This window comes from Geodermatophilus sp. SYSU D01036, assembly GCF_054050435.1.
In genome coordinates this window covers 1-55,397 of record NZ_JBJGZJ010000012.1, presented here as the reverse complement: position 1 = coordinate 55,397, position 55,397 = coordinate 1, and the positions used below count along the sequence as shown (strand labels likewise).

The 55,397-nt window shown below is 75.4% G+C and carries 59 protein-coding genes and 1 pseudogene (1 of these 60 running past the window's edge); 34 read left to right on the top strand and 26 right to left on the bottom strand.

All coding sequences use genetic code 11. The features are described 5' to 3' along the window. On the bottom strand, window positions 1-1,872 hold the 5' portion of the coding sequence (locus tag ACI8AR_RS13710; protein WP_457051516.1) for a SpoIIE family protein phosphatase. 741 nt of this gene lie to the left of the window's left edge; 1,872 of the gene's 2,613 nt are visible here — the first part of the coding sequence; it begins with the start codon at window positions 1,870-1,872; its stop codon lies off the left edge, out of view. A gap of 157 nt (window positions 1,873-2,029) precedes the next feature. Continuing rightward, on the bottom strand, window positions 2,030-2,779 hold the full coding sequence (yaaA, locus tag ACI8AR_RS13705; RefSeq protein WP_457051515.1) for a peroxide stress protein YaaA: 750 nt from the start codon (window positions 2,777-2,779) through the stop codon (window positions 2,030-2,032). 222 nt (window positions 2,780-3,001) lie between these two features. Between yaaA and fdhA the strand changes: the two genes are divergently transcribed. After that, entirely contained in the window at window positions 3,002-4,219 is a 1,218-nt protein-coding gene (gene fdhA / locus ACI8AR_RS13700) for a formaldehyde dehydrogenase, glutathione-independent (protein WP_457051514.1), read from the top strand. An 87-nt stretch (window positions 4,220-4,306) separates the two neighbouring features. Here the strand turns inward: fdhA and ACI8AR_RS13695 are convergent, their stop codons facing one another. The 3 genes from ACI8AR_RS13695 to ACI8AR_RS13685 form a co-directional block, all read right to left on the bottom strand. Beyond that, window positions 4,307-5,404, bottom strand: a complete 1,098-nt coding sequence (locus ACI8AR_RS13695) for a spore photoproduct lyase family protein (RefSeq protein WP_457051513.1) — start codon at window positions 5,402-5,404, stop codon at window positions 4,307-4,309. A 219-nt stretch (window positions 5,405-5,623) separates the two neighbouring features. Beyond that, window positions 5,624-5,872, bottom strand: coding sequence for a hypothetical protein (locus tag ACI8AR_RS13690; RefSeq protein WP_457051512.1), 249 nt, complete (start codon window positions 5,870-5,872; stop codon window positions 5,624-5,626). A gap of 54 nt (window positions 5,873-5,926) precedes the next feature. After that, a complete protein-coding gene (locus ACI8AR_RS13685) occupies window positions 5,927-6,280 on the bottom strand; it encodes an ArsR/SmtB family transcription factor (RefSeq protein ID WP_456927615.1) in 354 nt (117 codons plus the stop codon). A gap of 102 nt (window positions 6,281-6,382) precedes the next feature. On the opposite strand from ACI8AR_RS13685, the gene arsM reads away from it, so the two are divergent. From arsM to ACI8AR_RS13665, 4 genes are read left to right on the top strand one after another with little or no spacing between them, the layout of a single operon-like run. Further along, complete coding sequence (gene arsM, locus ACI8AR_RS13680; RefSeq protein ID WP_457051511.1) at window positions 6,383-7,126, top strand: arsenite methyltransferase; 744 nt, start codon at window positions 6,383-6,385, stop codon at window positions 7,124-7,126. Next, window positions 7,123-8,247 carry an ACR3 family arsenite efflux transporter gene (gene arsB / locus ACI8AR_RS13675; RefSeq protein WP_457051510.1) on the top strand — a complete coding sequence of 375 codons (1,125 nt, stop codon included), beginning with the start codon at window positions 7,123-7,125 and terminating at the stop codon, window positions 8,245-8,247. The genes arsM and arsB overlap by 4 nt, the downstream gene beginning before the upstream one ends. Further along, window positions 8,244-8,903, top strand: coding sequence for an arsenate reductase/protein-tyrosine-phosphatase family protein (locus ACI8AR_RS13670; RefSeq protein ID WP_457051509.1), 660 nt, complete (start codon window positions 8,244-8,246; stop codon window positions 8,901-8,903). Before arsB ends, ACI8AR_RS13670 begins: the two co-directional genes overlap by 4 nt. 35 nt (window positions 8,904-8,938) lie before the next feature. Then, a complete protein-coding gene (locus ACI8AR_RS13665) occupies window positions 8,939-9,346 on the top strand; it encodes an arsenate reductase ArsC (protein ID WP_457051508.1) in 408 nt (135 codons plus the stop codon). Window positions 9,347-9,371: 25 nt separating this feature from the next. On the opposite strand, the gene ACI8AR_RS13660 is transcribed toward ACI8AR_RS13665, so the two are convergent. Next, window positions 9,372-10,841: an aldehyde dehydrogenase family protein gene (locus tag ACI8AR_RS13660; RefSeq protein WP_457051507.1), complete on the bottom strand. Its 1,470-nt coding sequence runs from the start codon at window positions 10,839-10,841 to the stop codon at window positions 9,372-9,374. A 50-nt stretch (window positions 10,842-10,891) separates the two neighbouring features. Here ACI8AR_RS13660 and ACI8AR_RS13655 point away from each other — a divergent pair, with 50 nt between their 5' ends. The 5 genes from ACI8AR_RS13655 to ACI8AR_RS13635 all read left to right on the top strand — a co-directional run bounded on the left by ACI8AR_RS13655 (window position 10,892) and on the right by ACI8AR_RS13635 (window position 15,172). Then, window positions 10,892-10,981, top strand: coding sequence for a putative leader peptide (locus ACI8AR_RS13655; protein WP_456937111.1), 90 nt, complete (start codon window positions 10,892-10,894; stop codon window positions 10,979-10,981). Between the two features lie 52 nt (window positions 10,982-11,033). After that, entirely contained in the window at window positions 11,034-11,927 is an 894-nt protein-coding gene (locus ACI8AR_RS13650) for a TauD/TfdA dioxygenase family protein (RefSeq protein ID WP_457051506.1), read from the top strand. 128 nt (window positions 11,928-12,055) lie between these two features. After that, window positions 12,056-13,030, top strand: a complete 975-nt coding sequence (locus ACI8AR_RS13645) for a glycine betaine ABC transporter substrate-binding protein (protein ID WP_457051505.1) — start codon at window positions 12,056-12,058, stop codon at window positions 13,028-13,030. A 1-nt stretch (window position 13,031) separates the two neighbouring features. Next, window positions 13,032-14,240 (top strand): quaternary amine ABC transporter ATP-binding protein, encoded by a 1,209-nt coding sequence (locus tag ACI8AR_RS13640; protein WP_457051504.1) that lies wholly within the window; start codon window positions 13,032-13,034, stop codon window positions 14,238-14,240. Then, window positions 14,237-15,172 (top strand): ABC transporter permease, encoded by a 936-nt coding sequence (locus tag ACI8AR_RS13635; protein WP_457051503.1) that lies wholly within the window; start codon window positions 14,237-14,239, stop codon window positions 15,170-15,172. Before ACI8AR_RS13640 ends, ACI8AR_RS13635 begins: the two co-directional genes overlap by 4 nt. Before the next feature lie 11 nt (window positions 15,173-15,183). On the opposite strand, the gene ACI8AR_RS13630 is transcribed toward ACI8AR_RS13635, so the two are convergent. Then, on the bottom strand, window positions 15,184-15,987 hold the full coding sequence (locus tag ACI8AR_RS13630; protein WP_457051502.1) for an exodeoxyribonuclease III: 804 nt from the start codon (window positions 15,985-15,987) through the stop codon (window positions 15,184-15,186). A gap of 215 nt (window positions 15,988-16,202) precedes the next feature. Between ACI8AR_RS13630 and ACI8AR_RS13625 the strand changes: the two genes are divergently transcribed. Beyond that, window positions 16,203-17,789, top strand: coding sequence for an LCP family protein (locus ACI8AR_RS13625; protein WP_457051501.1), 1,587 nt, complete (start codon window positions 16,203-16,205; stop codon window positions 17,787-17,789). A gap of 22 nt (window positions 17,790-17,811) precedes the next feature. Here the strand turns inward: ACI8AR_RS13625 and ACI8AR_RS13620 are convergent, their stop codons facing one another. Beyond that, window positions 17,812-18,201 carry a VOC family protein gene (locus tag ACI8AR_RS13620; RefSeq protein WP_457051500.1) on the bottom strand — a complete coding sequence of 130 codons (390 nt, stop codon included), beginning with the start codon at window positions 18,199-18,201 and terminating at the stop codon, window positions 17,812-17,814. After that, window positions 18,186-18,482 carry an ArsR/SmtB family transcription factor gene (locus tag ACI8AR_RS13615; RefSeq protein WP_456902916.1) on the bottom strand — a complete coding sequence of 99 codons (297 nt, stop codon included), beginning with the start codon at window positions 18,480-18,482 and terminating at the stop codon, window positions 18,186-18,188. The genes ACI8AR_RS13620 and ACI8AR_RS13615 overlap by 16 nt, the downstream gene beginning before the upstream one ends. Window positions 18,483-18,582: 100 nt before the next feature. On the opposite strand from ACI8AR_RS13615, the gene ACI8AR_RS13610 reads away from it, so the two are divergent. Both ACI8AR_RS13610 and ACI8AR_RS13605 read left to right on the top strand, forming a co-directional pair. Next, a complete protein-coding gene (locus ACI8AR_RS13610; protein ID WP_457051499.1) occupies window positions 18,583-18,804 on the top strand; it encodes a hypothetical protein in 222 nt (73 codons plus the stop codon). A 69-nt stretch (window positions 18,805-18,873) separates the two neighbouring features. Further along, window positions 18,874-19,074: a hypothetical protein gene (locus tag ACI8AR_RS13605; protein WP_456927598.1), complete on the top strand. Its 201-nt coding sequence runs from the start codon at window positions 18,874-18,876 to the stop codon at window positions 19,072-19,074. A 67-nt stretch (window positions 19,075-19,141) separates the two neighbouring features. Here ACI8AR_RS13605 and ACI8AR_RS13600 read toward each other — a convergent pair whose 3' ends face one another. The 6 genes from ACI8AR_RS13600 to ACI8AR_RS13575 form a co-directional block, all read right to left on the bottom strand. Continuing rightward, window positions 19,142-20,353 carry an acyl-CoA dehydrogenase family protein gene (locus ACI8AR_RS13600; RefSeq protein WP_457051498.1) on the bottom strand — a complete coding sequence of 404 codons (1,212 nt, stop codon included), beginning with the start codon at window positions 20,351-20,353 and terminating at the stop codon, window positions 19,142-19,144. A gap of 138 nt (window positions 20,354-20,491) precedes the next feature. Then, entirely contained in the window at window positions 20,492-20,929 is a 438-nt protein-coding gene (locus ACI8AR_RS13595) for a DUF4383 domain-containing protein (RefSeq protein ID WP_457051497.1), read from the bottom strand. Between the two features lie 250 nt (window positions 20,930-21,179). After that, the gene (locus ACI8AR_RS13590) at window positions 21,180-22,826 is read right to left on the bottom strand and encodes a carbamoyltransferase family protein (protein ID WP_457051496.1); all 1,647 of its coding nucleotides are present in this window, start codon (window positions 22,824-22,826) and stop codon (window positions 21,180-21,182) included. Between the two features lie 120 nt (window positions 22,827-22,946). Continuing rightward, on the bottom strand, window positions 22,947-24,338 hold the full coding sequence (locus ACI8AR_RS13585; RefSeq protein WP_457051495.1) for an amidase: 1,392 nt from the start codon (window positions 24,336-24,338) through the stop codon (window positions 22,947-22,949). A 4-nt stretch (window positions 24,339-24,342) separates the two neighbouring features. After that, a complete protein-coding gene (locus ACI8AR_RS13580) occupies window positions 24,343-24,543 on the bottom strand; it encodes a hypothetical protein (protein ID WP_457051494.1) in 201 nt (66 codons plus the stop codon). A 58-nt stretch (window positions 24,544-24,601) separates the two neighbouring features. Continuing rightward, a complete protein-coding gene (locus ACI8AR_RS13575; RefSeq protein ID WP_457051493.1) occupies window positions 24,602-26,314 on the bottom strand; it encodes a RecQ family ATP-dependent DNA helicase in 1,713 nt (570 codons plus the stop codon). 95 nt (window positions 26,315-26,409) lie between these two features. Here ACI8AR_RS13575 and ACI8AR_RS13570 point away from each other — a divergent pair, with 95 nt between their 5' ends. From ACI8AR_RS13570 to ACI8AR_RS13550, 5 genes and pseudogenes are all read left to right on the top strand, one after another. Then, window positions 26,410-26,805 carry a TOBE domain-containing protein gene (locus ACI8AR_RS13570; RefSeq protein ID WP_456937536.1) on the top strand — a complete coding sequence of 132 codons (396 nt, stop codon included), beginning with the start codon at window positions 26,410-26,412 and terminating at the stop codon, window positions 26,803-26,805. A 42-nt stretch (window positions 26,806-26,847) separates the two neighbouring features. Continuing rightward, entirely contained in the window at window positions 26,848-27,624 is a 777-nt protein-coding gene (modA, locus tag ACI8AR_RS13565; RefSeq protein ID WP_457051492.1) for a molybdate ABC transporter substrate-binding protein, read from the top strand. Further along, on the top strand, window positions 27,621-28,418 hold the full coding sequence (modB, locus tag ACI8AR_RS13560; RefSeq protein WP_456937538.1) for a molybdate ABC transporter permease subunit: 798 nt from the start codon (window positions 27,621-27,623) through the stop codon (window positions 28,416-28,418). Before modA ends, modB begins: the two co-directional genes overlap by 4 nt. Further along, window positions 28,373-28,891 (top strand): annotated as a pseudogene (locus ACI8AR_RS13555) (ATP-binding cassette domain-containing protein); the annotation flags it as partial. The gene modB and the pseudogene ACI8AR_RS13555, both read left to right, overlap by 46 nt. Window positions 28,892-29,011: 120 nt before the next feature. Continuing rightward, complete coding sequence (locus ACI8AR_RS13550) at window positions 29,012-29,467, top strand: TOBE domain-containing protein (RefSeq protein WP_456930123.1); 456 nt, start codon at window positions 29,012-29,014, stop codon at window positions 29,465-29,467. A 62-nt stretch (window positions 29,468-29,529) separates the two neighbouring features. Here the strand turns inward: ACI8AR_RS13550 and ACI8AR_RS13545 are convergent, their stop codons facing one another. Next, a complete protein-coding gene (locus ACI8AR_RS13545) occupies window positions 29,530-30,144 on the bottom strand; it encodes a maleylpyruvate isomerase family mycothiol-dependent enzyme (protein ID WP_457051491.1) in 615 nt (204 codons plus the stop codon). Between the two features lie 124 nt (window positions 30,145-30,268). Between ACI8AR_RS13545 and ACI8AR_RS13540 the strand changes: the two genes are divergently transcribed. From ACI8AR_RS13540 to ACI8AR_RS13530, 3 genes are all read left to right on the top strand, one after another. Further along, a complete protein-coding gene (locus ACI8AR_RS13540; protein ID WP_457051490.1) occupies window positions 30,269-30,850 on the top strand; it encodes a nucleotidyltransferase family protein in 582 nt (193 codons plus the stop codon). Continuing rightward, window positions 30,847-31,257, top strand: a complete 411-nt coding sequence (locus ACI8AR_RS13535; RefSeq protein WP_457051489.1) for a molybdenum cofactor biosynthesis protein MoaE — start codon at window positions 30,847-30,849, stop codon at window positions 31,255-31,257. Before ACI8AR_RS13540 ends, ACI8AR_RS13535 begins: the two co-directional genes overlap by 4 nt. Window positions 31,258-31,399: 142 nt before the next feature. After that, window positions 31,400-32,989 carry a SpoIIE family protein phosphatase gene (locus tag ACI8AR_RS13530; RefSeq protein ID WP_457051488.1) on the top strand — a complete coding sequence of 530 codons (1,590 nt, stop codon included), beginning with the start codon at window positions 31,400-31,402 and terminating at the stop codon, window positions 32,987-32,989. Here the strand turns inward: ACI8AR_RS13530 and ACI8AR_RS13525 are convergent. The 5 genes from ACI8AR_RS13525 to moaA all read right to left on the bottom strand — a co-directional run bounded on the left by ACI8AR_RS13525 (window position 32,986) and on the right by moaA (window position 37,053). Then, entirely contained in the window at window positions 32,986-33,213 is a 228-nt protein-coding gene (locus ACI8AR_RS13525) for a hypothetical protein (protein ID WP_457051487.1), read from the bottom strand. The two genes, ACI8AR_RS13530 and ACI8AR_RS13525, sit on opposite strands and share 4 nt — an antisense overlap. After that, window positions 33,210-34,274: a hemolysin family protein gene (locus ACI8AR_RS13520; RefSeq protein ID WP_457051486.1), complete on the bottom strand. Its 1,065-nt coding sequence runs from the start codon at window positions 34,272-34,274 to the stop codon at window positions 33,210-33,212. The genes ACI8AR_RS13525 and ACI8AR_RS13520 overlap by 4 nt, the downstream gene beginning before the upstream one ends. Continuing rightward, window positions 34,267-35,655, bottom strand: coding sequence for a hemolysin family protein (locus tag ACI8AR_RS13515; protein WP_457051485.1), 1,389 nt, complete (start codon window positions 35,653-35,655; stop codon window positions 34,267-34,269). Before ACI8AR_RS13515 ends, ACI8AR_RS13520 begins: the two co-directional genes overlap by 8 nt. Before the next feature lie 69 nt (window positions 35,656-35,724). Beyond that, complete coding sequence (locus tag ACI8AR_RS13510) at window positions 35,725-35,970, bottom strand: MoaD/ThiS family protein (RefSeq protein WP_456937546.1); 246 nt, start codon at window positions 35,968-35,970, stop codon at window positions 35,725-35,727. Window positions 35,971-35,973: 3 nt separating this feature from the next. Then, a complete protein-coding gene (gene moaA / locus ACI8AR_RS13505; RefSeq protein WP_457051484.1) occupies window positions 35,974-37,053 on the bottom strand; it encodes a GTP 3',8-cyclase MoaA in 1,080 nt (359 codons plus the stop codon). A gap of 256 nt (window positions 37,054-37,309) precedes the next feature. On the opposite strand from moaA, the gene ACI8AR_RS13500 reads away from it, so the two are divergent. Together ACI8AR_RS13500 and ACI8AR_RS13495 are read left to right on the top strand one after the other, a co-directional pair. Then, a complete protein-coding gene (locus ACI8AR_RS13500; protein WP_457051483.1) occupies window positions 37,310-38,572 on the top strand; it encodes an MFS transporter in 1,263 nt (420 codons plus the stop codon). A gap of 73 nt (window positions 38,573-38,645) precedes the next feature. Beyond that, entirely contained in the window at window positions 38,646-39,485 is an 840-nt protein-coding gene (locus tag ACI8AR_RS13495) for an aldo/keto reductase (protein WP_457051482.1), read from the top strand. An 83-nt stretch (window positions 39,486-39,568) separates the two neighbouring features. Here ACI8AR_RS13495 and ACI8AR_RS13490 read toward each other — a convergent pair whose 3' ends face one another. After that, window positions 39,569-40,378: a DUF3097 domain-containing protein gene (locus ACI8AR_RS13490; RefSeq protein ID WP_456937550.1), complete on the bottom strand. Its 810-nt coding sequence runs from the start codon at window positions 40,376-40,378 to the stop codon at window positions 39,569-39,571. A gap of 324 nt (window positions 40,379-40,702) precedes the next feature. On the opposite strand from ACI8AR_RS13490, the gene ACI8AR_RS13485 reads away from it, so the two are divergent. The 8 genes from ACI8AR_RS13485 to ACI8AR_RS13450 all read left to right on the top strand — a co-directional run bounded on the left by ACI8AR_RS13485 (window position 40,703) and on the right by ACI8AR_RS13450 (window position 48,462). Next, window positions 40,703-41,695: a PRC and DUF2382 domain-containing protein gene (locus tag ACI8AR_RS13485; protein WP_457051481.1), complete on the top strand. Its 993-nt coding sequence runs from the start codon at window positions 40,703-40,705 to the stop codon at window positions 41,693-41,695. 160 nt (window positions 41,696-41,855) lie between these two features. Beyond that, the gene (locus ACI8AR_RS13480) at window positions 41,856-42,770 is read left to right on the top strand and encodes an AAA family ATPase (RefSeq protein ID WP_457051480.1); all 915 of its coding nucleotides are present in this window, start codon (window positions 41,856-41,858) and stop codon (window positions 42,768-42,770) included. Continuing rightward, on the top strand, window positions 42,763-43,875 hold the full coding sequence (locus tag ACI8AR_RS13475) for a vWA domain-containing protein (RefSeq protein ID WP_457051479.1): 1,113 nt from the start codon (window positions 42,763-42,765) through the stop codon (window positions 43,873-43,875). The genes ACI8AR_RS13480 and ACI8AR_RS13475 overlap by 8 nt, the downstream gene beginning before the upstream one ends. Before the next feature lie 14 nt (window positions 43,876-43,889). Beyond that, the gene (locus tag ACI8AR_RS13470) at window positions 43,890-45,011 is read left to right on the top strand and encodes an XdhC family protein (protein ID WP_456937554.1); all 1,122 of its coding nucleotides are present in this window, start codon (window positions 43,890-43,892) and stop codon (window positions 45,009-45,011) included. Between the two features lie 39 nt (window positions 45,012-45,050). Next, the gene (locus ACI8AR_RS13465; RefSeq protein WP_457051478.1) at window positions 45,051-45,317 is read left to right on the top strand and encodes a helix-turn-helix domain-containing protein; all 267 of its coding nucleotides are present in this window, start codon (window positions 45,051-45,053) and stop codon (window positions 45,315-45,317) included. Then, window positions 45,314-45,979, top strand: coding sequence for an ATP-dependent Clp protease proteolytic subunit (locus ACI8AR_RS13460; RefSeq protein WP_457051477.1), 666 nt, complete (start codon window positions 45,314-45,316; stop codon window positions 45,977-45,979). Before ACI8AR_RS13465 ends, ACI8AR_RS13460 begins: the two co-directional genes overlap by 4 nt. Window positions 45,980-46,011: 32 nt before the next feature. Further along, window positions 46,012-46,554 (top strand): MOSC domain-containing protein, encoded by a 543-nt coding sequence (locus ACI8AR_RS13455; protein WP_457051476.1) that lies wholly within the window; start codon window positions 46,012-46,014, stop codon window positions 46,552-46,554. A 39-nt stretch (window positions 46,555-46,593) separates the two neighbouring features. Beyond that, entirely contained in the window at window positions 46,594-48,462 is a 1,869-nt protein-coding gene (locus ACI8AR_RS13450) for an AAA family ATPase (protein WP_457051475.1), read from the top strand. Between the two features lie 88 nt (window positions 48,463-48,550). On the opposite strand, the gene ACI8AR_RS13445 is transcribed toward ACI8AR_RS13450, so the two are convergent. From ACI8AR_RS13445 to ACI8AR_RS13430, 4 genes are all read right to left on the bottom strand, one after another. Next, entirely contained in the window at window positions 48,551-48,838 is a 288-nt protein-coding gene (locus tag ACI8AR_RS13445) for a hypothetical protein (RefSeq protein WP_457051474.1), read from the bottom strand. Between the two features lie 71 nt (window positions 48,839-48,909). After that, window positions 48,910-50,037 carry an NDMA-dependent alcohol dehydrogenase gene (locus ACI8AR_RS13440; RefSeq protein ID WP_456930103.1) on the bottom strand — a complete coding sequence of 376 codons (1,128 nt, stop codon included), beginning with the start codon at window positions 50,035-50,037 and terminating at the stop codon, window positions 48,910-48,912. A 137-nt stretch (window positions 50,038-50,174) separates the two neighbouring features. Beyond that, on the bottom strand, window positions 50,175-50,339 hold the full coding sequence (locus ACI8AR_RS13435) for a hypothetical protein (RefSeq protein ID WP_456937563.1): 165 nt from the start codon (window positions 50,337-50,339) through the stop codon (window positions 50,175-50,177). Window positions 50,340-50,348: 9 nt separating this feature from the next. Next, window positions 50,349-51,128 carry a class E sortase gene (locus tag ACI8AR_RS13430; protein ID WP_457051473.1) on the bottom strand — a complete coding sequence of 260 codons (780 nt, stop codon included), beginning with the start codon at window positions 51,126-51,128 and terminating at the stop codon, window positions 50,349-50,351. A gap of 53 nt (window positions 51,129-51,181) precedes the next feature. Between ACI8AR_RS13430 and ACI8AR_RS13425 the strand changes: the two genes are divergently transcribed. The 3 genes from ACI8AR_RS13425 (at window position 51,182) to ACI8AR_RS13415 (ending at window position 55,343) form a co-directional block, all read left to right on the top strand. After that, complete coding sequence (locus ACI8AR_RS13425; RefSeq protein WP_457051472.1) at window positions 51,182-52,642, top strand: bifunctional 3-(3-hydroxy-phenyl)propionate/3-hydroxycinnamic acid hydroxylase; 1,461 nt, start codon at window positions 51,182-51,184, stop codon at window positions 52,640-52,642. Window positions 52,643-52,659: 17 nt separating this feature from the next. Then, window positions 52,660-52,887 (top strand): hypothetical protein, encoded by a 228-nt coding sequence (locus tag ACI8AR_RS13420; protein ID WP_456930107.1) that lies wholly within the window; start codon window positions 52,660-52,662, stop codon window positions 52,885-52,887. Between the two features lie 338 nt (window positions 52,888-53,225). Further along, window positions 53,226-55,343 carry a glycoside hydrolase family 15 protein gene (locus ACI8AR_RS13415; protein WP_457051471.1) on the top strand — a complete coding sequence of 706 codons (2,118 nt, stop codon included), beginning with the start codon at window positions 53,226-53,228 and terminating at the stop codon, window positions 55,341-55,343. The last annotated feature ends 54 nt before the right edge of the window (window positions 55,344-55,397 follow it).

Below are 55,397 nucleotides of genomic sequence, written 5' to 3'. Positions count from 1 at the left end.
GACGGCGATCTGGGCGTGGTCGGGCTCGGGCGGCTCGGTGAGCAGGCTGCGCTGCAGGCCCTCGGCGAGCGCCCGCTGCTGGCCGTAGAGGCGGGCGTTGTCCAGCGCCAGGCCGGCCCGGTCGGCGACGTCCTGGGCGGTGGCCAGGTCCTCCTCGCGCGGCGTCCAGCCCGCCCGCCAGTACAGCGTCATGACGCCGAGGGTGCGGTCGCGGCCGCGCAGCGGGATCGAGATCGCCGACTCGGGGGCCAGCGCGACTAGCAGGTCCCGGGCCTCGCCCTCGGCCAGCAGGTCGCGCACGGCGTCGCCGCGCTCCATCACCGGCTCGCCGGTGAGCAGGGCGCGCATGAGCGGCGCGGTGGCCGGCATCGCGTCGAGCCGGACCGCGGCGTAGCGCTCCACCAGGGCGCGCTGCGAGGGGACGGCGTGCCAGTGCCCGACGTCGCGCGGGCGGCCGTCGGGATCGACGACGGTGACGATGCACCAGTCGGCCAGCGCCGGGACGACCAGCCGCGGCAGATGCCCGGTCGCCGTCTGCGGGTCCAGCGCGCCGGCGAGCTCGGCGCTGACCTGGGCGAGCAGGGCGAGCCGCTGGGCGGCGCGCTCGGCGCGGTCCTGCACGCGGCGGCGCTCGGTGACCTCGAGGAAGTAGACCGACAACCCCTCGGGGCTGGGCCAGGCGCGCAGCTCGTACCAGCCGTTGAGCGGCGCGGGGTAGTGCGCGTCGAACTGCACCGGCGTCCCGGTGCGGACGGCGGCGCGGTAGTTCTCCTCGAAGGCGCTCGCGACCGCGGCGGGGAACGCCGTCCAGAGCTCCTGGCCGATCAGCTCCTCGCGGCTGCGGCCCAGCAGCCGCTCGGCCTCGGCGTTGACGTGCGTGAACCGCCACTCGCGGTCGAGGGAGTAGAAGCCGGCCGGCATCGCCTCGAGCACCCGGGTGACCCGCACGCCGGCGGCCCGCTCGGCGGTCGTGTCGTAGGCGGCGCCGAGCACGCGGGCCGCCGCGCCGCGCTCGTCGGCCAGCGTGCGGCCGCGGGCCTGCACCCAGCGGGTCTCCCCGCCCGGCCAGACCACGCGGTATTCGGCCTCGTAGTCGCCGCGGCTGTCGATGCTGGCCTGCAGCGCGTCGGTGACCCGCGGCAGGTCGTCGGGGTGGACCCGCGCGTTGAAGTCCTCGATGCTGCCGCCGAACTCCTCGGGCGCGTACCCGAACATCTCGACCAGCCGCGCGTCCCAGGTCAGCTCGCCGGTGCGCAGGTCCCAGTCGAACGTGCCGATCCCGGCGGCGTCGATGGCCAGGCCCCAGCGCAGCCGGTCGCCCTCGTACTCGGTGCGCAGCGCGGCGAGCTCGAGCTCGGTGACGGCGGCCGCGGCGAGCTGGCGCAGGGTGGAGACGTCGGTGTCCGACCACGACCGCGGGGCCGGGGCGACGACGCACAGGACGCCGACCGTGTGGCCGGCGGAGTCGATCAGCGGGACGCCGAGGTAGGCGCCCACGGCGCCGGCGGCCACCTGCGGCAGCTCGGCCGCGCGGGGCTCGGCGTGGGCGTCGGGCACGACGAGCGGCGCCCGCTCGGCGGCGGCGACGGAGCAGGCGGTCGTCTCGATCGGGACCTCGCTGCCGACCGTGCCCGGCGGCAGCCCGGCGCCGCTGACGACCACCTGGACGTCGTCGAGCAGGGACAGCTGGGCGACCGGGGCGCCGACCAGCCGGGCGGCGAGCTCGGCGAGGCGGTCGAGGACGACGCTGGCGTCACGCAGCCGCAGCCGGTACGCGGCCTCGGTGCGGGGCCGGTCGGCCTTGAGCAGCTCGGCGGCGTCGCGCGGACCCGGGACCGGCGGCTCCCCGGGGAGCCCAGACGTGTGGTCCACCGAAACCCTTCGCGCGGCTCACGGCCGACTCCTCGGACACCGGCGGTCCGGCCGAGGCTGGGTCCGGGCGCCGTGTACATCGTAAGCGACGGTCAGGACCGCCAACAGAGATCACGGGAGAAAACCTCGACCGTCACACGCCGTAACGACGCGCCGCTCACGCCGCCGCGGGCAGCACCAGGGTGAGCGCGTCGGCGCCGTCGTGTTCCACGTGCAACCCGGCCCGCCGCAGCAGCGTGCGCACCCGGCCGGCGTCGTCCGGCTCGGCCGTCGTCGTGGCCAGCAGGCGGGCCACCCGGCCCTTGTGGGCCTTGTTGGCGTGGCTGACCACGGCGCGGCTGCCGTCGGCGCGCTCGCTCAGGACGTCGACGGTGACCGCGCCCGGGACGGGGGCCAGCGCCTGGTAGGCCCCGCTGCGCAGGTCGACGACGAGCTCGCCGGAGTCCGCGAGCACCGGGCCGAGGACCGGGCGCCACAGCGTGCGCAGGGTGGGCAGTCCGGGGAGCGCGGAGCCGGCCGACAGCCGGTAGGCCGGGATGGCGTCGGTGGCGCGGACCAGGCCGAACAGCGCCGAGCCGACGGCGAGCCGGCGGTCGGCCCGGGCCCGCTGTGCGCGCGTCAGCGTGCGGACGGCGAGAGCGTCGTAGAGGACGCCCGTGTAGCGCTCGAGGGCCGGCTTGGTGGGGCTGGTGCACAGCGCGGCGTTGCGGACGAGCTCCGCGTCCTGGCCGGGGGACAGCCCGAGCGCCGCGCGGGCGGCGGGCGGGTCGGCGGCCAGCCGGACCAGCGACTCCACCAGCCGCGCGCGCAGCGGGGTGAGCTCCGGCGTGGCGAGGGCGGCGAGGTCGAGCGGGGCGCCGTCGCCGTCCGGGGACTTGGTCTCCGAGGGCGGGAGCAGTACGAGCACGACCGGCGACGGTACGTCGCAACGTGCCGTGCGTCCGGAAGGGGTCGGTGTCGCCGTCGAGACCGTCTCGTGACCCGGGCCACACTCGGTCCCCGCCGGACCCCGGGACCAGGAGTCCCGTCCTGTCGCGGGGTGCGGCACCAGGGCCGCGCCGGCCGGCGCGGCGAACGGAGACGGTGCCCGGCACAGTGCCGTGCCGGGCTGCCGAGAGGAGGCACGTCCGTGGCGAACAAGGCGGTCATGTACATGGGTCCGGGCAAGGTCGAGGTCGCGGACCTGGACTACCCGGGGCTCGAGCTCAAGGAGGGGCCCGGGGTCAACCCGGCCAACGTCGGCCGCAAGACGCCGCACGGCGTCATCCTGCGGACGGTCGCCACCAACATCTGCGGCAGTGACCAGCACATGGTCCGCGGCCGGACGACGGCGCCCGAGCGGCTCGTACTCGGCCACGAGATCACCGGCGAGATCGTCGAGAAGGGGCCCGACGTCGAGTTCCTCGAGATCGGCGACATCGTCAGCGTGCCCTTCAACATCGCCTGCGGCCGCTGTCGCAACTGCAAGGAGGGCAAGACCGGGATCTGCCTGAACGTCAACCCCGACCGCCCCGGCTCGGCCTACGGCTACGTGGACATGGGCGGCTGGACCGGCGGGCAGGCCGAGTACGTGATGGTCCCCTACGCGGACTGGAACTGCCTGAAGTTCCCCGACCGGGACCAGGCGCTGGAGAAGATCCGCGACCTGACGATGCTGTCGGACATCTTCCCGACCGGCTACCACGGCTGCGTCACCGCCGGCGTCGGCACCGGCTCGACGGTCTACATCGCGGGCGCCGGCCCGGTGGGGCTCGCGGCGGCCGCCTCCGCCCAGCTGCTCGGTGCCGCCGTCGTCATCGTCGGCGACCTCAACGCCGACCGGCTGGCCCAGGCCCGCAGCTTCGGCTGCGAGACCGTCGACGTCTCCCAGGGCGACCCGAAGGACCAGATCGAGCAGATCCTCGGCACGCCCGAGGTCGACTGCGGCGTCGACGCCGTCGGCTTCGAGGCGCGTGGGCACGGCGCGGACGCCTCGCACGAGGCGCCGGCCACGGTCCTCAACTCGCTGATGGACATCACCCGGGCCGGTGGCGCGCTGGGCATCCCGGGCCTGTACGTGACCGGCGACCCGGGCGCGGTGGACGAGGCGGCCAAGACCGGCTCGCTGTCGATCCGGCTGGGCCTGGGCTGGGCGAAGTCGCACGCGTTCACCACCGGCCAGTGCCCGGTCATGCGCTACCACCGTCAGCTGATGATGGCGATCCTGCACGACAAGGTGCAGATCGCGAAGGCGGTCAACGCGACGGTCATCCCGCTCGAGGAGGCCCCGCGCGGCTACCAGGAGTTCGACCAGGGCGCGGCGCGGAAGTACGTGCTCGACCCGAACGGCCTCATCCCGGCCGCCTGATCCCGGCCGCCTGATCCCGACGATCATGGCGCCGTGACCGCCGCCGGCCCGTCCGGCACGGTCCCGGCGCCATGATCGCGGGCGGACTCAGGTCCAGTAGAGGAAGCGGGCCTGCGGGAGCCGGTCGGCGACGGCGGCCTCGAACCAGGGCCGCAGCTGCGCCATCGTCTCCTTCGGGTAGACGTGCTTGACCGAGCCGAACCTCCCGCGCTTGAGCGTGCGCGTCGACTCGTCCATCTCCAGCTTCGTCCGCGGGTACCAGTCGAGCAGCGTCTCCTTGCTGCCCGGCGTGAACCGGTGGGTGATGCACTCGACGGTGAGGTCGGCGTCCGCCGGCAGCGCCGCGGCGACGGCGTCGAGCAGGGCGCCGTACTCCTCGCGCCAGCCGTCCACCGGCATGATCGGCGCGATGGTCAGGCCGACCGGGTAGCCGGCGCGGGCGACGGCGGCCAGCGCGGCGATGCGCGCCTCGACCCGCGCCGTGGCGCCCTCGAACCGGCGGGCCACCGGGGCGGCGTTGAGGCTGAACCGGAGCCGGGTGCGGCCGCCGTGCGGCAGGCCCAGCAGGCCGGCGACGTCGTCGAACTTGGTGGTCGCGCGCAGCTGCACGGGGCCCGGCCACGCGTGCGTGCCGAAGTGCTCGACCATCCGCGCCAGGCCGCCGGTGAGGTGCTCGATCGCCAGCGGGTCGGTGTAGCAGGACGCCTCGAACGTCGTCCCCTCGCCGCCGCGCTCGACCGTGCCGGACGTGACGTGACCCCGGCCGACGTAGGCGTCGAGGCCCTCGAGCACCTCGTCGAGGTCCGCCCACACCCGGGTGATCGGCGGGCCGGACAGCGAGCCGGCGAGGTAGCAGTACTGGCAGTGCGCGGGGCAGCCCTCGGCCAGGTCGAGCCGGAAGTCCGCCGAGGGCGGGACGGGCTGCAGCCGGCGCTTGGACGGCGGCGGCACCACCAGCGCCATCGTGTCCTTGGCGGCCGTGAACGCGGCGCGGTCGTCGTCACCGCGCAGCGAGGGCAGCCGGTCGCCGGGCAGCAGGTCGATCGCGTCGACGCCGGCGGCCTCGAGGCGGCGCAGGACGCGCTGCCCGTGCGCGCGCTCGGCGGCCGAGCGGGTCACGAGGACGCGCCTCGGCGTCCACAGGCGGGTGGGGGAGGGGGCCCCGAGCAGGGCGGGCGCGGTCATCGACGGGTACAACACCGCGGCGCCCCCGCCGATGCCCCTCCGCGGGACGTATGCGCAGGTCAGCCCGTGAGTCGGGACACTGCGGGGTCAGGGCGCCGCCCGCCAGCGCGCCCGCCACCCGGGCGCCTCCCAGGTCTCGCCGATGTAGATCGTCTCGCGGGCCACCCGGTCTCCCCGGAACTCGTAGACGGCTGGTCCGTACATCCACGGACCGGCCGTCTACCGGGCGCGCACCTCCACCACCCAGAAGTCGTCCCGCCCCCGCACGCGGACGATCTCCAGGTCGACCCGTGCCGGGTGGTCCCGACGCCACTCCCGGAAGTTCGCCACGCCCTCGAACCGCTCGCCGGACTGCGGGAACCCGAGAACGGCGTCCTCGTGGTGGATCTCGCTGGCGCGGTCCTCGTCGCCCGCAGCACTGTGCCGGACGTAGTGCTCCAGCGCGGCCCGGACGGACTGCTCGTCCATGACCTGATGCTCCCCGCCGGATCCCCGGACGTCGACGAGTGCCGGGTCGCGGACTCAGGACGCGGTGGTCGTGAGGACCGCGGCGAGGGAGTCCAGGGCCCCGGGCACGAGGGCGTAGTAGGCCCACACGCCGCGCTTCTCGCGGGTGAGCAGGCCGGCGTCGACGAGGACCCGGAGGTGGTGCGACACCGTCGGCTGGGACAGGCCGAGGGGTTCGACGAGGTCGCAGACGCAGGCCTCGCCGCCGTCGTGGGCGGCCACCAGCGACAGCAGCCGGAGTCGCGCCGGGTCGGCGATCGCCTTGAGCGTCCCGGCCAGCGTGGCGGCGTCGGTGGCGCTCAGGGGGGCGCGGACCAGCGGCGCGCAGCACGCGTCGGTCCCCGGGGCGAGCGGCAGCGACGTCGTCACGGCGCCAGTGTGGCACCGGACATCCACGGACGTCGATATCGACAACCGTCGATGTCTGTGGCACCGTCCTGTCATCGACGTCCATCGATGTGTGGAGGAGCCATGACCGGGACCGAGGTCGACCTGCGGGAGCAGGTCCGGGCGCGCTACGCCGCGGCCGCGCAGGAGGTCGGGGGCGGCTGCTGCGGCCCGGCGGCCGGGGACGACGGGCGCTTCGGCGCCGGCCTGTACGACGCCGCGGCCACCGAGGGGCTCCCCGACGAGGCCGTGCTGGCGTCGCTCGGCTGCGGCAACCCGGTCGCCGTCGCCGACCTGCACGAGGGGGAGCGGGTGCTCGACCTCGGCTCCGGCGGGGGCATCGACGTGCTGCTCTCGGCCCGCCGCGTCGGCCCCACGGGTCTCGCGTACGGCGTCGACATGACCGACGAGATGCTCGACCTCGCCCGCGCCAACGCGGCGGAGGCCGGCGCGACGAACGTGGAGTTCCGCAAGGGCACCATCGAGGACCTCCCGTTCGCGGACGCGAGCGTCGACGTCGTCATCTCCAACTGCGTCGTGAACCTGTCGACCGACAAGCCCGCGGTGCTCGCCGAGACCTTCCGCGTGCTCGCCCCCGGCGGGCGCATCGGCATCTCCGACGTCGTCGCCGAGGACTCCGTGACCCCGGCCGAGCGCGCCGAGCGCGGCTCCTACGTCGGCTGCATCGCCGGCGCGCTGTCCCGGTCGGAGTACCTCGAGGGCCTCGCCGCGGCCGGCTTCGCCGACGCCTCGGTCACCTTCACGCACGAGGTCGCGCCCGGCCTGCACGGCGCGATCGTGCGGGCCGTCAAGCCCGCGGCCGCGTGAGCGACGCCGTCGCCGAGCGCCCCCGCGCGGGCACCGGCCCGGAGGCGCCCGTCCTCGCCCGCCTGTCGACCCTCGACCGCTTCCTGCCGGTGTGGATCGCCGCCGCGATGGCGCTCGGCCTGGCGCTGGGCCGCTGGGTGCCCGGCCTCGACGACGTCCTGTCGGCGGTCGAGGTGGGCGGCGTCAGCCTGCCCATCGCGGTCGGCCTGCTGCTGATGATGTACCCGGTCCTGGCCAAGGTCCGGTACTCCGAGCTGGACCGCGTCACCGGCGACCGCCGGCTGCTGGCCGCCAGCCTGGTGCTCAACTGGCTGGTCGGCCCGGCGCTGATGTTCGTGCTGGCCTGGGCGCTGCTGCCCGACCTCCCCGAGTACCGCACTGGCCTGGTGATCGTGGGCCTGGCCCGGTGCATCGCGATGGTGCTGGTCTGGAACGACCTGTCCTGCGGTGACCGCGAGGCCGCCGCCGTCCTGGTCGCGGTCAACTCGGTGTTCCAGGTCCTGGCCTTCGCCGCGCTGGGCTGGTTCTACCTGCAGGTGCTGCCGGGGTGGCTCGGCCTGCCGACGACGTCGGCCGAGTTCAGCGTCGGGGCGATCGTCGTGTCGGTGCTCGTGTTCCTCGGCGTCCCGCTCGCCGCCGGCTTCCTCACCCGCACGCTGGGGGAGCGGGCGCGTGGCCGGGGCTGGTACGAGGAGCGGTTCCTGCCGCGGATCGGGCCGGTCGCGCTGTACGGGCTGCTGTTCACGATCGTCGTGCTCTTCGCGCTGCAGGGCGACGCCGTCACCTCGCGGCCCTGGGACGTCGCCCGGATCGCGCTGCCGCTGCTCGCCTACTTCCTCCTCGTGTTCGGCGGGAGCTTCCTGCTCGGCATGCGGCTGCGCCTCGGCTACGCCAGGACGGCGACCCTGGCCTTCACCGCGGCCGGCAACAACTTCGAGCTGGCCATCGCCGTCGCGATCGGCACCTTCGGCGTCACCTCCGGCCAGGCGCTGGCCGGCGTGGTCGGCCCGCTCATCGAGGTCCCCGTCCTCGTGGCCCTCGTCTACGTGTCGCTGTGGGCCGCCCGCCGCTGGTTCCCGGGCGACCCCACCGTCCCCGCTGCCGTGAGGAGTGCGCGATGACCGACGACCACGGGTCGCTGCCCGGCCTGCTGGCCCCTGAGGCGACGCTGCACCGCCTGGCCGACCAGCTGGCCACCCGCTTCACCGGGGTCTTCGCCCGCGAGACGATCGACCGCTACGTGTTCGAGTCCTACGCCGCCCTGAGGCGCACCGCGACGGTCACCACCCACCTGCCGGTGCTGACCGAACGCTTCGCCACCGAGCGCCTCACCGCGCTCGCGCAGGCCGAGGGCGCCATCGAGACCGACACCTGCGAGATCCTCTTCGTCTGCGTCCACAACGCCGGGCGCTCGCAGATGGCGGCCGCGCTCACGGCCCACCACGGCGGCGACCGGGTGCACGTCCGCTCGGCGGGCTCCCTGCCGACCGCGAGCATCGACGACGCGGTCGTCGAGGCCATGGCCGAGGTCGGCATCGACCTGGGGGCGGAGTTCCCCAAGCCGCTCACCGACGACGTGGTCCGCGCTGCCGACGTGGTCGTCACCATGGGCTGCGGCGACGCCTGCCCGGTCCATCCCGGCAAGCGCTACCTCGACTGGCAGGTCCGCGACCCCGCCGGCCTGTCCGTGGGCGGGGTCCGCGCCATCCGCGCCGACATCGACGCCCGCGTGCGTGCCCTGCTCGCCGAACTGCACCCTGCCGGCGCCGCGCGTTGACCGCGCCCGCTCGTCCCCCTGGAGGAGATCCCACCGTGTCCGACAAGCCCAGCGTCCTGTTCGTCTGCGTGCACAACGCCGGCCGCTCCCAGATGGCCGCCGGCTGGCTGCGCCACCTCGCCGGGGACGCCGTCGAGGTCCGCTCGGCCGGCTCCCTGCCCGGCGACCGGGTCAACCCCTCCGCCGTGGAGGCGATGACGGAGGTCGGCATCGACATCACCGACCAGCGGCCGAAGGTGCTCACGACCGAGGCGGTCGAGGCCTCCGACGTCGTCATCACCATGGGCTGCGGCGACGCCTGCCCGGTCTTCCCCGGCAAGCGCTACCTCGACTGGGAGCTCGAGGACCCGGCCGGCAAGGGCGTGGAGGCCGTGCGGCCCATCCGCGACGAGATCGAGCGGCGGGTCCGCGCGCTGGTCGCCGAGCTGGTGCCCGCCCGCTGACCCGCCCGGGGCGACGGGGCGGGGCTCAGCCGAGCCAGCCGCTGCGGCCCGGCGACCGCCGCCGCCACACGTGCTTGAGCTCGCGGTACTCGGCCAGCCCGGTGGGCCCGAGCTCCCGCCCGACGCCGGACTGCCCGCGCCCGCCCCACTCCGCCCCGGGGACGTACGGGTGGTAGTCGTTGACCCACACCGTGCCGCAGCGCAGGGCCGCGGCGACCCGCTCGGCGCGCTCGTCGTCGCCGGTCCACACCGCGCCGGCCAGGCCGTAGGCGGTGTCGTTCGCCAGCGCGACCGCCTCCTGCTCGTCGGTGAAGGTCTCCACGGTGAGGACCGGCCCGAAGACCTCCTCGCGGACGACGGCCATGTCCCGCCGGCACCCGGTCAGCACCGTCGGCCGGTAGAAGAAGCCGTCCCGCAGCGCCGGGTCGTCGGGACGGCGTCCGCCGGCGGCCAGGACCGCGCCCTCGGCCAGGGCCCCGGCGACCATCTCCTCGGTCCGCGCCCGCTGCGCCGCCGAGACCAGCGGACCGGACTGGGTGCGCTCGTCCCGCCCGTTCCCCAGCCGGATCGCCTCCGCGCCGGCGACCAGGCCGGCCACGACGGCGTCGTGCACGTCGGCGTGCACGATCAGCCGTGACCCGGCCGAGCAGACCTGCCCCGCGTGCAGGAAGGCCGCGTACAGGGCGTTGTCGACCGCGACGTCCACGTCGACGTCGGGGAAGACGACGTTCGGGTTCTTGCCGCCGAGCTCGCAGTGCACCCGCTTCACGGTGTCCGCGGCGGCGCGCAGGACGGCCCGGCCGGTGGCGGTGCCGCCGGTGAAGCTGACCAGGTCGACGTCGGGGTGCGCGACCAGCGCCGCCCCGACCTCCCCGTCGCCGAGCACCAGGTTGGTCACCCCCGAGGGCAGGCCTGCCTCGGCCAGCAGCGACAGCAGGTGCGCGGTGGTCAGCGGGGTGAGCTCGCTGGGCTTGACCACCGCCGTGCAGCCGGCCGCGAGCGCCGGCGCGAGCTTCCAGGAGATCTCGAGCAGCGGGTAGTTCCACGGCGTGACCAGCGCGCACACGCCGGCCGGCTCGGCGACGACCCGGCTGTCGACCCCGGGGACGGCGTCGACGGACCGGCCGACGTCGACGACCGCGAGCCCGGCGTAGTAGCGCAGCACCGCGACCACGTCGTCGACGTCGGCCCGGCTCTCGCGCAGCGTCTTGCCGGTGTCGCGCGTCTCCAGCAGCGCGACGTGCTCGCGGTCGCGGACCAGCAGGTCCGCGGTGCGGTGCAGCAGCGCCGCGCGCTCGGCCGCCGGCAGGCCGGACCACTTCCCGGACTCGAACGCCGCCCGCGCCGACGCGACCGCGCGGTCGACGTCGCCGGGCGTGGCGGCGTCGTGCGCGACCACGACCGACCCGTCGAACGGGTCGAGGACCCGCAGGACGCGGCCGGAGCGGGCGTCCTGCCACGTCCCGTCGATGAACAGCGAGCCGGGCACGGACACGGCGGGACCCCTCGTCGTCAGGAGGCGGGACACCGGCTACGTTAATCCCCATGCAGTTGGTCGGGATTGTGCGGATTGCGCTCGTGGCGCGCCGGCACGTCGACCTGCTGCGGTGCGCGAGCGCGCTCTGTCGGGCCTGAGCCCCGTCCCCGGCCCCGTCCGCTCGTCCGCACCCACCCCTGGAGACCTGGCATGACCCTGCTCGCCGCTGCCCCGACCACGCCCGCCGACCTCGACGGCGGCGTCCTCGACCTCGAGCGCCTGGAGCCGACCATCGGCGCCCGGGTCCACGGCGTCGACCTCGCCCGCGCCACCGACGAGCAGGTCCGGGCGATCCGGGCCGCGCTCGCCGAGTACAAGGTGCTGTTCTTCGCCGGCCAGCACGACCTGCACCCCGACGGCCAGATCGCCCTCGGCCGCCGCCTGGGCGAGGTCACCGAGTCGCACCCGGTCGTCCCGGGCGTCGACGAGGAGCACCCGGAGATCTACGCGCTCGACAGCGCGACCGGCGGCTTCGCCGACGTCTGGCACACCGACGTCACCTTCGTGCGGCGGCCGCCGCTGGGCTCGGTCCTGCGGGCCGTCGTCCTCCCGCCCACCGGCGGGGACACCCAGTGGGCCGACCTGGAGCTGGCCTACCGCTCGCTGTCCGAGCCGGTGCAGCGCCTGGCCGACCGGCTCGTCGCGGTGCACGACGGCACCCGCGAGTTCGGCTACTACGTCGCCCAGCGCGAGGAGCGCACCACGTGGGAGGGCGAGGAGTACCGCGCCCTCGTCCCCGTCTCGCACCCGGTCGTGCGCGTGCACCCCGAGACCGGCCGCAAGGGGCTGTTCGTCAACCCCGGCTTCGTCGCGCACGTCGAGGGCGTCTCCGACGCCGAGAGCCGGTACCTGCTCGACCTGTTCTACGCGCACATCACCAAGCCGGAGCACGTCGTGCGGCACCGCTGGTCGGTCGGCGACGTCGTGATGTGGGACAACCGGTCGACGGTGCACTACGCCAACCGCGACTACGGCGACCAGCGCCGTGTCATGCACCGCATCACCCTCCGGGGCGACGCCCCGGTCGGGCCCGCCGCCGTCTGACCCCGACCGCCGCCCTCCCCCGACCGATCGCGGTACGAGGCGCAGGCTCCTCCAGGGGGCCTGCGCCTCGTACTGTGCCCCCACCTGCTGCGGCCCGTCAGGCCCCACGTCCCCAGGAAGAGGACCCCATGCAGCACACTCCCCTCCGCCCCCGCGCCTCCGCCGTGGCGCTCACCGCCCTCCTGGCCGCAGCCCTCGCCGGGTGCACGAGCGAGGAGGCGGGCTCCGGCGCCAGCGGTGGCGGTGGCGGTGGCGGTGGCGACGGCATCACCGTCCAGACCGCCCAGTTCAGCTGGACCGCCGCCGGCCTGACCAACGGCATCCTGGGCGAGATCGCCGCCGACAACCCCGACCTCGGCGTCGCCTCGCTGGCCACCACCCAGCTCGACCCCGCCGCCGCCTGGGCCGGCGCCGCGCGCGGCGACATCGACCTGCTCACCGAGGTGGCGCTGCCCAACCAGCAGGAGCTGGCCGACTCGGCCGCCGACCGGGTCGAGATCGTCTCGGAGACCTACGGCGACGCCGCGCAGGGCTGGTTCGTGCCGGCCTACGCCGTCGAGCCGGGCGGGCCGCTGGAGGGGCTGACCAGCGTCACCCAGCTCAACGACTACGCCGAGGAGCTCGGCGGCAAGTTCTACGACGCCGACCCCGGCTACATCACCACCGAGCAGAACGCCAAGCGGCTCCAGGGCTACGGCATCGAGCTCGAGCACGTCGTCTCCAGCGAGGCCGCCGAGCTCGCCCAGCTGGAGAACAGCTACAGCCGCGAGGAGCCGATCGTGCTGTACCTCTACCACCCGCACGCGGTGTTCGCGCAGTACGACATGGTCCAGCTCGAGGAGCCCACGCCCTACACCGAAGGCTGCCTCACCGAGGGCGACGGCGCCTGCGCGATGCCCTCCTACAGCGCCAACATCGCCGCCAGCAACGAGCTGCGGGAGCAGGCCCCGGGCTTCGTCGAGCTGCTGACGAACTTCCGCATCTCCGTCGAGGAGATGGAGGAGATGCAGAAGCAGGTCGACGTCGACGGCGAGGACGTGGCCACGGTGGCGCGCGAGTGGGTCGACTCCCACGGCGACCAGATCGACGAGTGGATCGGCTGACGTGACCGCGCCGGTGCTGCGCGTCTCGGGCCTGACCAAGGTCTTCGGGGCGCGCGAGCAGGAGGCCCTGCGGCTGGCCGGGGAGGGGCTCGGGCGCGACGAGATCCAACGGCGCACCGGGGCGACGCTCGCGGTCCACGACGTCAGCTTCGCCGTCGGGCGCGGTGAGCTCTTCGTCGTCATGGGGCTGTCGGGGTCGGGCAAGTCCACGCTGGTCCGCCTGCTCAACCGGCTGATCGAGCCCAGCGCCGGCACCGTGGAGGTCGAGGGCCGGGACCTGCGGGCGCTCGACGACGCGCAGCTGCGCGCGGTGCGCAACGAGAAGATGAGCATGGTCTTCCAGCACTTCGCACTGATGCCGCACCGCACGGTCCGGGAGAACGCGGCCTACGCGCTCAAGGTCCGCGGCGCGAGCGCGGCCGAGCAGCGCGAGCGGGCGGACTGGGCGCTGGGGACGGTGGGGCTGCTCGAGCGGGCCGAGGCCCGGCCGGCCGAGCTGTCCGGCGGCATGCGCCAGCGCGTGGGCCTGGCCCGCGCGCTGGCCGCCGACTCGGAGGTGCTGCTCATGGACGAGCCGTTCTCCGCGCTGGACCCGCTGATCCGCCGCGACATGCAGGACCTGCTGGAGCGGCTGCAGGCGGAGCTGGCGAAGACCATCGTGTTCATCACCCACGACCTCAACGAGGCCATGCGGCTCGGCGACCGGATCCTCATGCTCAAGGACGGGCGGACGGTCCAGCTCGGCACCGGGCCGGAGATCATCTCGGCGCCCGCCGACGACTACGTCGCCGACTTCACCTCCGACGTCGACCGGACCCGGGTGCTCACCGCCGGCGATCTGCTCCGCGAGCCCCGGCTGACCGCCCGGCTCGGCGACGCACCCGGCGACGTGCTCAAGGCGCTGGGCGCGGCGGAGGCCACCGGCGTCTACGTCCTCGACGACGGCGGGCGGATCACCGGCGTCGCCCGCGACGACCTGCTCGCCCGCGCGGTGCAGGAGGGCCGGCCCGCGCTCAGCCCGCGCGAGCTGGTCCCCGACCACGCGACCATCGCCGCCGACCGCCCGGTCGTCGAGTTCGTGCACCTGGTCGGGCAGCACCCCGTGCCGCTCGGCGTCGTCGACGACGCCGGGCGGCTGCTCGGCGTCGTCCCGCGGGCCGCGGTGCTCGACGCGCTGTCGGCCGTCCCGGTCCGGGGGAGGCGCCCGTGATCCCGCACATCCCGCTCGGCCAGTGGGTCGCCGACCTCATCGACTGGCTGCTCGCGACCGTCCCGTGGCTGTTCGACGCCATCTCGAACGTCATGCAGGTCCTCGTGGACCGGCTCACCGACGTGCTGGTCTCCCCGCCGCCGGTGGTGTGGATCGTGGTCTTCACGGTGCTCGCCCTGCTGCTGCGCGGCCCGTGGCTGGCGCTCTACACCGTGCTGGCGTTCCTGCTGGTGGTGTCGCTGGAGCTGTGGGTCGAGACGATGCAGACCCTCGCGCTGGTGCTGGTGGCCGCGGTCATCGCCGCGGCGATCGGGATCCCGCTCGGGATCCTGGCGGCCCGCTCCCGGGCGGTGAGCATGACGGTCCGGCCGGTGCTGGACTTCATGCAGACGCTGCCGGTGTTCGTCTACCTGATCCCCGCCGTCTTCTTCTTCGGCGTGGGCGTCGTGCCGGGCGTCGTGGCGACCATCCTGTTCGCCATCCCGCCGGGCGTGCGGCTGACCGAGCTGGGCATCCGGCAGGTCGACCGCGAGGTGGTCGAGGCGGCGCAGGCCTTCGGCGCCCGCCCGGGGCAGGTGCTGCGCGAGGTGCAGCTGCCGCTGGCGCTGCCGTCGATCATGGCCGGCGTCAACCAGGTGATCATGCTGGCGCTGTCCATGGTGGTCACCGCCGGCCTGCTCGGCGCGGCCGGTCTGGGCGCGGTGGTGGTGCGGGCGGTCACCCAGCTCGACGTCGCCAGCGGCTTCGAGGGCGGCCTGGCCGTGGTCCTGCTGGCCATCTTCCTCGACCGGTTGACCGCGTCGTTCGGGCAGCAGACCGCCCTGTCGCGGGCGCTGCGCCTCCGCCGCCGGCCCGCCGAGCGGGCTGGGGCGGCGCGGTCCGGCGAGCCCGAGGTCGCGTCGTCGCCCGCCGGGGCGGGCGTGACCACCTGACGGCGGCCGCCTCAGTCGGCGAGCTCGACCACCACGGGGGCGTGGTCGCTGGCGCCCTTGCCCTTGCGCTCCTCGCGGTCGATGAGCGCCCCGCTCACCCGGGCCGCCAGCGGCGGGGTGCCGAGCACGAAGTCGATCCGCATGCCCTCGCGGCGGGGGAAGCGCAGCTGCGTGTAGTCCCAGTACGTGTAGACGCCGGGACCGGGGGCCAGCGGCCGGACGACGTCGGCGTACCCGGCGTCGACGACGGCGCGGAACGCCTCCCGCTCGGGCACCGAGACGTGCGTCGAGTGCGCGAAGACGTTCATGTCCCACACGTCGTCGTCCTGGGGGGCGATGTTCCAGTCGCCGACCAGCGCGACCTGCGCGGCCGGGTCGGCGGCCAGCCAGCCGCCGGCCGCGGTGCGCAGCGCGGCCAGCCACTCGAGCTTGTAGTCGTAGTGCGGGTCGCCGAGCTGCCGGCCGTTGGGCACGTACAGGCTCCACACCCGCACCCCGCCGCAGGTGGCGCCCAGCGCGCGGGCCTCGGCGGCCGGCTCGGCACCCTCCTTGGCCGCCCACGTCGGCATGCCGGGGAAGCCCACCTCGACGTCGGCCAGCCCGACCCGGGAGACGACGGCGACGCCGTTCCACTGCGAGTGGCCGACGTGCGCCACCTCGTAGCCGAGCTCGGTGAACCGCTCCTCGGGGAACTGGTCGTCGCGGCACTTGGTCTCCTGCAGCGCCAGGACGTCGACGTCGCGGCGCTGCAGCCAGGCCGTCACCCGGTCGACCCGGGTCCGGATGGAGTTCACGTTCCAGGTGGCGAGGCGCACGGTCCCCGAGCCTAGGTGGCACCGGTGATGACCGGCGGAGCCCGTCCGGACACCCCGCGTGACCAGGGGAGACGCACCTCACGCCCGTTCGGGTGCCCGGGGTCGGTCCGGGGTAGGGAGACGCCCGTGACCGCCAGCCGAGAGTGGGATCATGGCCGGATGACCAGGACCCGTGGGAGCGAGACGAGCCGACCGGGTGCACCCCGGGTGCGTCCGTGAGCGAGGACGTCACCCGCCCGATCGGCGACGCGCCGTCCCTCCCGCCGGTGCCCGGGAGGGAGGAGGCCTCCCGCCCCGGGCGCGCCCGCCGGCAACGGCGCGAGTCGCGGTCCCTCGCGGCGGTGCTCGGCCTGACCGCCGCCAACGCCGTCGTCCCCGGGACCGCGTTCCTGGCCTCCGGACGGCGCCGCCTCGGCGCGGTCGTCCTGGTCCTGTTCGTGCTGCTCGTCGGCGCCGGCGTCTGGCTGGCCACCGCCGGCCGGCGCACCGCGGCGCGGCTGGCCGTCGACTCCACGTGGCTGACCTGGATCGTCGCCGCGCTGGTCGTGCTCGCGCTCGCCTGGGTCGCCGTCGTCGTCGCCGGCTACCGGTCGCTGCTGCCGCGGCACAGCTCCGCCCCGCGGCACGCCGTCGGCGCCGTCCTGGTGGCCCTCCTGGTCGCGGGGATCGCCTACCCGGCCTACCGGGTCGGGGAGGTCGTGGTGGCGCAGCGCGGCCTGCTCGACGGCCTGTTCGCCGACGACCGCGAGTCGGCCACCGTCGAGGACACCCCCGACCCGTTCGGCAGCAAGGACCGGGTGAACGTCCTGCTCCTGGGCGGCGACGGCGGCGAGGGCCGCGAGGGCGTGCGCACCGACACGGTCATCGTCGCCAGCGTCGAGACCGAGACCGGTGAGACGACGCTGTTCAGCCTGCCGCGGAACCTGGAGGACCTGCCCTTCCCGGCCGACAGCCCGCTGGCGGAGATCTACCCCGAGGGCTTCGAGTCGGGCAGCGAGAGCGAGAGCCTGCTCAACTCCGTCTACCGCAACGGGCCGGCCGACCACCCGGACGCCCTCGGCCCCACCGACGACCCCGGCGCGGACTTCCTCAAGCTCGGCGTCGGCGAGGCGCTCGGCCTCCACATCGACTACTTCGTGCTGGTCAACCTCGACGGGTTCAGCCGGCTGGTCGACGCGCTCGGCGGCATCACGGTCAACGTCAACTACTACGTGCCGATCAACGGCATCACCGGTGAGGAGCTGCCCGACGACTACATCGCGCCCGGGCGCAACCAGCACCTCGACGGGTACCTCGCCCTGCAGTTCGCCCGCGGCCGGTACGGGCTCACCGACTACGACCGCATGGACCGGCAGCGCTGCACCATCAAGGCGATCGTCGACGAGGCCGACCCGATCACCCTGCTCGAGCAGTACCAGGAGCTGGCCGCGACGACGCAGGACATCGTCAGCACCGACATCCCGCGGTCGGCGCTCGACGACTTCGTCGACCTGGCGTTCCTGGTCAAGGACGCCGAGATCCGCAGCGTCGTCTTCGACACCAGCCTGATCGACCCCGCGTACCCGGACTACGACCGGATGCGCCAGATCGTGCGCGACTCGCTCGACCCCGCGACGACGTCGGCCCCGCCGCCGGCGCCGGGTGACTCGGCGGCCGGCGCCGACGGCGACACCGGCGGGAGCCTGACCCCGGCGCCGCCGCCGGCCGCGCCGGCCACCGACGTCGGGGACGCCTGCGCCTACGACCCCGCCCAGGCCGAGGCGGCCCTCGCCGCCGGTGAGCCGCCGAGCCGCAACGGCTGAACGGAGGGCCCCGGCCGTCACGTCACCCGGTGGGGCTCGCGATCTGGACGAGGTTGCCGCAGGTGTCGTCGAGGACGGCGGTGGTCACGGGCCCCATCTGCAGGGGCTCCTGGGTGAACCGCACGCCCAGGGCCTTGAGCCGCGCGGTCTCGGCGTGCACGTCGGCGACGGTGAAGGAGTTGTACGGGATCCCGTCGGCCACCAGCGCCTCCTTCCACGGCCGCGCCGCGGGGTGGGCGTCGGGCTCGAGGACCAGCTCGACGCCGTCCGGCGCCTCGGGCGAGACGACGGTCAGCCAGCGGTGCTCGCCGAGCGGGACCTCGGTCTTCTTCACGAAGCCGAGCACCTCGGTGTAGAAGCGCAGCGCCTTCTCCTGGTCGTCGACCAGCACGCTGGTCAGGGTGATCCGCACGGGCCCTCCTCCGTGTCCAGCCGCCACCTCTCGACGATGGCGCGCAGCGGCGCGGTGTCCAGGTGGTGGAACTTGTAGCGACCCTCCCGCCGGGTCCGGACCAGGCCCGCCTGCTCGAGGACCTCGAGGTGCTGGGAGACGGCCTGGCGCGACGAGCCCACCCCGTGCCGCTGGATCAGCCGGGTGCACAGCTCGAACAGCGTCTGGCCGTCCCGGTCCTGCAGCTCGTCGAGCAGTGCGCGCCGGGTCGGATCGGCGAGGGCCCTGAACACGTCGCCCACGGCCGGACGATACGCAAGCGCACGCTTGCCTGTCCAGTGCCGCGGCGTCTGGTTGGCTCGGGTGGGGAGCCGGTCCGGGACCGGCGGGAACGGAGGCGACATGGGCGGCGGACCGGCACGGCCCGGGGACGGCGGGACGGCGGCGCGGCGCGAGCGGCTGGTGGCGCTGCTCGTCCTCGGCATCGGGGTGGTGCTGCTGCTGTCCTCGCCCACCTGGTTCGCCAGCGACCGGGGCGGCGTCGGCGTCTCCCAGCTGTTCGTGGGCGTCGTCCTCCTCGCCGTCGGCGCCTTCCTCCTGCGGCGGTCGCGCTCGGTCCGCTGACGTTGCGGCGCCGGGGTGACCGGCACCACACTCCGGGGGACCCAGCGGGCCCCAGGACGGAGGACGCACGTGAAACTGGAGAAACGGCACCTGCTCGAGATCCTGCGCACCGAGGGCGACCACCACACCGCGGACGCGGTGGAGAGCCGGTTGCCCGACGAGATCGACACCGACCGGGACGCCGACGCGCTGTCCGGCGTCGGCCTGGACCGCACCCAGTTGCTCGCCAAGCTGGCCGCCGGGGGCTTCGGGACGACGCTGTCCCCCTGAGCCGCCCAGGACGTGCGACGGGCCGGCACCCCGCAGGGGTGCCGGCCCGTTCGGCGTTCCGCTGTCCTCAGCCCACGTACGGACGCTCGCGGGCGAGCTCCTCCTTGGCCACCGAGCGCAGGTGCACCGCGTCCGGGCCGTCGGCGATGCGCAGCGTGCGGGCCGAGGCGTAGAAGCGGGCGAGCACGGTGTCGTTGCTGACGCCGGCGCCGCCGTGCACCTGGATGGCCCGGTCGATGACGTCGCAGGCGACGTTCGGCGCGATCACCTTGATGGCGGCGATCTCGGTCCGGGCGCCCTTGGCGCCGTACTTGTCGATGAGGTCGGCGGTGCGCAGCACGAGCAGCCGGGCCTGGTCGATCTCCATGCGCGAGCGGGCGATGGTCTCGCGGATCGTGCCCTGCTCGGCCAGCGGCCGGCCGAAGGCGACCCGCTTCTGCGCGCGGTCGACCATGAGCGCCAGCGCCCGCTCGGCCATGCCGAGGGCGCGCATGCAGTGGTGGATGCGGCCGGGGCCCAGCCGCGCCTGGGCGATCATGAAGCCGTCGCCCTCGCCGGCGAGGATGTTGCCCACCGGCACCCGGACGTCGGTCAGCCGCATCTCGGAGTGGCCGTGCTGGTCCTGGTACCCGAACACCGGCAGGTGCCGGATGATCTCCAGGCCCGGCGTGTCGCGCGGCACCAGGACCATCGACTGCTGCCGGTGCGGGGCGCCGTCGGGGTCGGTCTTGCCCATGAGGATGAAGATCTGGCAGCGCTCGTCGGCGGCGCCGCTGGTCCACCACTTGCGGCCGTTGATCACGTACTCGTCGCCGTCGCGGACGATCGACGTCTGGATGTTGCGGGCGTCGGAAGAGGCGACGTCGGGCTCGGTCATCGCGAACGCCGAGCGGATCTCGCCCTCGAGCAGCGGCTCGAGCCAGCGCTGCTTCTGTTCGGGCGTCCCGAACATCATCAGCGTCTCCATGTTGCCGGTGTCCGGGGCGCCGCAGTTGGTGGCCTCGGGGGCGATCGTGGGCGACCAGCCCATGATCTCGGCGACCGACGCGTACTCGAGGTTGGTCAGCCCCCCGAGCTCGTGGTGGAAGAGGTTCCAGAGGCCGCGGGCGCGGGCCTCCTTCTTCAGCTCCTCGAGCACCGGCGGGTGCTCGTGGTTGTCGTGGCCGCGCTCGGCGCGCCACGCCTCGTACACGGGCTCGGCGGGGAAGACCTGCTCACGCATGAAGTCCCACATCCGGCCGCAGACGTCCTCGGCTCGGGCGGAGAGGGCGAAGTCCATGCCCCGGAAGGTAGCCCGCCGCGTGACCGGCGTCGCACCGGGGTCGCGCGCCGTCCGGGTCCCGGAGACGGCGGGGGCCGGGTCCCCGCCGCGTGGCGGGGCCCGGCCCCCGGTGGGCCCCCGTCCGGGGGCCGCGGATCAGGCGCGCGAGGCGCGGACGGCCGAGGTGACCGGGCCGAGGGCGATCACCAGGCCGACGACGGCGGTGGCGACGTGCAGGACGTTGTCCGCGGCGTTGATGTTGAGGAAGTCCCAGTCCTCGCCGATCGCGAGCAGGCCGTAGACGAAGGCCGCGCCGTAGCCGACGGCGAGCAGCCAGCCGTAGGTGCGGGCGCCGGCCAGCGTGCGCGACAGCAGGATGCCGGCCAGGCCGATCACGACGTGCACGACGTTGTGCAGCGGGTTGATCATGAAGAACAGGAGCATCTCGTCCTGCCCGCTGCTGGCGAAGCCGTCGAAGCCGGTGATGAAGAAGCCGACGATGCCGACGAGCAGGTAGACGACGCCGAAGGCGAGCGCGAGCGTCTGGGGCCAGGCCATCGCCGGCCGGGCGCCGGTGTTCCCCGTGGTGGCCATTGGTTCCTCCGTCTGTGGGTGGGTCGCCGCCTGCCGGCGGGCACTGGGTGTCGCCTACCCCGGGGTGACGGCCGGTAACGGCACTCCCTCGTCCGGGCGAGGGCCGTTGCCGGATCGTCACCGTCGCGGCGGGCGGTGCACCCGGTCTTCGGACGCCGCGGCCGATCCGGTTCGCCGGTCACCCGGTGGAGGGGGCGGGGAACGCGCAGGGCCCCGCGCCGGCGGCGCGGGGCCCTGCGGGAGGGAGCGGTCAGGGGCGCGGCGTCCGCCTCGGCCGGCGGACGACGAACGGGCCGATGGCCAGCAGGTCGACCGGGGCCGAGCCGAAGCACTCCAGGGCGTCGCGGGGGTCGTCGACCATCGGGCGCCCGGCGGTGTTGAGGCTGGTGTTCACCACCACCGGCAGCCCGGTGCGCCGCTCGAACGCCGAGATCATCCGGTGCACCAGCGGCTCGGTCCCCGGGTCGATCGTCTGGATGCGCGCGGTGCCGTCGACGTGGGTGACCGTGGGGATGCGGTCCTTCCACTCCGGGGCGACGTCGTGCACGAACAGCATGTACGGCGAGGGGATCGGCCCGCGGCTGAAGATCTCCGGCGCCTTCTCCAACAGCACCATCGGCGCCACGGGGCGGAACTGCTCGCGCCCCTTGACGTCGTTCATCCGCTCGAGGTTGGCCTCGTATCCGGGGTGGGCGAGCAGGGAGCGGTGGCCCAGCGCCCGCGGACCGTACTCGCTGCGGCCCTGGAACCAGGCCACGATCCCGTTGTCGGCGAGCACCTCGGCGACGGCCTCGGCGACGTCGTCGGGACGCTCGTAGTCGATGGCGGCGGTCTGCAGCCAGCGCTCGATCTCGTCGTCGCTCCAGCCGCGGCCCAGCGCCGCACCCGGCATCGGCTCGGTGCGCTCGCCCAGCTTGGCGGCGACGTGCAGGGCGGCGCCGAGGGCGGTGCCGGCGTCGCCGGCGGCCGGCTGCACCCAGACCCGCTCGAACGGGCTCTCGGCGAGGATGCGGGTGTTGGCGACGCAGTTGAGCGCGGTGCCGCCGGCCATCGTCAGGGTCTTCTCGCCGGTCTGCTCGTGAACCCAGCGGGCGAGGTCGACCAGCACCTCCTCCAGCCGCGTCTGCACGCTGGCGGCGAGGTCGGCGTGGTCCTCGGTCCACTGCTCGTCCTTGCCCAGGCGCGGCGCGAACTCGGAGAAGTCGATCCGCTCGGTGACGAAGCCGCCGTCGCCGGTGGCGCGGATGAGCTCGGACAGCTCGCCGAGGAAGCGCGGCTTGCCGTAGGAGGCCATCGCCATGACCTTGAACTCGTCGGAGCTGCGCAGGAAGCCGAGGTGGTCGGTGAGCTCCTCGTACATCAGGCCCAGCGAGTGCGGCAGCGCCTGCCCGGCGAGGATCTCCAGCTGCCCGTCGACGTAGCGGCCGGCGAGGTGGCTGTGCGCCTCGCCGCGGCCGTCGAGCACCAGGACGGCGTTGTCGCGCTGCGGCGCGGCCTTGCCGGCGGAGGCCGCGTGCGCGACGTGGTGCTTGACGAAGCGGACCTTGGCGGGGTCCAGGCCGGGGAGGGCGTGCGCGAGGAAGTCCGGCGCCATCTCGGCGTACCGCTTGCGCATGGTGTCGCCGTCGTCGAACAGGCCCGAGTCCTCCGGCGTGCCCATGAGCGCCGGGTCGAAGGAGTAGGCGACGGCGTCGAGCTCCTCGGGGCGGATGCCGGCGTGCTCCAGGCACCACGCGGCGGACAGCTCGGGCAGCTCCCAGGCGCTCCACGGCAGGGGGCGCTTGCCGTGCTTGCGCCGGCTGAAGCGTTCCTCCTCGGCCGCGGCCACGACCTTCCCGTCGACGACGAGCGCCGCCGCCGGGTCGTGGTAGATGGCGTTGATGCCGAGGACCTTCACGTGCGCTCTCCTCCCGCACCGGGCGACGCACCCGCTGCACTGGCCTTGATCATCGACTCGTCCCCGCGGTCCCGCAGGGCGAGCCCCCGATGCGGTGACGGCCCCCGGGTCCCCGCCCGGCTAGAGGGGCGGGCGGCGGCTGCCCCAGTCCGTCGCCGACTCGTAGGTCTGGCCCACGCGCAGCACGCCCGCCTCGTCGAAGGGCCGGCCGATGAGCTGCAGCCCGATCGGGAGCCCGGACGAGGTGAACCCGCACGGCACCGACAGTGCCGGCAGGCCGGTGACGTTGCCCGGCGCCGAGTGGCCGACCCAGGCGTCGATCACCGCCTTCTCCCTCCCGCCGGGGAAGGTGAACGTCCGCTGCCCCACCTCCGCCGCGGCGGCGGGCAGGGTCGGGCACACGAGCGCGTCGATGCCCTCGAAGGCGCGGCGGAACGCCTGCTGCACCAGCGTGCGGACGCGCAGCGCCTTGATGTACTGCGTGGCGAGCACCGTCTCGCCGGCCTCGAGGAAGACCCGGACGTCGTCGGTGTAGAGGTCCCCGGACTCCCGCAGCATCTCCTGGTGGTAGGCGCTCGCCTCGGGCACGAGGACCCCGAACTCGACGGCCATCATCTGGTCGGCGTAGGGGATCTCCACCTCCCGAAGCCGGGCACCCCGGGCCTCGAGGACGCCGATGGCCTCCCGGACGGCCGCCTCCACCTCCGGGTCGACGTCGTCGAAGAAGTAGTTGGCCGGGACGCCGAGCGTCAGGCCGCCGACCCCGGCGTCCAGGTCCGCCGTGTAGTCGGGGACCGGCTCCCGGGCGGAGCCCGGATCGCGGGCGTCGAAGCCGGCGATCGCCTGCAGCGTCAGGGCCGCGTCGCGCACCGTGCGGGTGAGCGGTCCGGCGTGGTCGAGCGACCAGCACAGGGACGTGATGCCGTGGCGGGGCACCCGGCCGTAGGTCGGCTTGAGGCCGACGGTGCCGCACACCGACGCCGGGATGCGGATCGAGCCGCCGGTGTCCGTACCCATCCCCACCAGGCACTCCCCGGCGGCCACGGCGGCGCCGGACCCGCCGCTGGAGCCACCCGGCACGCGACCGGTGTCCCAGGGGTTGCGGGTCGTCGGCGTCAACACGCCGTAGGCGAACTCGTGGGTGTGCGTCTTCCCCACCACGACGGCGCCCGCGTCACGGAGCCGCGCGACGACGGCGGAGTCCTCCGTCGCGACGTGCTCGGACCGGACCGCGGAACTGGAGGTCGTCGGCAGGCCCGCGACGTCGTAGAGGTCCTTGATCCCCACCGGGATGCCGTGCAAGGGCCCGCGGTGGTCGCCGCCGGCGATCTCCCGCTCTGCCTGCCGTGCCGCCTCCAGCGCCTGCTCGGCGGTGACGACGACGAAGGCGTTCAGCCGGTCCTCGACCGCCTCGATGCGGTCGAGCACGGACTGCACGAGCTCGACCGGGGACAGCGTGCGCTGCTCGATCCGGCGGGCGGCCTCGGCGATGCTGAGCTCGGAGGGCTCCACGACCTCACTCCCACCGCGCGTCGAAGGCCGAGGCCGGCGGCGTCTCGCCGACCGGGACCTGGTCGAGGCTGTCGTACAGCCCGTGGACCATGGTCACGGCGGGGCCCGCTGCGGCCCGCCGCTCGGTGCTGAGGTCCAGGCGGGCGTGCGCGAGCAGCTGGTCGAACGCCTCGTCGCCGAGCGGCGACCGGTCTGTCGAGGCCACGGGCCACCTCTTCCGGGTCAGGTGTGACGAAGGGCACAGCATGCCCGAGGCCGGGCGCTCAGGCGCCGCGGACCTGCAGGAGGTCGTTCTCCTCGACGGCCTTGAGCGCCAGGGTCTTGTAGCCGACCTCCTCGAACAGGACGACGACGCGGTCGTCCTCCACCCGCATCACCACACCGGGACCCCACTCGGTGTGCGTCACGGGGGTCTCGGGGGGGAACGGGGTGTCGGCGTCGCCGCCGGCCGGCTGCTCCTGGGAGGTGCCGGCCGAGCAGTTGTCGCAGTTGCCGCAGGGCTCCTCGAGCTGCTCGCCGAAGTAGCCGAGCAGGTACTGGCGTCGGCACCCGGTGGTCTCGGCGTAGCCGCGCATCATCTCGACGCGGCTCTGGTCGACCCGCTCGTGGTGCTCGGCGAGCTCGCGCGCGGCGGCGGCCGCCTCGCCGGGGGGCGGCGCGCCCTCGGCGGGGTGCGCGGCGCCCTCCTCGTCGAGGACGACCGCCGACACCTGCTCGAGCAGGTTGAGGTCGCGGGCCAGCGGGGTGGCGCCGCGGCCGGTCTCCTCGCGCAGCTTCCGCACGTCGACGCCGTCCTCGACGCCGGCGGCGGGCGCGGCGGCGACCAGCCCGGCGACCTGCTGGAGCTCCTCCTCGGCGGGGGCGCCGGCGGCGAAGAAGCGGCGCAGGCCGAGGTCCTCCTGCCGGTAGACCAGCACCGCGAGCGCGGGGTCGCCGTCGCGGCCGGCCCGGCCGATCTCCTGGTAGTAGCTGTCGATCGAGTCGGCGGGCTCGGCGTGGACGACGAAGCGGGTGCCGGGCTTGTCGATGCCCATCCCGAACGCCGTGGTGGCGACGACGACGTCGAGCTCGTCCTCCATCCACGCGCGCTGGGTGTCCTCGCGCTCGCTCTTCCTCAGGCCCGCGTGGTACGGCCGCGCCCGCAGCCCGCGCTCGGTGAGCGCCTCTGCCACCTCGAGGGTGCCCTTGCGGGTGGCGCTGTAGACGATGCCGGGCCCGCGGCCGGCCTCGACCTCGGCGACCGTGCGGTCGACGACGGCGGTGCGCTTGGCGGTGGCGTCGGCGTGGTGGTCGACCTCGAGCCGGATCTCCGGCCGGTCGAACCCGGCGACGACGACCTCGGGGTCGCGCATCGCCAGCCGCTCGACGATCTCGGCGCGCACCGGCGGGGCCGCGGTGGCGGTCAGGGCGAGGACCGTCGGGTGGTCCAGCTGCTCGACCACCTGCCCCAGGCGCAGGTAGTCCGGCCGGAAGTCGTGGCCCCAGGCCGACACGCAGTGCGCCTCGTCGACGACGAACAGCGCCACCCCGGCCTCGCGGATCGCGTCGACCACCTCGGGCTTGGTCAGCTGCTCGGGGGCGAGGAGGAGGAAGCGGACCGTCCCGTCGGCCAGGCCCTCGAGCGCGGCGCGCTGGTCGCCGGCGGACAGACTGGAGTTGAGCTGCGCGGCGCGGCCGGCGTCGTCGCCGAGCTCCTCCAGCCGCTCCACCTGGTCGCGCTGCAGGGCGATCAGCGGCGAGACGATCACGACCGGGCCGTCGAGCAGCTGCCCGGCGACCTGGTAGACCGCGCTCTTCCCGGCGCCGGACGGGAGCACCGCCAGCGTGTCCCGCCCGGACAGCACGGCCTGCATGGCCCGTTCCTGGCCGGGGCGGAACTCCTCGAAGCCGAGGACGTCGCGGGAGACCTCGCGCAGACGGCGGGTGCGGACCGCGGCCGAGCCGCCGGCGGGGTTGTCGCTGGGGGTGCGTGACACCGGCTGCCGCTGCCCGGGCGCCGTGATCGGCAAACGGAGGCGGGGTGTCGGCGTCCCCACGTGGGCGCGGCGTGCGCGCACGTAGGGTCCCCGGCGTGAGCGCGAGCTACCGGATCGCCGAGGCCGCGGCGCTGCTCGGGGTCAGCGACGACACGGTGCGCCGGTGGATCGACAGCGGCCGGCTGCCGGCGTCGCGCGAGGGCGGCGGCCCGGCGCACGTCGGCGGCGCCGACCTCGCCCGCCTGGCCACCGAGCTGCACGAGGCGCCCGAGCCCGGCACCACCCGCGGGTCCTCGGCGCGCAACCGGCTCGCCGGCATCGTCACCCGGGTCCTGCGCGACACGGTCATGGCGCAGGTGGAGATCCAGGCCGGGCCGTTCCGACTGGTCTCGCTCATGTCCCGCGAGGCGGCCGACGAGCTGGGCCTCGAGGTCGGCGTCCGCGCCGTCGCCACGGTCAAGGCGACGCAGGTGAGCGTCGACGTCCCGTAGGAGTCCCGCACCTGCGGACCGGGAGGGGCTACTGTCCCGCGCATGCGGGGACGGGTCGGTGCGGTGCTGGCCGCGGTGGCGCTCGGCGCCGCCGGGTGCGGGGGAGGGGCCGGCGCCAGCCCGGCCGGGGACGACGGCGGCCCCACCGGCACGCTCACCGTCTTCGCCGCCGCCTCGCTGACCGACGTCTTCACCGACCTCGGGCAGCGGCTGGAGGAGGAGAACGCCGGGCTGGCCGTGCAGTTCAACTTCGCCGGCAGCTCGGCGCTGGCCACCCAGCTGACCCAGGGCGCCCCGGCCGACGTCTTCGCCTCGGCCAACGGCGCCCAGATGTCGGTGGTGACCGACGCCGGCCTCGCCGACGGCGACCCGACCGTGTTCACCGCCAACGTCCTGCAGGTCGCCGTGCCCGCGGGGAACCCGGCCGGGGTCACGGGCCTCGACGACTTCGCCCGCGAGGACCTCACGATCGCCGTCTGCGCGCCGGAGGTGCCCTGCGGCGCGGCCGCGGCGGACGTCTTCGCCGCCGCGGGCGTGACGCCGCGCCCGGACACCCAGGAGGAGGACGTCCGCGCCGCGCTGACCAAGGTGGAGCTCGGCGAGGTCGACGCCGCGCTGGTGTACGCCACCGACGTGGCCGCCGCCGGGGACGCCGTCGAGGGCGTCTCCGTCCCAGAGGCCGAGGACGCGGTCAACGACTACCCGCTGTGCACGCTCACGGGCGCCCCCAACCCGGAGGCGGCGCGGGCCTTCGTCGACCTGGTCCTGTCCGGGGAGGGGCAGCGCGCGCTGGCGGACGCGGGCTTCCGGGCGCCGTGAGGCGGGCCCGCACGCCGGCGCCCCTGCTGGTCCCCGCCGCCCTCGCCGTCGCCTTCCTCGTCCTGCCCCTGGCCGGGCTGCTCGTCCGCGCGCCCTGGCCGCAGGTGCCCGCGCTGCTCGCCGAGCCGGGCGTCGGGCAGGCGCTGCGGCTGTCGCTGGTGTCCGCGACGCTGGCCACGCTGGTCTCCGTCGTCCTCGGCGTGCCGCTGGCCTGGGTGCTGGCCCGCTCCCGCGCCCGCGGGCGGGCGGTGCTGCGCGCCCTGGTGACCGTGCCGCTGGTGCTCCCGCCGGTGGTCGGCGGCGTCGCGCTGTTCCTCGTGCTGGGCCGCCAGGGGATCGTCGGGCGCTGGCTCGACGAGGCGTTCGGGATCACGATCCCGTTCACCACCGCGGCGGTGGTGATCGCCGAGACGTTCGTGGCGATGCCGTTCCTCGTGGTCAGCGTCGAGGGGGCGCTGCGGGCCGCGGACGCCCGGTTCGAGGACGCCGCGGCCACCCTCGGCGCCGACCGCTGGACCACCTTCCGCCGGGTCACCCTGCCGCTGGTGGCGCCGGGCGTCGCCGCCGGCGCGGTGCTGTGCTGGGCGCGGGCGCTGGGCGAGTTCGGCGCCACGATCACCTTCGCCGGCAACTTCCCCGGGACGACGCAGACGATGCCGCTCGCGGTCTACCTCGCCCTGCAGCGCGACCCGGACGCGGCGATCGTGCTGTCGCTGGTGCTGCTGGCCGTCTCGGTGGCCACCCTGCTGCTCCTGCGCGACCGCTGGCTGGGGCGCACGGGGGTGGCCCCGTGACCCTGGAGGCGCGGGTCCGCGTCCGCCGCGGCCCGGTGACCGTCGACGTCGCCCTCGACGTGCCCGACGGCGAGGTGCTCGCCGTCCTCGGGCCCAACGGCGCGGGCAAGTCCACGCTCCTGCGGGTGCTGGCCGGCCTGCTGCCGCCCGACGGCGGGCGGGTCGTCGTCGACGGGACCGTGTGGGACGACGTCGACGCCGGCGTGCAGCTGCCCGCGCACCGGCGCCCGCTCGGGATGGTGTTCCAGGACCACCTGCTCTTCCCGCACCTGTCCGTGCTGGACAACGTGGCGTTCGGGCCGCGCACCCGCGGGGCGTCGAAGGCGCAGGCGCGCCGCGCCGCGGCCGCGTGGACCGAGCGGGTGGGCCTGGCCGGCCTCGGCGACCGGCGACCGGCGCAGCTGTCCGGCGGGCAGGCGCAGCGGGCGGCCCTGGCCCGCGCGCTGGTCGGCGACCCGGCGCTGCTGCTGCTCGACGAGCCGCTGTCGGCGCTGGACGCCCGCACCCGGCTCGCCGTCCGCGCGGAGCTGCGCCGGCACCTGGCCGACTACGGCGGCAGCACCGTGCTGGTCACGCACGACCCGGTGGACGCCATGGCGCTGGCCGACCGGGTCGTCGTGGTGGAGGACGGCCGGGTGGTGCAGGCCGGGACGCCGGCCGACGTCAGCCGGCACCCCCGCACCGACTACGTCGCGCGGCTGGTCGGGCTGTCCCTGCTGCCGGGCACGGGGGAGGGGACGGCGGTGCGGCTCGACGGCGGCGGCGTGGTGGCGGTGGCCGAGGAGACCGCGGGTCCGGTGTTCGTCGCCGTCCGCCCGGAGTCGGTGGCGCTGTACCCGGTCCGGCCCGAGGGCAGCCCGCGCAACGTCTGGCCCGCGCGGGTGGCCGGGGCGACGCCGCACGGCGCCACGGTCCGCTGCGAGCTCGACGGCGAGGTGCCGCTGGTCGCCGACGTCACCGCGACCGCCTTCGCCGAGCTCGGGCTGGCGCCGGGCTCGCCGGTGTGGGCGGTGGTCAAGGCCTCCGAGGTCGCCGTCTACGCCCGCTGAGACGGCAGAGATGGCCATTTCTGTCGGTCCGGGAGGGCGGCCCCAGGACGCCGGCGGCCGGGTCAGCGGCGGGGCAGCGCCCGGCCGTCGGGGAGCCGGCGTCCGCTCAGCAGCGCGACCAGCGCGCCGGTGTCCGCGCGGACGACCGCGCCGTCCCCCCGGCTCCACGCCGTGTCGGTGGCCTCGAGGCGGACGCCGGTCAGGTCGATCCCGAAGACCGCGCCGTCCGCGGCGGTGAGCGAGTCGAGGACGGCGGCGACGGCCCCGGCCGGCGCGACCGGCGGCCGGCCGAGGGCGACGGTCACGTCCAGGGAGTGGACGACGGCGTGGACGAGGGCGCCGGCCGCGCCGCCGCCCGGCGGCTGCCACGCGTGCAGCACCGGCGACCGCAGGGCGTCCAGGAGCTCCCCGGCCGGCAGCGAGGCGTCGCGGGCCGCCACGGTGTCGGAGAGCACGGTGAAGTCGCCGCCCGCCGCCGCCATCTCGGCGCCGAACTGCTCGGCCGACAGCCGCGCCGGCATGGTCACGTGCGCCACCACGTGCCGGACCCGCCACCCGGCGCACAGCGACGGGGCGTCCCAGCTGCCGTCCGCGTCGGCGGCCAGCAGCCCGGCGAGGCCGTCGTACGTGGCCGCCGTCCAGCCCTGGAGCCCTTGCACGTCCGTGTCCGCGGTCATCCCGTTCCCTCTCGTCCGGTCGGAGCGCCCGTCGGGGGCGCACTGGGGGAGACCGTGCCCGACGCCGGGACTCATCGCCCCGCCCCGTGGACGGACCGCACCACGCGCGGGGGAGGCTGGGGTCATGACGACGGTCGCCGGGCTGGTCCTCGCCGCGGGCGGGGGGCGGCGCTACGGCATGCCCAAGGCGCTGGTCGAGTACGACGGCAGCCTGCTGGTCGAGCGGGCGGTGCGGACGGCGCGCGCGGTGTGCGACCCGGTGCTCGTCGTCCTGGGCGCCCGCGCGGTCGACGTGTGGCGGACCGCCGACCTCAGCGGCGCGACCGTCCTCGCCAACCGCGACTGGGAGACCGGCATGGCCTCGAGCCTGCGCACCGGCCTGGACGGGCTGCGCGGGTGGCCCGGACGGGTCGACGCCGCGCTGGTCACGCTGGTCGACATGCCCGGGATGACGCCGGAGGCGCTGCGCACCGTGGCCGGGCACGCCGCCCCGGACGCGCTGGCGGTCGCCACCTACGACGGGGTCCGCGGCCACCCGGTGCTGCTCGGACGCGACCACTGGGCCGGGGTGGCCGCGACGGCGACCGGGGACGAGGGCGCCCGCCGCTACCTGGCCGCGCACCCGGTCACCGAGGTCGACTGCACGGGCCTCGCGGACCCGGTGGACCTCGACGTGCCGCCGGGCGGGGTAGCTTCGGCGCCGTGATCGCCCGGGTCGTCGACGAACCGCTGTCGGTCGCCGAGCACGAGCAGGCCGTGGCCGACGCGGGTGCCGGCGCCGTCGTCTCCTTCTCCGGCGTCGTCCGGGACACCGACGGCGGCCGGTCGGTGACCGAGCTGGAGTACGTCGGCCACCCCACCGCCGCGGCGGTGATCACCGAGCTGGCCGAGGAGTTCGCCGCCCGCCCGGGGATCCGCGCGGTCGCGGTCTCCCACCGGGTCGGGCTGCTGGGCGTCGGCGACGTCGCGCTGGCCTGCGCAGTCAGCTCGGCCCACCGCGGGGAGGCCTTCACCGCCTGCGCCGAGCTCGTCGACGAGGTGAAGAAGCGGCTGCCCATCTGGAAGCGCCAGGTGTTCACCGACGGCGACGAGGAGTGGGTGGCCTGCCCCTGAGGCAGGTCTCGTCCGGGTGTCGGTGCGGCCGGGTTCCTTGACCGGCCGGGGCGCGCGTGGCACAACGGTGCCCACTCCAAGGGTGGGGTGGGTCTCCCCCCGGTGTGCCCGCGCACAGCGGCCGGACGACAGCGAGGTTCCCGTGCCCGCGCCGGAGCGCGACCCCGTCCTCGAGGCGATGCCCCTGGGCTACATCGCCGTCGACGCCGACTGGCGGGTCGCCTACGTCAACGTCACCGGCGAGGCCGTGGTCGGCCGGACGTGGGAGCAGCTCGTCGGCACCTGCTTCTGGACGTCGTTCCCCGCCGGCCGGGACGACGCGTTCGGCCGGGTCTACCGCGAGGTGATGGCCACCGGCACCCCGCAGAGCATCGAGGCCTACCACCCCGAGCCGCTCGACTGCTGGTTCGAGGTGCGCGCCGTCCCGCTGCCGACGGGCCTGGCCCTGTACTTCTCCGAGGTCACCGCCCGCCGGAGCGCGCAGGACCGGCTGGCCCTGCTGGCCCGGGTCGGCTCCGAGCTCACCGGCACGCTCGAGCTGGCCGAGGCGGTCCGCCGGATCCCGCGGCTGGTGGTGCCCGAGCTCGGCGAGGCCTGCCTGCTCACCGTCCTCGACGACGACGGCCGCCCGCGCGACCTGAGCTCCTGGCACGGCGACCCGGCCCGCCGCGAGCTGCTGGCCCGCTACGCCGCCGTCCGGCTGCCCGGGATGCCGGCCGCCGCCCCGGTGGTCCGCGCGCTGGCGGGGGAGACGGTGGCCGCCGACGGCGCCGCGGTGCTCGCCGCGATCGAGGACGCGGAGGCCGCCCGGCTCTACCGCGAGCTGGGCGCGCCCGCGGTGCTCGCCGTCCCGCTGCCCGGCCGGGAGCGGGTGATCGGCGCGCTGACCTTCCTCGCCGCCGGGAGCCGCAGCGCCGCCCGGGTGGACCCGCTCACCGCCCGCGAGGTCGCCGGCCGGGTGGGCCTGGCGCTGGACAACGTCCGGCTGTTCGCCCACCAGCACCAGCTCGCCGAGGCGCTGCAGCGGAGCCTGCTCACCGACCCCCGCGGCTCCGGGCTCGGCGCGGTCGAGGTGCGGTACACCCCGGCGGCGGAGGCGGCGCGGGTCGGCGGCGACTGGTACGACGCCTTCCCCCAGCCCGGCGGGGCGACGACGCTGGTCATCGGCGACGTCGTCGGGCACGACACCGCCGCCGCGGCGGCGATGGGCCAGCTGCGCTCGCTGCTGCGCGGCATCGCCGCCTACAGCGACGCCGGCCCGGCCGAGGTGCTGCGCGGGCTGGACGAGGCGATGGCGACCCTCGGCGTGGACACCTACGCCACGGCGGCCGTCGCCCGCTTCGAGCGGGTACCAGGGGAGGGCGCGGCCGGGCGCACCCGGATGTGCTGGTCCAGTGCCGGCCACCTGCCACCGCTGGTCCTCGACCCGGCGGGCCGGCCGGTCGAGCTGCCCGCGCCCCCCGGCGACCTGCTGCTCGGCGTCGACCCGGCCGGCGTCCGCGCCGAGAGCGCCGTGGTCCTCGAGCCCGGCTCCACGGTGCTGCTGTTCACCGACGGGCTGGTCGAGCGGCGCGGCCTCGACCTCGACGCCGGGCTGGCCCGGCTGACCGGGGCCGTCACCGAGCTGGCGGGTCGGCCGCTCGACGAGCTGTGCGACGAGGTGATCGAGCGGCTCGTGCACGGCCGGCCCGAGGACGACGTCGCCCTCGTCGCCCTCCGCCTGGGGGGCTAGCGGACCGGCGCCTGCCCGTCCTCGTCGGTCGGGCGGGCGTGCCCGTGACCGTGCCCGTGCGCGGCCTCCTCGGCGCGCTCCTCCTCCAGCTCGACCTCGCCCTCCAGCCGGTGGGCCTCGCCGGCCACCTGCGCGGCGGCGTCGCCGTGCGACTCGCCGTAGACCTCCTCGGCCCGCCCGAGCAGCTCCTCGGCCTTCGCCTTCGCCTTCTCGATGAAGCTCATCGCGCTCCCGTCCTCTCGGCGTTCCGGTGTGCGGAGTCCCGGTGTGCAGCATCCCGGATCTCGCCCACGAGCTCCTCCAGGATGTCCTCGAGCGCCACGACACCGACCACGCGGCCGCCCTCGGTGACCGCGGCGAACTGGGCGCGGTCGGCCTGCATGACGCCCAGGGTGCGGCGCAGGTCGTCCTCGGCGGCCACGCGGGGCAGCGGCCGGGTGATGTCCCGGACCCGCGGCTCCGGCGCGCCGTCGGCGACCAGCACGTCCTTGACGTGCACGTAGCCGAGAAGCTGCTCGCCGTCGGCCACCGGGAAGCGGGAGAAGCCGGTGGTGGCCGCGGCCCGCTCGACGGCGGCGATGTCGTCGCCCGGCGCGACCACGGTCAGCGCGGCCCGCGGGATGAGCACCGAGCGGGTGTCGCGCTCCTCCAGCTGCAGCGCGCCGGTGAGCAGCTCGTGGCCGCGCTCGTCGAGCAGGCCGCCGGCGCGGGACTCGTCGATCAGGCCGGCCACCTGGTCGCGGGTGAAGGCGCTGGTCACCTCGTCCTTGGGCTGCACGCGCAGCAGCCGCAGCACCCCGTTGGCCAGCGCGTTGAGCGCCACGATCAGCGGCTTGAGCACCGTGACCACGCCGGACAGCAGCGGGGCGAGGACCAGCGCGGCCCGGTCCGGGCCGGCCAGCGCCAGGTTCTTCGGCACCATCTCGCCGATCACCACGTGCAGCGCGACGACGACGGTCAGCGCGATGACGAACGAGATCGGGTGCACCAGCGCCTCGGGCACCGACAGCGCCTCGAACACCGGCTCGAGCAGGTGCGCCACCGCGGGCTCGCCGATGGCGCCCAGCCCCAGCGAGCAGACGGTGATGCCCAGCTGCGCGCCGGCCATCATCAGCGACACCCGCTCCATCGCGGCCAGCGTGGTGCGGGCGCGGCGGGAGCCGGCCTCGGCCAGCGGCTCGATGGAGGAGCGGCGCGCGGAGATCAGGGCGAACTCCGCGCCGACGAAGAACGCGTTGGCGAGCAGCAGCACGACGGCGACCAGCACGCCGACCCAGTCACCCACGGTCGTCCTCCTCGTCGTCGCCGGTGGTGGCCGGCAGGCCGCCGACGACGGCCCGCTCGACGCGGGTGCCGTCGACCCGCTCGACCTGCACCCACACGCCGGCCGGCAGCCCCTCGGCCTCGGCGGCGAGCTCCGGCGGCAGGGTGGGCCGCGCCTCGATCCGGTCGCCGACCTCGGGGATCCGGCCGAGCACGTGCAGGACCAGGCCGCCGAGGGTCTCCCAGTGCCGGTCGGCCGGCACGGCCAGCCCGGTGGCCGCGGCGACCTCGTCCGGCCGCAGCAGCCCGGACACCGACCAGGTGCCGTCGCCGCGGTCGACGACGTCGTCGCCGGTCTCCTGGTCGTGCTCGTCGGTCAGGTTGCCGACGATCTCCTCCACGAGGTCCTCGATGGTCACGACGCCGTCGGTGCCGCCGTACTCGTCGACGACGACGGCCATCTGCAGCCCGCCGCGGCGCAGGTCACCGAGCAGGTCGTCCAGCCGCCGGGAGGTGGGGACGAACAGCGGCGGCAGCATGACCGCCGAGACCGGGGTGGCGGCCCGCCGGTCGCGGGCGACGGCGAGGGCGTGTTTCACGTGGACCATCCCGACGACGTCGTCGACGCCGCCGTCGTCGACGACCGGGAACCGGGAGTGCCCCGAGTCGCGCGCGGCGGTGAGCACCTCGGCCACGGGGGCGTCGGCGGGGACGGTCGTCATGCGGGTGCGCGGGGTGGCCGCGTCGCTGGCGCGCAGCTCACCGAAGGCCAGCCCGCGCTCGAGCATCACCGCGGTCTCGGCGGGCAGGGTGCCCTGCCGGCCCGAGCGGCGGACCAGCGAGGTGAGCTCCTCCGGCGAGCGGGCCGAGGCCAGCTCCTCCTGCGGCTCGACGCCGAACAGCCGGCGCAGCATCGCGTTGGCCCAGCCGTTGAGGAACCGGATGACCAGCGACGTCGCCCTGGTGAAGCCCCGCTGGAAGCCGGCGACGGCGCGGGCCGTGCGCAGCGGCTCGCTGATCGCCACGTTCTTGGGCACCAGCTCGCCGAACACCATGGTCAGCACGGTGGCCAGGACCAGGGCGAGGGTGATCGACACCGACCGGGCCGCGGCGCCGGACAGGCCGGCCGACTCCAGCGGCCCGCGCAGCAGCGCGGCGATGGAGGGCTCGGCGACGAAGCCGATGGCCAGGTTGGTGACCGTGATGCCGAGCTGGGCGCCGGACAGCTGGGTCGACAGCGTCCGCAGCGCGGCGAGGACGCCGGCCGACCCGCGGACGCCGGCCTCGGTCTCGCGCTCGACGGTGGCCCGGTCGACGGTCACCAGGGCGAACTCGAAGGCCACGAAGGCGGCGCAGGCGAGCACCAGCAGGACGCCGACCAGGACCAGCAGCCACTCGATCACGGGAGGACCTCGGTGGCGGGGGAGGGCAGGGGAGGGCTCGTATGGTGAGGCTGGCTCACGAGGGGGCGGTCATCCTCCGGCGAAGGGGGGCAGCACGTCCACGACCGCCCCGGTCGACAGCTCCAACGCGCGGTCGCGGGTCTGCGTTCCGTCGACCAGGAACGAGCAGGCGGTGAGCACCCGTTCGAGGCGCTCGCCGTGGGCGTCCACGATCCGGCCGACCAGCTCCTGCAGCGTGCCGGCCTCGCAGGTCTCGGTGTCCACGCCGGCCGCGGCGCGGGCGCCGGCGAAGTAGCGGACGGTGACGGTGCCCATGCCTCAGCCGCCGATGGCCGACATGGGCCGGGACGGCTGCAGGAAGCTCGGGTCGTCGATGCCGTGGCCGGGCAGCTTGGCCAGGGTGGCGATCCGCCAGCGGTCGGCGAGCTCGGCGTCGGTGGCGCCCTCGCGCATCGCCGTCCGCAGGTCGGACTCCTCGCGGGCGAACAGGCAGTTGCGGACCTGGCCGTCGGCGGTGAGCCGGGTGCGGTCGCAGGTGCCGCAGAACGAGCGGGTGACCGAGGCGATGACGCCGACGGTGGCCGGGCCGCCGTCGACCAGCCACCGCTCGGCCGGCGCGGAGCCGCGCTCCTCGGTGTCGGGCGCGAGGTCGTGCGCGGCCGAGAGCCGCTCCAGGACGTCCTCCGCCGTGACCATCTCGCCGCGGGTCCAGGCGTGGTGCGCGTCGAGCGGCATCTGCTCGATGAACCGCAGCTGGTAGCCGCGCTCGAGGCAGAAGTCGAGCAGCGGGACGGCGTCGGCCTCGTTGATGCCGCGCAGCAGGACCGCGTTGACCTTCACCGGGGTCAGCCCGGCGTCCTGGGCGGCCTGCAGCCCGGCCAGGACGTCGTCGAGCCGGTCGCGGTGGGTGAGGGCCTTGAACCGCTCGCGGTCGAGGGTGTCGAGGCTGACGTTGATCCGGTCCAGCCCCGCCGCGGCCAGCGCGGGGGCGACGCGGGCCAGCCCGATGGCGTTGGTGGTGAGGCTGACCTCCGGCCGCGGGCGCAGCGCCGTCGTCGCCTCGACGATGCCGACCAGGCCCGGCCGCAGCAGCGGCTCACCGCCGGTGAAGCGGACCTCGCGGATGCCCAGCTGCTCGACGCCGATGCGGACCAGCCGGACGACCTCGTCGTCGGTGAGCTGCTCGACCTTGGGCAGCCACTGCAGGCCCTCGGGCGGCATGCAGTAGGAGCAGCGCAGGTTGCAGCGGTCGGTGAGCGAGACCCGCAGGTCGGTGGCGACCCGGCCGTGCCGGTCGACCAGCCCGCCACTGCCCGGGACGGCACCGCCCGGGACGGCACTGCCCGGGACGCCGTCGGCCGGACGGGTCCAGGGGTCGGGCAGCGGGGTGGCACTCACGCCGCGAATGTAATCCGGAACGCCGATCCCGTCCCCCGTCCCGCGACGGGGCCCGGCCGGCCGCCGCATCCGCGGAGCCGATCGGCGGACGCGGGCCGCTGGTGCGGATGCCGAGGTTGCAGCCGGGTTGCCGGTGGGCGAGCGGGCGGAAACCGGGACGACGACGTCGGTGCCCGTTGTTACGGTCGGGACGCCACCCGAGAGTCCGGCGGGCAGTCCCGCACTCGCCTGTGGCCAGGAAGCGCGAGAAGAGCCCGTGTCACCCCGCACGCTGTTCGGCCCCTACGGCCGCCTGTTCGCCGTCCCCGGAGCCGTCTGGTTCTCCCTCGCCGGGTGGGTCGCCCGGCTCCCCCTGCCGATGCTCGGCCTGGGCGCGGTGCTGCTGGTCGAGGGCGAGTCCGGCAGCTACGGCCTGGCCGGCGCCGTCTCCGGCACCCTCGCCCTCGCGGCCTCGGTCGGCGGCCCGCAGTGGGCCCGCGCCATGGACCGCCGCGGCCAGGGGCGGGTCCTGCAGGCGGCGATGGCCGCCTACCTCGTCACCGGGCTGGCGTTCGTCGGCGTCGTCGTCGCCGACGGGCCGCGCTGGGCGTGGTTCGCCCTCGCCGGCCTGACCGGGGCGAGCCTGCCCAACATCGGCGCGCTGGTCCGCGCCCGGTGGGCGGCCGCGCTCGAGGACGCCGAGCGGCGGCAGACCGCGTTCGCCTTCGAGTCCGTCGTCGACGAGGTCGTCTTCGTCGTCGGCCCGCCGCTGGTGACCGTGCTCGGCACGATGGTCGCTCCCGCCGCCGGCTTCACCACCGGCATCGTGCTGGGCACCGTCGGCGGGCTGTGGCTGGCCCGGCAGCGGGCCACCGAGCCGGTCGCGGTGCCCACCCACGGCGGCGGCGGGCACCGCCGGCCGGCCGCGCTCAACGCGGCGGTCCTGCTGGTCTGCGCGACCTACCTGGGCGTGGGCACCGTGTTCGGCGCGATGGACGTCGTCGTCGTGGGCTTCGCCGAGGAGCAGGGCGCGCCCGCGCTGGCCGGGCTGGCGCTCGCGCTCTACGCCGGCGGCAGCCTGGTCGCCGGGCTCGCCTACGGCGTGGCGCGGCTGCGCGGCACGCTGGCGACCCGGTTCCTCGCGACGGCGGTCTTCTTCGGGTTGGCCGCGCAGGGGCTGTGGGCGGTGACCTCGCTGCCGCTGCTGGTCGGCGCCGGGTTCCTCGCCGGGCTCGCCGTCGCGCCGGTGCTGGTGTCCGGGACGTCGCTGGCCGAGTCGCGGGTGCCGCGGGCGGCCCTCACCGAGGCGCTGGCCTGGACCAACACCGGCCTGACGCTGGGCGTCACCGCCGGGTCGGCGCTGGCGGGGGCGGCGGTGGACGCGTGGGGCGCCCGGGCGGCGTTCGCCGTCCCCGCGCTGGCCGCGGCCGGCGCGGCCGGGCTCGCGCTGCTCGGCGCGCCGCTGCTGCGCCGTCCGGCGGCCGTGGCGGAGCCGACGGAGGGGCGGGCGTCACGGGTTGGGGACGCGGTCGGCGGGTAGGCGGGCTCCTCGGGGGCCGGGTGCGCCGTGGAGTGGCGCGCCGCCCACCGTCCGCGACCGAGAGGGAGAGCCCGTGGCCACCGTGCCCACCATCCGCCTGAACAACGGCGTCGAGATCCCGCAGCTGGGCTTCGGCGTGTTCCAGATCCCGCCGGACCAGACCGTGGAGGCGACCCGCACCGCGCTCGAGGTCGGCTACCGCCACATCGACACCGCCGAGATGTACGGCAACGAGAAGGAGGTCGGCCAGGCGGTCCGCGAGTCCGGCATCGACCGGTCGGAGGTCTTCGTCACCAGCAAGCTCAACAACGGCTACCACCGCCGCGACGACGCGCTGAGGGCCTTCGACCAGACGATGGCCGACCTCGGCCTGGACCACCTCGACCTGTTCCTCATCCACTGGCCGCTGCCCACGATCGACGTCGACTACGTCGAGACGTGGAAGGCCATGGAGGAGATCTACGCCGGCGGCCGGTGCCGCGCGATCGGCGTCTCCAACTTCAACCCGCACCACCTGCGCCGGCTGTTCTCCGAGACCGAGGTGCGCCCGGCGGTCAACCAGATCGAGGTGCACCCCTACCTCGCCAACGACGAGGTGCGCGCCTTCGACGCCGAGCACGAGATCGTCACCGAGGCCTGGTCGCCGATCGCGCAGGGCAAGGTCCTCGACGACCCGGCGATCGTCGCGATCGCGGAGAAGCTGGACCGCACGCCGGCCCAGGTCGTGCTGCGGTGGCACGTGCAGCGCGGCGACGTCGTCTTCCCGAAGTCGGTGACCCGCGCGCGGGTCGAGGAGAACTTCGCGCTGTTCGACTTCGAGCTCGACGAGGGCCAGATGGCCACCATCACCGGTCTGGACCGCGGCGAGCGCACCGGCCCCGACCCGGACACGTTCGACTACATCCCGGGCTGACCGCCCCGCCTGACCGCGATCACGGCGCCGTGACCACCGGAGGACCCTCCGGCCCGGTCACGGCGCCGTGATCGTCTCGGGCCTCAGTCCGTCGTGACGAAGTCGATGAGCTCCTCGACCCGGCCGATGAGCGCGGGCTCGAGGTCGGTCCAGGTCCGCACGCGGGCCAGGATGCGCTGCGCCCACACGTAGCCGGTGTCGTCCTCCCAGCCCAGGCGGCGGCACACACCGGTCTTCCAGTCCTCGCCCCTCGGCACCTCCGGCCAGGCGCGGATGCCGACGACGGAGGGCTTCACCGCCTGCCAGATGTCGATGAACGGGTGGCCGACGACGAGCGCGTGCTGCCCGGTCACCTGCTCGGCGATCCGCGACTCCTTCGACCCGCGCACCAGGTGGTCGACCAGCACCCCGAGCCGCCGGCCCTGCCCGGGGCGGAACTCGCGGACGATGCCGGGCAGGTCGTCGACGCCGTGCAGCGGCTCCACGACGACGCCCTCGATGCGCAGGTCGTGGCCCCACACCTTCTCGACCAGCTCGGCGTCGTGCTTGCCCTCGACGTAGATGCGGCCCTCGCGGGCGACGCGGGCGCGCGCGCCGGCCACGTAGGTCGAGCCCGAGGCGCTGCGGGTCGGCGTCACCGGGCCCTTCGGCGTCGGGCGCACCAGCACCACCGGGCGGCCGTCGACCCAGAAGCCCGGGCCGAGGGGGTAGGCGCGGACCTTCCCGAACCGGTCCTCGAGGTGGACGACGTCCTTCTCGCAGCGCACGACCGCGCCGACGAACCCCGAGCTGGGGTCCTCGACGACCAGATCGCGTTCGGCGGCCACCTGCGGCGGCGGCTTCTTGACCGTGCGGGGGTGCACCAGGTTGTCGTAGGGGGAACGGGGCGGCACCCTCCCAGGAGAGCCGATGACCGCGTGCGAGCCCGGCAGACGCGCCGAGGGGACCGCGTGTGAGGGAGGCCGCGACACGCCCGGGGAACCGGCCGATTGCGGAACGTGACGGTACGTCGCGATGAGTCGACGACAGCGGGGGATACGCGAACGCCCCCCGGACCTGCGGAAACGCGATCCCGGCCGCCGGGCCCGGCTCGACCGGCGCGGTACACGCTCAGCCACCGAAGCGTCGCATTCGATCTCCGTCGTTTCGCTCCGCCGAGCCCGGTCACCCATTAACCCGACCGTCACACCACAGCTCAGATGGGAGCGAGAGCGACGATGATCGGCACCGACACCATCAGCCGCGTGATCGGCCAGGACGTCTACGACGAGGCCGGCGAGAAGATCGGCTCGGCCTCGGAGGTCTACCTCGACGACGAGACCGGTCAGCCGGAGTGGGCCACGGTGCGCACCGGGCTGTTCGGCACCAAGGAGTCCTTCGTCCCGCTGCGGGACGCCGACCTGACCAACGAGGGCCTGCGCGTACGCGTGAGCAAGGCCCAGGTCAAGGACGCCCCGAAGATCGACACCGACGGGCACCTGTCCCCGCAGGAGGAGCAGGAGCTGTACCGGTACTACGGCCTCGGCTTCGGCTCGGGCACGCAGACCACCACGCAGACCACCACGGACGTCGGCACCGCCGGCACCTACTCGCTGGACCAGGACCGGTCCCAGCAGGACCTGACGACGGCCGGCACCGGCACCGCCGGGATGGCGACCGACCGGGACCGTGACGGCGTCCGCGACGACGTCCGCGGCGCCGTCGGCCACGACACCTCGGGCCCGACGACCGACAACGCCATGACCCGCTCCGAGGAGCACCTCAACGTGGGCACCCAGCGCGTCGAGGCCGGCCGGGCGCGGCTGCGGAAGTACGTCGTCACGGAGAACGTGAGCCAGACCGTCCCCGTCTCCCACGAGGAGGTCCGGGTCGAGCGCGAGCCCATCACCGACGCCAACATCGGCAACGCGATGGACGGGCCGGCCATCTCCGAGGAGGAGCACGAGGTCGTCCTGCACGCCGAGCGCCCCGTGGTGTCCAAGGAGGCCACGCCGGTCGAGCGCGTCCGCCTCGACACCCAGACGGTGACCGAGCAGGAGACGGTCTCCGACCAGGTGCGCCGCGAGGAGATCGAGGTCGAGGGCGGCACGGCGGGCGTCGCCGGCACCACGACCGGGACGACCACCGGCACCACCGGGGACGACCGCAGCCTCGTGCAGAAGGCCAAGGACGCCCTGGACCGCGACAACGACGGCAAGATCGGCCGTTGATCCGGTAACAGCACCACGGCCCGGTCCTGACCGGGCGCACCAGACGGCGGTGGCCGGCCGGAGACGATGACTCCCGGCCGGCCACCGTGACGTCTGCCACGGTTGCGGGCACCGGGACCGTGGCGTGTCGCGCGCCTGCGCAGGTGGGATGCTCGGCAGCGTGACCGAGACCACGACCGAGCTCCCCGGGACCGACGGCCTGCCCGGCGGCCCCGACGAGCTGGCCGCGGCGCTCCGCTCCACCGGCTACCTCCCCGACGAGGGCCTGGCCACCGCCGCCTACCTGGCGCTGGTCATGCGCCGCCCGCTGTTCCTCGAGGGCGAGGCCGGCGTCGGCAAGACCGCCCTGGCCCGGGCGCTGGCCGAGGTCACCGGCCGCCCGCTGTACCGCCTGCAGTGCTACGAGGGCCTGGAGGCCAGCCAGGCGCTCTACGACTGGGACTTCGGCCGCCAGCTGCTGCACCTGCGCGCCGCCGAGGCCGCGCACGCCACGGCCGACACCGAGAGCCTCGAGGCCTCGCTCTACGACCGCCGGTTCCTGCTCGCCCGCCCGCTGCTGCAGGCGCTGGAGGACTCCCCGAGCGTGCTGCTGGTCGACGAGGTCGACCGCGCCGACGACGAGTTCGAGGCCTTCCTGCTCGAGGTCCTGTCGGACTTCACCATCTCCATCCCCGAGCTCGGCACCGTGCGCGCGGAGGTGCCGCCGCTGGTGGTGCTCACCTCCAACCGCACCCGCGAGGTGCACGACGCGCTCAAGCGCCGCTGCCTCTACCACTGGCTGCAGCACCCCGACTTCGACCGCGAGGTCGCCATCCTGCGCACCCGGCTGCCCGAGGTCACCGAGCAGCTGGCCCGCGAGGTGGCCCGGGCGACCGGGAAGCTGCGGACGCTGGACCTGCTCAAGCCGCCGGGCGTCGCCGAGGCGATGGACTGGGCCACCGCGCTGCACGCCCTCGGCGCCCGCGACCTCGACCCCGACCTCGCCGCGCGCACCCTCGGCGCGGTGCTCAAGTACCGCGAGGACACCGACCGGGTGCACGCGCTGGCCCGCGGAGCGCTGTTCGGCGGTGGCTGAGCGGGACGTCGTCGCGACCGTCCTGGGGTTCGCCCGGACGCTGCGCGCCGCCGGGGTGGCCGCCTCCCCGGACCGGGTCGAGGCGATGCTGTCGGCGGTGGCGGTGCTCGACGTCCTCGACGCCACCGCCGTCTACTGGGCCGGTCGGCTGACCCTGTGCTCGGGCCCCGACGACCTCGACCGCTACGACGCCGCCTTCGCCGCGTACTTCGGCGGCGAGGCGCCCCGGCGGGGGACGGCCGCGGGCCCCACCGCCCCGCCGCGGGTCGCCGTCACCGCGCCGCTGGAGCAGGGCAGCGGGTCCGGCGAGGAGGGCGAGGAGCCCGCGGACCTCGCCGTCGCCGCCTCGGCCGAGGAGGTGCTGCGGCACCGCGACGTCGCCGACCTGACGCCGGCCGAGCGGGAGCACCTGCGGCGGCTGTTCGCGCTGGTCCGCCCCGCGGCGCCGATGCGCCCGGCCCGCCGCCGCCGGCCGGCGCCGCACGGTGCGGTGCACCCGGCGCGCACGGTGCGGCGGGCGCTGCGCGACGGCGGCGAGGTCACCCGGCTGCTGCACCGGCGGGCCCGGCCGCGCCCCCGGCGGGTGGTGCTGCTGGTCGACGTGTCCGGCTCGATGAGCCCCTACGCCGACGCGCTGCTGCGCTTCGCGCACGCCGTCGTGCGCGCCCGGCCGGCCTCCACCGAGGTGTTCACCATCGGCACCCGGCTGACCCGGGTGACCCGCGAGATGCGGCTGCGCGACCCCGACCGGGCGCTGGCGGCCAGCGGCGGCGCCATCCCCGACTGGTCCGGCGGCACCCGGCTGGGCGAGGTGCTCAAGGCCTTCCTGGACCGGTGGGGGCAGCGCGGGACCGCCCGCGGCGCCGTCGTCGTGGTGTGCAGCGACGGGTGGGAGCGGGGCAGCCCCGACCTGCTGCGCGAGCAGATGGCGCGGCTGCGCCGGCTCGCGCACGCCGTCGTCTGGGTGAACCCGCACAAGGGCCGGGCCGGCTACGAGCCGCTGACCGGTGGGATGCAGGCGGCGCTGCCGTCGGTCGACGCGTTCGTGTCCGGGCACAGCCTGGCCGCGTTCGAGGAGCTGTCCGGGGTGATCTCCCGTGCCTGAGAAGGAGGCGTGCGGTGCGTGAGGTGCTCGACGACCTGGTCGGCTGGTGGCAGGCCGGCGAGACGGTCGGCATGGGGACGGTGGTGGCCACCTGGCGGTCCGCGCCGCGGCCGGCCGGGGCGGCGATGCTGGTCGGACCCGACGGGACGGCGGTCGGCAGCGTGTCCGGCGGCTGCGTCGAGGGCGCGGTGTACGAGGAGGCGAAGGACGTCGTCGAGTCCGGCGTCCCGACGCTGGAGCGCTACGGCGTCAGCGACGACGACGCCTTCGCCGTCGGGCTCACCTGCGGCGGGATCCTCGACGTGTTCGTCGAGCCGGTCTCGCGGGAGTCCTTCCCCGAGCTGGGCGAGATCGCCGAGTCGGTGGGCCGGCACGAGCCGGTCGCCGTCGTCACCTGCGTGCGCGGACCCGAGGACCGCATCGGCCGACGGCTGGTGCTCTGGCCCGACCGCAGCTCCGGCACCCTCGGCCTGCAGCGCCTCGACGACGCCGTCGCCGACGACGCCCGCGGCATGCTCGCCGCCGGCCGCACCGGCACGCTGACCTACGGCCACGACGGCGAGCGGCGTGGCGACGAGCTCACCCTGTTCGTCTCCTCGTTCGCCCCGCCGGCGCGGATGGTCGTGTTCGGCGCCATCGACTTCGCCGCCGCCGTCGCCCGGGTCGGGGCGTTCCTCGGCTACCGGGTGACCGTGTGCGACGCCCGGCCGGTGTTCGCCACCGCCCGCCGCTTCCCAGACGCGCACGAGGTCGTCGTCGAGTGGCCGCACCGCTACCTGCAGGCCGAGGTCGATGCCGGGCGGATCGACGAGCGCACCGTGCTGTGCGTGCTCACCCACGACCCGAAGTTCGACGTCCCCCTGCTGGAGGTCGCGCTGCGGCTGCCGGTGGCCTACGTCGGCGCGATGGGCTCGCGGCGCACGCACGACGAGCGGCTCGAGCGGCTGCGCGAGGCGGGGCTGTCCGAGGCCGAGCTGGCCCGGCTGTCCTCGCCGATCGGCCTGGACCTGGGGGCCCGCACGCCCGAGGAGACCGCCGTCTCGATCGCCGCGGAGATCATCGCCGGGCGCTGGGGCGGCACGGGCGAGCGGCTGAGCGGGACCGCGGGGCCGATCCACCACACCGCGGAGCGCTGAGGGCCGCTCCCATAGCGGATCAGGCATACCGTTGCCGGTATGCCGCCGCCGCGCCGCAGCCGCTTCCCCGGCCTGGAGGACCGGGGTGAGCGCCGGCGCGGGCTGATCGAGGAGCTGGTCCGGCTGCGCCGGGAGAGCGAGCTGAGCCAGACGCAGGTCGCGGCGCGCATGGGGACGTCGCAGTCCGCCGTCGCCCGCCTGGAGAGCGGGGAGCTGGACGCGCGGCTGTCGACGCTGGAGCGCTACGCGGCCGCCCTGGGCCGCACCGTCGACTGGCAGGTCCGCACGTCCGAGGAGTCCCGATGACCCGTCCCTCAGGCACCTGGCCGCCCCTCCCGCCGGAGCCCCCGTTCCCGCTGCCGCCGCCCGACCACCCCCGCAGCCCGTGGCAGCCGCCGCCGCGGCCGCCCGCCGTCCCCGGGCAGGGCGCGACGACGATGTCCGTCGTCGTCGGCTCGCCCGACTGGCTGGCCGAGCGGCTGGTCGAGCACCGGATGGTGACGCTGTCCGGCGAGCTCGACGCCGACGCGGTCAACCGGGCGGTCGCCGAGCTGGCGCTGCTCGACGCCGACGGGGACGGCCCGGTGCAGCTGCGGCTGTCGGGCGTGAGCGCCGACCTGGACGCCGCCCTGGTCCTCGTCGACGCCATCGACCTCATGGGCGCCCCGGTGCACGTCACCTGCCTCGGCACGATCGCCGGCGCCGCGGTCGCCGTCCTCGCGGTGGCCGACCGGCGCACCGCCGGGACGCACGCCCTGTTTCAGCTGACCGAGCCGCGGGCACCGGGCAGCGGCCTGGGCCGGGACGTCGAGGTCCTCGCCGCCGAGCACACCCGCCGGCTGCGCCGGCTGCAGGAGCGGCTGGCCGGGGCCACCGGCCGCGACGTCGAGCAGGTCGCCGCCGACATGCGCGCCGGCCGGCTGCTCTCCGCCGAGGAGGCCCGGGAGTACGGGCTGGTCGACCGCTGAACGCCGACCGTCCGTACGCCTACGACGTCGAGGTGGTGGGGCTGCTCGTCTCGCCGGTGCACCGGTACGACGGGCGGCCCGGCGGCGTCGTCCCGCCGCAGGACGGCGACCGGGTGGAGCGGGTGGAGGTGCGCGCCGGGCACGGCATCGTCGGCGACCGCTACGCCGGCCGGCCCGCGCACCGCGACGCCGCGGTCACCGTGCTCGCCGCCGAGTCGGTCGAGGCGCTGGCCGCCGAGCTCGGCGCCGGCCCGCTCGACCCGCTGCTCGCCCGGCGCAACGTCGTCCTACGCGGCGCCGAGGTGGAGGCCCTGCGGGGCGCGGTGTTCGCCCTCGACTGCGGGGAGGGCGCGGTCGTCCTGCGCGGCGGGCGGCCGGCCAACCCGTGCGCCTGGCTGGACACCGTGCTCGCGCCCGGCGCGCACCGCGGGATGCGCGGCCGCGGCGGGGTCCGCTGCGCCCCGCTGACCGACGGCGTCCTGCGGCTCGGGCCCGCCGTCCTCACCAGCGCCGTCCCGCTCGACCCGGCCCGCGCCGGTGAGGCCCGCCGCGTGCTGCCGCGGCCCCGTCCGTAACCTGCCCCACAGCCACCGCCGTGCTCAGAGAGGAGCCGCGTGACGCCGACCGTGCCGCACCCGGTCATCGGGCTGCGCCGCGAGCGCGAGGTGCTCACCGTCGCGCTGCGCACCAACCGGCACGTCGTCCTCGAGGGACCGCCGGGTACCGGCAAGTCGACGCTGCTGCGGGCCATCGCCGCCGAGGCCGGCCAGGAGGTCGTGTTCGTCGAGGGCAACGCCGAGCTGACGCCGGCCCGGCTGATCGGCCAGTACGACCCGGCCGCCGTCCTGACCGAGGGGTACGTACCCGGCAGCTTCACCGACGGGCCGCTGCTGACGGCGATGCGCGGCTCGGGCCTGCTCTACCTCGAGGAGCTCAACCGCATCCCCGAGGAGACGCTCAACGTCCTCATCACGGTGCTCACCGAGGGCGAGATCACCGTGCCGCGGCTCGGCCACGTGCGGGCGGCCGCCGGCTTCCGGCTGATCGCGGCGATGAACCCGTTCGACGCCATCGGCACCGCCCGCGTCGGGCAGGCGATCGCCGACCGGATGTGCCGCGTCGTCCTCGGCTACCAGGACGCCGCCGCGGAGCGGGCCATCGTCGCCGCGGTGACGGGCGCGCCGCCGTCGCTCATCGGGCTCGCCGTCCGGCTGGTGCGGGCCTCGCGCGAGCACCGCGACGTCCGCATGGGCTCGTCGGTGCGCGGCGCCACCGACCTGGTGCTGCTGCTCGGCGGCCTGCTGGAGATGCGCGGGCAGGCCGGCCTGGGTGCCGACGGCGCCCGCGAGACCGCCCGCGACGCCGCGCACGCCGCGCTGTCGGGCCGGATCCGGGTCGCCGAGGGCGTCGAGCGCACGCCCGAGGCGGTCATCGACGAGATCCTCGACGGCGTCTGGCCACCGGACGGACCGCCACCGCCGGACGAGGAGGAGCCCCCCGCTCCCGCCGACGGGGGTGGCGAGGGAAAAGCAGGAGGCCCGCCGGAGTCACCGGCGGGCCCTGACCCCTCCTCCTCCCCGCGCCGCGACCGCCGCGGCGGGGGCGGCCGCCGGCAGACCAGCCGCCGCGAGATGGCCGCCCGCCACGACGCGTTCGAGGAGGTCAGCCCGGAGGTCGGCGAGCTCGACGAGGAGGCCTTCGCCGAGCTGATGGCCCAGGACGCCGACGCCGCGGCCGCGCTGCTCACCGACCTGGCCGCGGCCACCGACCGCGAGCTGCGCGCCGCCGCCCGGCGCCTGGCCGGCCGGGTGTTCGTGCAGGTCGGCCGGGTGGGCCGGTCGCGCACCCGCGGCACCCGGCGGCTGGTGCCCGACCGGCACGGCGACGGCGACCTGGACCTCGACCGCACGCTCGACCGGTGGGACGTCGGGACGCCGCTGCAGGCCGGCGACCTGGTCACGCGGCGGTGGACCGGGCACCGGCGCGCGGTGTGCCTCGCCGTCGACACCTCCGGCTCGATGACCGGGCTCGGGGTGGCGATCGCGGCGGTGGCGGCGGCCGGCGTCGTCCTCACCGGCGACGAGCGGCTGCGCACCAGCCTGATCACCTTCGGCCGGGACGTCGACGTCGTGCAGCGCCAGGGGCAGCGGCGGGCGGCGGAGGACGTGGTGACCCACCTGCTCGGCCTGCGGGGGCACGGGATGACCGACGTCGCCGGCGCGCTGCGGGCCGCCCGGCTGCAGCTGGCCGCCGAGGTCGCCGACGAGCGGGTGGTCGTGCTGCTCTCGGACTGCCTGCACACCACCGGCGACCCGCCCGAGACCGCGCTCGCCGGCATCGACCGGCTGCACGTGCTCTGCCCGCTGCCCACGCCCGAGGCCGAGACGGCGGCGCGCTCGCTGGCCGCGCGCGGCGCGGGGACGGCGCAGATGGTACGCACCGTCCGCGACCTCGGCCCCGCCCTCACCCGCCTGCTGGGCTGAGCCGCCGGGGCGAGGTCAGCGGTCGATCATCGGACTGTCGCCGCTCGCGACGGCGCGTCGGCGCGTGCCGGCGGCAGCGACTCCATGATCACCAGGAGTCGTCCCCGTCCTCGTCGGTGATCTCGCCGCAGGTCCAGGGATGCCCCGGGGCGTGCCGGACCGCCCAGGTGCCCGACGGCATCGAGGCGAGCTCGAGGAGGGACGGGTCGAGCTCGAACAGGTGGCTCCGGTGTGCCAGTACCGCGGCTTCAGGGACGGGTTCGCTGTCGGTGAGGTACTGCCAGTCGCCGTCGGGATCGTGGAAGACGCGGGTCACCGGGACGCCGTCGAACACCTCGCGCATCGCGTACACCACCGGGTCGTCGTCCACGGGCACCGACGGAGGATGACAGGCGGTCGGCCGCTCCCCGTGCCCGCCGGGGACGCCGGCGGGCACGGGGGACGGGGTCAGCGGTCGGAGTCGCCGTAGACGACCATCCCGCGGATGTTCTTGCCGTCGCGCATGTCCTGGTAGCCCTGGTTGATGTCCTCGAGCTTGTACTTGGTGGTGGCGAGCTCGTCGAGCTTGAGCTGGCCCTCCTGGTACAGCGAGAGCAGCTCGGGGATCGCCGCCCGCGGGGCCAGGCCGCCGAAGATGGCGCCCTGCAGGTCCTTCTGCAGCAGGGTGAGCTCGAACAGGCTGAGCTTGACGTCGGTGTTGGCGGCGTTGCCCATGCCGGTGACGACGGCACGGCCGCCCTTGCCGGTGAGGCTGAGTGCGGTCTGGATGTCCTCGCCCTGGATGTCGCCGACCGTGATGATCGTCTTGTCCGCCATCCGGCCCCAGGTCAGCTCGTTGACCTTCTCGGTGGCCTCCTCGGCCGACTCGAACACGTGCGTGGCGCCGAGGTCCATCGCCCACTCGCGCTTCTTCGCCACGGGCTCGATGACCATGACCCGCTTGGCGCCGGCCGCCGCCGCGCCCTGGACGGCGTTCATGCCGACGCCGCCGGCGCCCATGACGACGACGTTCTCGCCCGGCCGCACGTCGGCGACCTTGGTGGCCGAGCCCCAGCCGGTGGTGACGCCGCAGCCGACCAGCGCGGCGATCTCCAGCGGGATGTCGGGCTCGATCTTCACGACCGACGCCTGGTGCACGGTGATGTAGGGGGAGAACGTGCCGAGCAGGCACATCGGGATGACGTCCTGGCCGCGCGCCTGGATGCGGTAGCTGCCGTCGGAGATCGAGGTGCCGGCCAGCAGGTTCGCGCCGAGGTCGCAGAGGTTCTGCATGCCCTTGGAACACGGCGGGCACTGGCCGCAGGCGGGGATGAAGGCGGTGACGACGTGGTCGCCCTCCTGCAGGCCCGTCACGCCGGGACCGACCTTCGTGACCACGCCGGACCCCTCGTGCCCGCCGATGACCGGGTAGAAGGCGACCGGGGTGCCGCCGGTGACGAGGTGCTCGTCGCTGTGGCACAGCCCGGAGGCGGCCAGCTGGACCTGGACCTCGCCCTCCTTCGGGTCACCCAGCTCGATCTCCTCGATCGACCACTCCTCGCCGACGCCCCACAGGATCGCGCCCTTGGTCTTCACCCGGTGTCCTCTCGGTCCGGCCCGCCCTCGTCGGCGGGCAGCCTGGTGGGCACACCCCGCTGGGGTGTGCGCCGGGCCACAGACTCACCGCGGCACCGGGTGCCGTCAAGAGTGCGCAACGGACTGCAACGTCCGGTTCAGCGCCCGGGGTCGACGGTCACCGCGGTGAACGGCAGGTGCGGCTCCACCCAGGGGAAGACGACGAACAGCAGCAGCGCCGCCGCGGCCAGCGCCAGCAGCAGGGACAGCGCCGACCGGGTCGCCGTCCCGCCGGGCAGGTGCCGCCAGATCCAGCGGTACACGGGTCCTCCTCAGCCCTCGGTCAGGGCCGGTGGCCCGTCGGGTGCGTCCGCCCGGGTCACGCCCGGGCCGTCGAGGACCGCGTGTACGACCAGCCGCTGCCGCGCCGAGTACCGCGGGTGGCAGGTGGTGATCGTCAGGTAGGACCCGGCGGGCGCGGCGTCGGCGGCGCCCCCGGGGACCGGGGCGACGACGTCGACGTCGGCCGGCGTCACGACCTGCTGTCCGGGGACGCCGTTGGGGTCCTGCGCCGGGTCGCCGAGCACCCGGTAGGTGAACCACCCGTCGGCCACCTCGACGACGACCGGGTCGCCCGGCTGCAGCCGGTCCAGGTCCAGGAACGGCGAGCCCCGGCCCACCCGGTGCCCGGCGAGCGCGACGTTGCCGGGCGCCCCGGGCATCGCCGTCCCGGCGTAGTGGCCGGGGCCCTGGGACAGCTGGTCCTCGCCGGTCCCCTCGAGGACGACGCGCGACCAGTCCTCGCCCAGCCGCGGGACGTGCAGCACCGCGAACGGCTCGCCGACCGGCACCTCCGCGGGGACGGTGGGCACCCCGGAGGCGGGCGGCTCCGCGGACCACTCGGTCTGCAGCCGGTCGGAGAGCCGGTCCTGGTCGCGCGCGGAGAACAGGTCGGTCACCCACAACTCGTAGACCACGAACAGCAGCAGCACGACGCCGGCGGTGACCAGCGTCTGCCCCAGCCCGCCGGCCAGGGTGCGCCAGCGGTCGCCGCGCGTCCGGCCGTGCCGGCGCCGCTCGGCCGGCGGCGCGGGGGCGTTCGTCGGGGCCATCGCCGGGCCACTGTGCCAGCCCGGGCCCGGGGCGGTCGGCGACACTGGGCGGCGTGTCGTCGCAGCCGGTCGTCCCGCCGGTCGTGGTGGTCGGCGCGGGGCCGGTGGGCACGACCGCCGCGCTGCTGCTCGCCCGCCGCGGCCTGCCCGTCCTGCTGCTCGACCGCCAGCGCCGCCCGTACGGGCTGCCGCGCGCGGTGCACCTCGACGACGAGGCGCTGCGGGCGCTGGCCGACGCCGGCGTCGTCGAGGCGTTCCTCGAGGTCAGCCGGCCCATGGCGGGGCTGCGGCTGCTCGACGCGCGGCACCGCACGCTCGCCGAGTTCCGCCGCGCCGGGGACGCCGGGCGGCACGGCTGGCCGCAGGCGTCGATGTTCCACCAGCCCGAGCTGGAGCGGCTGCTGCGCGCCGCGGTGCGCGACGCCCCGGGGGTCGAGCTGCGCGGCGGGGAGGAGGTCGTCGGGCTCGCCGAGGCGGACCACTCCGTCACGGTGACCGTGCTGGAGCGGGCCACGGGGCGCCGCCGGGACGTCGTCGCCTCGGCCGTGCTCGGGTGCGACGGGGCGAACAGCACCGTCCGGGGCCTCGTGGGCGCGCGGATGCGCGACCTCGGCCGGCCCGACCGCTGGCTGGTGGTGGACCTGCGTGCGCGGGTGCCGCTGCCGGTGTGGCCGGGCGTGCACCAGGTGTGCGACCCGGACCGGGCGGCGACGTTCATGCCGGTCAGCGGGGACCGCTACCGCTTCGAGGCGCGGCTGCGGCCCGGCGAGACGGCCGCGGACCTCACCGGCGCCGCGCTGCCGGCCCTGCTCGCGCCGTTCGGGGCGCAGGACGCCGAGGTGGTCCGCGCGGCCGAGTACGTCTACCGGGCGCAGGTGGCCGACCGCTGGCGGCGCGGTCGCGTGCTGCTGGCCGGTGACGCCGCCCACCTCACCCCGCCGTTCGTCGGCCAGGGCCTGGGGCTGGGCCTGCGCGACGTGCACCAGCTGGCCTGGAAGGTGGCCGCCGTCGTCACCGGCGCCGCCGACGGGGAGTTGCTCGACACCCACCGCGCCGAGCGGGAGCCGCACGCCCGGGCGCTGGTGCGGCTCGCGGCGGTGGTCGGGCGGCTGATGACCGGCGGGGGAGCGGGCGCGGTGCCGGTCCGCCGGGCGGTGCTCGCCGCGGTCGCGGGCGTGCCGGCGCTGGCCGCCTACGCCACTGACAGCCGCACGCCCGCGCTGCGCCCCGGGCCGCTGGTCGACCGGCGGGGTCCGGCCGGACGGCGGCTGGCCGGGACCCTCGTGCCGCGGGCCCGCGTCCGCGCCGGCGGGCGGGAGTGCCGGCTCGACGACGTCCTCGGTGCCGGCACCGCGGTCGTGGCGCTGGCCGCGCCGGGGCGCGTCGCGGTCACCGCCGCCGGCCGGCGCACGGAGGTGGACGACGTCGACGGCGTCCTCACCGCGTGGCTGCGGGCGGGACGGGCCCGCTTCGCCGTCGTCCGGCCGGACCGGGTGGTGCGTGCCGCGGGCTGAGTGGGTAGCGAGCCGTCATGCAGATCGACAAGGACCAGATCCTCCAGCTGCTGCGCTCCCAGGGCGACGACGCCAAGGCGCAGCAGGCCGACCAGGAACTGCCCGGTCAGGTCGACACCGACCAGCACGCCGGGATCCTGCAGAAGCTCGGGCTGGACCCGGGTGACCTCATCAAGATGATCAGCGGCGGCGGCGGCCAGGGCGGCGGCCTCGGCGGCGCGATCGGCGGCATCCTCGGCCGCTAGGACCCTCCGCCGTGCGCGTCCGCGGAGGTGCCCCGTGCCCCTCCGCGGACGCGCACGCAGTCCCGCCGGTGGCTGGGGCCTCCCGGCTCTCCTACGGTGTGGTGCACATCACACGACGACGGCCGGACGGGGGCCGGTCGTGCCCGGCTGGTCGCGCGACCGCGCGTGCGGCGCTCCGCCGGCCGGGTCCGGGACGGAGGACAGCCGGTGAGCCCGTACGACCTGCCCCACACCCCGCCGCGCCGCGGCGCCCCCGCGGAGCGACGCGGCCGAGGGGGTCCGGGAGGCGGCCGGTCGTCGGCGGTGCCGTCGTCGCCGGCGTCCTCGTCCTCGGGGCGGTGGTCCCCGCCTCGGCGCAGGCGGCGGACGCGGCGCCCGGGTACCCCGGGGAGGCGGCGACCTGGTCGCCGGGTGACAAGGACGGCTTCGGGACGGCGATCGGCGCCCTCGACAGCACGGTCTGGTACACGCTCAACGACGGCACGCTCAGCGAGGTCTACGCCCCGCGGATCGACACGCCGAGCTCCCGGGACACCCAGTTCGTCGTGACCGACGGCGCCACCTTCGCCGAGCGGGAGGACGAGGCCACCGACTCCGTCGTCGAGCTGGTCGACCCGCGGGCCCTGGTCTACCGGCAGGTCAACACCGCGCAGAGCGGCCGCTACCGCATCACCAAGACCTACACGACCGACCCCGACCGGTCCGCGGTGCTCGTCGACGTGCGCTTCGAGTCCCTCGACGGGCAGCCGTACCAGGTCTACCTGCTCCACGACGTGGGCCTGGGGCTCAACGCCAACGACGACACCGGCCGCTCCTCCGACGGACGGCTGCTGGCGACCGACGGTGCGCTGAGCAGCGCCGTCACCGTCTCGGGCGGCCTCACCGACACCTCCAGCGGCTACCTCGAGCGCAGCGACGGCTGGGCGGACCTGCGCGACGACTTCGTCCTCGACGACAGGTGGGACGCGCCGACCCCCGGCAACGTGGTGCAGATCGGCCGCACCGGCCTCACCGGCACCGACGGCGGGCAGCAGCTCACCCTCTCCCTCGGCTTCGGGACGACGGAGGACGACGCCGCGCAGGCCGCCGACCGGGCGCTGGACCGGGGCTTCGACGACGCCCTGGCGGCCTACACCGAGGGCTGGCACGACTACCTCGACGGCCTGGCCCCCGTGCCTGCCAGTGCCGAGCGGTGGCGCACGGCGTACGACGTGTCCGCCATGGTCGTCGCGGCCGGCGAGGACAAGACCTTCCGCGGCGGGTTCATCGCCTCCCCGGGCAAGCCGTGGGCCTGGGCGAACGAGCTGCAGCACTTCCCCGTCTACCACGAGGTCTGGTCGCGCGACCTGTACCAGCACGCGACCGCGCTGATCGCGATGGGCGACGAGGAGGCCGCCGGGCGCGCGCTGGACCACCTGTGGACGGTGCAGCAGCGTCCCGACGGGTCGTTCCCGCAGAACGCGCGCCTCGACGGGGAGGCGGTCTTCGGCGGGCTGCAGATGGACGAGGTCGCCCTGCCGATCGTGCTCGCCTGGCAGCTCGGCCGGACGGGGCCGGAGGACTGGGAGCGGGTGCGGCTCTCGGCGGACTTCATCGTGGCCGAGGGGCCGGAGACGGAGCAGGAGCGGTGGGAGAACCTGAGCGGGTGGTCGCCGAACACCATCGCGGCCGAGATCGCCGGCCTGGTGACCGCGGCCGAGATCGCCCGCGCCAACGGTGACGACGCCCGGGCCGACACGTACCTGGCCACGGCGGACGAGTGGCGGGCGGGTCTCGCGGAGTGGACGGTGACGACCACCGGCCCGCTGTCGCCCGAGCCGTACTACCTCCGCATCACCGCCGACGGGGACGCCGACGCCGGCACCCAGATCCAGATCGCCGACGGCGGTCCGCTGGTCGACCAGCGGGAGGTGCTCGACCCGAGCTTCCTCGACCTGGTCCGGCTCGGCATCGTGCCGGCCGACGACCCGGTCGTGGCGAACACCCTGCGGCTGGTCGACGAGCAGCTGGCCCACGACACGGCCAACGGCCGGTTCTGGCACCGGTCGAGCTTCGACGGGTACGGGGAGAAGGCCGACGGCACCCAGTGGGAGCCGGTGGACCCGGGCTCGCGGGAGACGATCGGCCGCGGCTGGCCGCTGCTCACCGGCGAGCGGGGCGAGTACGAGCTGGCCCTCGGCGGCGACGCCGCCGGGACCGCCCAGGAGCGGCTGGACACGATGGCCCGGGCGGCCGACGACCGGTCGTTCTTCATGGCCGAGCAGGTGTGGGACGACCAGCCCCCGTCGGCGGAGGGGACGGAGTTCGTGCCGGGGGAGCCGACGTTCTCCGCGACACCGCTGTCCTGGAGCCACGCGGGGTTCATCCGGCTGGCGCACGCCGTCGACGCCGGCCGTCCCGTGGACACGCCGGACGTCGTGGCCTGCCGGTACGGCACGTCGCTCTGCCAGGACTGAGACCCGGACGGGCCGGTGTGCACTACCGCGGAGATGCCCCGGGCATCTCCGCGG

Bases quoted from the DNA above. Each gene is read 5' to 3' on its own strand.
- ACI8AR_RS13465 (WP_457051478.1), top strand. From the start codon at position 45,051: ATGCCGCCGCCGCGCCGCAGCCGCTTCCCCGGCCTGGAGGACCGGGGT.
- arsM (WP_457051511.1), top strand. From the start codon at position 6,383: ATGACCGGGACCGAGGTCGACCTGCGGGAGCAGGTCCGGGCGCGCTAC.
- ACI8AR_RS13650 (WP_457051506.1), top strand. From the start codon at position 11,034: ATGACCCTGCTCGCCGCTGCCCCGACCACGCCCGCCGACCTCGACGGC.
- ACI8AR_RS13485 (WP_457051481.1), top strand. From the start codon at position 40,703: ATGATCGGCACCGACACCATCAGCCGCGTGATCGGCCAGGACGTCTAC.
- ACI8AR_RS13510 (WP_456937546.1), bottom strand. From the start codon at position 35,970: ATGGGCACCGTCACCGTCCGCTACTTCGCCGGCGCCCGCGCCGCGGCC.
- ACI8AR_RS13670 (WP_457051509.1), top strand. From the start codon at position 8,244: ATGACCGACGACCACGGGTCGCTGCCCGGCCTGCTGGCCCCTGAGGCG.
- ACI8AR_RS13595 (WP_457051497.1), bottom strand. From the start codon at position 20,929: ATGGCCACCACGGGGAACACCGGCGCCCGGCCGGCGATGGCCTGGCCC.
- ACI8AR_RS13550 (WP_456930123.1), top strand. From the start codon at position 29,012: ATGGCGCTGGCCGACCGGGTCGTCGTGGTGGAGGACGGCCGGGTGGTG.
- ACI8AR_RS13645 (WP_457051505.1), top strand. From the start codon at position 12,056: ATGCAGCACACTCCCCTCCGCCCCCGCGCCTCCGCCGTGGCGCTCACC.
- ACI8AR_RS13525 (WP_457051487.1), bottom strand. From the start codon at position 33,213: ATGAGCTTCATCGAGAAGGCGAAGGCGAAGGCCGAGGAGCTGCTCGGG.
- ACI8AR_RS13460 (WP_457051477.1), top strand. From the start codon at position 45,314: ATGACCCGTCCCTCAGGCACCTGGCCGCCCCTCCCGCCGGAGCCCCCG.
- ACI8AR_RS13690 (WP_457051512.1), bottom strand. From the start codon at position 5,872: ATGGACGAGCAGTCCGTCCGGGCCGCGCTGGAGCACTACGTCCGGCAC.
- ACI8AR_RS13540 (WP_457051490.1), top strand. From the start codon at position 30,269: ATGACGACGGTCGCCGGGCTGGTCCTCGCCGCGGGCGGGGGGCGGCGC.
- ACI8AR_RS13430 (WP_457051473.1), bottom strand. From the start codon at position 51,128: ATGGCCCCGACGAACGCCCCCGCGCCGCCGGCCGAGCGGCGCCGGCAC.
- ACI8AR_RS13600 (WP_457051498.1), bottom strand. From the start codon at position 20,353: ATGGACTTCGCCCTCTCCGCCCGAGCCGAGGACGTCTGCGGCCGGATG.
- modA (WP_457051492.1), top strand. From the start codon at position 26,848: ATGCGGGGACGGGTCGGTGCGGTGCTGGCCGCGGTGGCGCTCGGCGCC.
- ACI8AR_RS13610 (WP_457051499.1), top strand. From the start codon at position 18,583: ATGGGCGGCGGACCGGCACGGCCCGGGGACGGCGGGACGGCGGCGCGG.
- ACI8AR_RS13420 (WP_456930107.1), top strand. From the start codon at position 52,660: ATGCAGATCGACAAGGACCAGATCCTCCAGCTGCTGCGCTCCCAGGGC.
- ACI8AR_RS13695 (WP_457051513.1), bottom strand. From the start codon at position 5,404: ATGACCGCGCCCGCCCTGCTCGGGGCCCCCTCCCCCACCCGCCTGTGG.
- ACI8AR_RS13655 (WP_456937111.1), top strand. From the start codon at position 10,892: ATGCAGTTGGTCGGGATTGTGCGGATTGCGCTCGTGGCGCGCCGGCAC.
- ACI8AR_RS13545 (WP_457051491.1), bottom strand. From the start codon at position 30,144: ATGACCGCGGACACGGACGTGCAAGGGCTCCAGGGCTGGACGGCGGCC.